The organism is Pantoea sp. B9002 (assembly GCF_013385945.1).
Classification (GTDB): domain Bacteria; phylum Pseudomonadota; class Gammaproteobacteria; order Enterobacterales; family Enterobacteriaceae; genus Pantoea.
In genome coordinates this window covers 1-50,621 of sequence record NZ_JACAPA010000039.1, presented here as the reverse complement: position 1 = coordinate 50,621, position 50,621 = coordinate 1, and the positions used below count along the sequence as shown (strand labels likewise).

At 51.1% G+C, this 50,621-nt stretch carries 22 protein-coding genes and 2 pseudogenes; 10 read left to right on the top strand and 14 right to left on the bottom strand.

Going from position 1 to position 50,621, the window contains the following annotated elements; all coding sequences use genetic code 11:
• Positions 1-348 (bottom strand): annotated as a pseudogene (locus HX773_RS19355) (transketolase); the annotation flags it as partial.
• 273 nt (positions 349-621) lie between these two features.
• Between HX773_RS19355 and HX773_RS19350 the strand changes: the two are divergent.
• Positions 622-1,374 (top strand): M48 family metallopeptidase, encoded by a 753-nt coding sequence (locus HX773_RS19350; RefSeq protein WP_176972884.1) that lies wholly within the window; start codon positions 622-624, stop codon positions 1,372-1,374.
• A 160-nt stretch (positions 1,375-1,534) separates the two neighbouring features.
• Here the strand turns inward: HX773_RS19350 and HX773_RS19345 are convergent, their stop codons facing one another.
• Positions 1,535-1,939 carry a YidB family protein gene (locus HX773_RS19345; RefSeq protein ID WP_008107307.1) on the bottom strand — a complete coding sequence of 135 codons (405 nt, stop codon included), beginning with the start codon at positions 1,937-1,939 and terminating at the stop codon, positions 1,535-1,537.
• 54 nt (positions 1,940-1,993) lie between these two features.
• Positions 1,994-2,914, bottom strand: a complete 921-nt coding sequence (speB, locus tag HX773_RS19340) for an agmatinase (protein WP_007890305.1) — start codon at positions 2,912-2,914, stop codon at positions 1,994-1,996.
• A 664-nt stretch (positions 2,915-3,578) separates the two neighbouring features.
• On the opposite strand from speB, the gene HX773_RS19335 reads away from it, so the two are divergent.
• From HX773_RS19335 to HX773_RS19310, 6 genes are read left to right on the top strand one after another with little or no spacing between them, the layout of a single operon-like run.
• The gene (locus tag HX773_RS19335) at positions 3,579-4,355 is read left to right on the top strand and encodes an ABC transporter permease (protein ID WP_176972883.1); all 777 of its coding nucleotides are present in this window, start codon (positions 3,579-3,581) and stop codon (positions 4,353-4,355) included.
• Positions 4,352-5,017: an ABC transporter ATP-binding protein gene (locus tag HX773_RS19330; protein WP_176972882.1), complete on the top strand. Its 666-nt coding sequence runs from the start codon at positions 4,352-4,354 to the stop codon at positions 5,015-5,017. The genes HX773_RS19335 and HX773_RS19330 overlap by 4 nt, the downstream gene beginning before the upstream one ends.
• A 4-nt stretch (positions 5,018-5,021) precedes the next feature.
• Positions 5,022-6,020 carry a galactosyltransferase-related protein gene (locus tag HX773_RS19325; protein ID WP_176972881.1) on the top strand — a complete coding sequence of 333 codons (999 nt, stop codon included), beginning with the start codon at positions 5,022-5,024 and terminating at the stop codon, positions 6,018-6,020.
• Positions 6,021-6,034: 14 nt separating this feature from the next.
• Entirely contained in the window at positions 6,035-9,772 is a 3,738-nt protein-coding gene (locus HX773_RS19320; RefSeq protein WP_176972880.1) for a CDP-glycerol glycerophosphotransferase family protein, read from the top strand.
• Between the two features lie 47 nt (positions 9,773-9,819).
• Positions 9,820-10,683, top strand: coding sequence for a hypothetical protein (locus tag HX773_RS19315; protein ID WP_176972879.1), 864 nt, complete (start codon positions 9,820-9,822; stop codon positions 10,681-10,683).
• Positions 10,684-10,703: 20 nt separating this feature from the next.
• Positions 10,704-11,486: an acyltransferase gene (locus HX773_RS19310; RefSeq protein WP_176972878.1), complete on the top strand. Its 783-nt coding sequence runs from the start codon at positions 10,704-10,706 to the stop codon at positions 11,484-11,486.
• Positions 11,487-11,562: 76 nt separating this feature from the next.
• On the opposite strand, the gene HX773_RS19305 is transcribed toward HX773_RS19310, so the two are convergent.
• The 5 genes and pseudogenes from HX773_RS19305 to HX773_RS19285 all read right to left on the bottom strand — a co-directional run.
• A complete protein-coding gene (locus HX773_RS19305) occupies positions 11,563-12,759 on the bottom strand; it encodes a capsule biosynthesis protein (RefSeq protein WP_176972877.1) in 1,197 nt (398 codons plus the stop codon).
• Between the two features lie 3 nt (positions 12,760-12,762).
• Entirely contained in the window at positions 12,763-14,790 is a 2,028-nt protein-coding gene (locus HX773_RS19300) for a capsular polysaccharide biosynthesis protein (RefSeq protein WP_176972876.1), read from the bottom strand.
• Between the two features lie 12 nt (positions 14,791-14,802).
• Positions 14,803-16,476: a polysaccharide biosynthesis/export family protein gene (locus HX773_RS19295; RefSeq protein WP_176972875.1), complete on the bottom strand. Its 1,674-nt coding sequence runs from the start codon at positions 16,474-16,476 to the stop codon at positions 14,803-14,805.
• A gap of 23 nt (positions 16,477-16,499) precedes the next feature.
• Positions 16,500-17,642 carry a capsule biosynthesis protein gene (locus HX773_RS19290; RefSeq protein WP_176972874.1) on the bottom strand — a complete coding sequence of 381 codons (1,143 nt, stop codon included), beginning with the start codon at positions 17,640-17,642 and terminating at the stop codon, positions 16,500-16,502.
• 273 nt (positions 17,643-17,915) lie between these two features.
• Positions 17,916-18,245 (bottom strand): annotated as a pseudogene (locus tag HX773_RS19285) (secretion protein HlyD); the annotation flags it as partial.
• A gap of 1,416 nt (positions 18,246-19,661) precedes the next feature.
• Here HX773_RS19285 and HX773_RS19280 point away from each other — a divergent pair.
• Both HX773_RS19280 and HX773_RS19275 read left to right on the top strand, forming a co-directional pair.
• The gene (locus HX773_RS19280; protein WP_176972873.1) at positions 19,662-20,756 is read left to right on the top strand and encodes a class I SAM-dependent methyltransferase; all 1,095 of its coding nucleotides are present in this window, start codon (positions 19,662-19,664) and stop codon (positions 20,754-20,756) included.
• 225 nt (positions 20,757-20,981) lie between these two features.
• On the top strand, positions 20,982-23,702 hold the full coding sequence (locus tag HX773_RS19275) for a glycosyltransferase (RefSeq protein ID WP_176972872.1): 2,721 nt from the start codon (positions 20,982-20,984) through the stop codon (positions 23,700-23,702).
• A 190-nt stretch (positions 23,703-23,892) separates the two neighbouring features.
• Here the strand turns inward: HX773_RS19275 and HX773_RS19270 are convergent, their stop codons facing one another.
• The 6 genes from HX773_RS19270 to speA form a co-directional block, all read right to left on the bottom strand.
• On the bottom strand, positions 23,893-25,119 hold the full coding sequence (locus tag HX773_RS19270; RefSeq protein WP_176972871.1) for an HlyD family type I secretion periplasmic adaptor subunit: 1,227 nt from the start codon (positions 25,117-25,119) through the stop codon (positions 23,893-23,895).
• Positions 25,116-27,287, bottom strand: coding sequence for a type I secretion system permease/ATPase (locus tag HX773_RS19265; RefSeq protein ID WP_176972870.1), 2,172 nt, complete (start codon positions 27,285-27,287; stop codon positions 25,116-25,118). The genes HX773_RS19270 and HX773_RS19265 overlap by 4 nt, the downstream gene beginning before the upstream one ends.
• Positions 27,284-28,735 carry a TolC family outer membrane protein gene (locus HX773_RS19260; protein ID WP_061720228.1) on the bottom strand — a complete coding sequence of 484 codons (1,452 nt, stop codon included), beginning with the start codon at positions 28,733-28,735 and terminating at the stop codon, positions 27,284-27,286. Before HX773_RS19260 ends, HX773_RS19265 begins: the two co-directional genes overlap by 4 nt.
• Positions 28,736-28,809: 74 nt before the next feature.
• A complete protein-coding gene (locus HX773_RS19255; protein WP_176972869.1) occupies positions 28,810-44,922 on the bottom strand; it encodes an Ig-like domain-containing protein in 16,113 nt (5,370 codons plus the stop codon).
• Between the two features lie 307 nt (positions 44,923-45,229).
• Complete coding sequence (locus HX773_RS19250) at positions 45,230-45,919, bottom strand: EAL domain-containing protein (protein ID WP_176972868.1); 690 nt, start codon at positions 45,917-45,919, stop codon at positions 45,230-45,232.
• 713 nt (positions 45,920-46,632) lie between these two features.
• Positions 46,633-48,612: a biosynthetic arginine decarboxylase gene (gene speA, locus HX773_RS19245; RefSeq protein ID WP_101761914.1), complete on the bottom strand. Its 1,980-nt coding sequence runs from the start codon at positions 48,610-48,612 to the stop codon at positions 46,633-46,635.
• Positions 48,613-49,396: 784 nt separating this feature from the next.
• Between speA and metK the strand changes: the two genes are divergently transcribed.
• Positions 49,397-50,551, top strand: coding sequence for a methionine adenosyltransferase (metK, locus tag HX773_RS19240; RefSeq protein WP_061720231.1), 1,155 nt, complete (start codon positions 49,397-49,399; stop codon positions 50,549-50,551).
• The last annotated feature ends 70 nt before the right edge of the window (positions 50,552-50,621 follow it).

Here is a 50,621-nt window from a genome sequence, read left to right as displayed (position 1 = left end):
CAGCGGGCCGGTGGTGGTTTCTACGCCTGCTGTGTAGCCGTATTCCGGGTGGCCTGGAGTTTTAGAGTGCAGCTGACGGAAGTTCTGCAGCTCGCTCATTGGCAGATTGTAGCCAGTGAGGTGCAACAGGCTGTAAATCAGCATTGAGCCGTGACCGTTCGACAGCACAAAGCGGTCGCGATCTGCCCACAGCGGGTTAGTAGGGTTATGGTTCAGGAAGTCACGCCACAGCACTTCGGCGATGTCCGCCATGCCCATTGGGGCACCCGGATGTCCCGAATTGGCTTTCTGTACTGCATCCATACTTAACGCGCGAATGGCGTTGGCAAGCTCTTTACGAGAGGGCATCTTCTACTCCAGGTCGGATTAATGCTCCGCCACGCTTAACTTATTGTAATTAATCAGTTATAAGGCGAAGCGAGAAAAAAGTCGCACATCAATGTACATGAAAATCAGGACAAAAGTACATGCATCTGGGTGCTAAATCACGGGTAACCGTTTGCATTTCCGGCCTTGTCTGCTAGCCATTGCACAACATGCGAGCTATAACCAAAACGTTTAAACACCTGCGACGGTTTCAGGTGTTTGTTTTCTTTACCTTGTTACCCAAAGGATGCAGATATGAAAATGAGAGCCACCATTGTTGCTCTGGGAATGGCTTCGCTGCTGAGCGGCTGCGAAGGGTTCGATAACAACGCGCTGCTGCAATCCGGTGCGCAGGCTTATCAGGCCTATGCGCTGAACGATACGCAGGTGAAAGAGCTGAGCGATCAATCCTGTGCGCAGATGGATAAAGACAATCAGGTTGCGCCAGCCAACAGTGACTATCAGCAGCGCCTGAATAAAATCGCTGCGGCGCTGGGCGATAACATCAACGGCGTGCCCGCCAACTACAAGGTGTATCAGACCAAAGACGTCAACGCCTGGGCGATGGCCAACGGTTGTATCCGCGTCTACAGCGGGTTGATGGATATGATGACCGATAACGAAGTCGAAGGTGTGCTCGGCCATGAAATGGGCCACGTCGCATTAGGGCATACGCGTAAAGCGATGCAGGTGGCGCTGACTACCACCGCAACGCGCATTGCTGCGGCTTCCGTCGGTGGCGTGATTGGCTCGCTGTCACAATCGCAATTGGGTGAAATGGGCGAGAAACTGGTGAATGCACAGTTCTCACAAACCCAGGAATCACAGGCTGATGATTACTCGTTCGACCTACTGAAAAAGCGTGGCATTGATCCGATGGGATTAGCGACCAGCTTTGAGAAACTGGCGAAACTGGAGCAAGGCCGCCAGAGTTCGATGTTTGATTCGCATCCGGATTCGGAAGCGCGCGCCCAGCATATTCGTGAGCGCATTGCGGCTGGGAAGTGAATTGTGCTTGCTGGCCCCCTCCTCGGTCCTCCCCCATGAATGGGGGAGGAAGATGCTGCCACATGTCAGTGAGGAAGCTGCATATAGCAGCGTCTCCTTCCCCCATTCATGGGGGAAGGCCGGGATGGGGGACAGCAAGCAAAGATCAAGCAAACAACAATTAACGCTTAAACAACCCATCCACCATCGCACCCAAATCCTGAGTATTCGACGTATCGATGTGGCCCTGCGGCGACAGCTTATCAATCACCTGCGGCAACAAGGCGGCCAGCGTACCGGACGCACCATTTACATCGGTGCCGAGCTTATCCGCCAGCGACTGCAGCTGATCCTGACCGAGCGCATTTTGAATCTCGCCACCATCAACTGACTGGTTACTGCCGCTGCCAATCCAGCTATTCAGCACCTGCCCGAGTCCGCCCTGCTGAAACTTCTGCAGCAGCACTTCAACGCCGCCCTGCTCCTGCACCCAGTTCCAGATAGCCATCAGCTGCTGCATCTGATTGCCCTGCCCGCTTCCGTTGCTGTTTCCCAGCGATCCAACTAAATCGTCCAGTAAACCCATAGTCGCCTCCGCAGATTAATTAACCGCCAATAAGTGTAGCCGCAGGTGAAAGGATTAACCTTTATTTGCCGCCTGCACGTGCAGCATATCCAGCGCCAGCGTGGCTGCCGCCAGCGAGGTCAGATCGGCGTGATCGTAGCCCGGCGCCACTTCCACCAGATCCATACCGACGATGTTCATGCCCTGCAAACCACGAATCAGCTTAGTGGCTTTATCGCTGCTCAGGCCGCCAATCACTGGCGTGCCGGTGCCCGGTGCGTGGGCGGGATCAAGGCAGTCGATATCAAAGGTCAAATACACCGGCAGATCGCCGACGGTGCGCTTCACTTCCGCCAGAATGTCATCAACGCTGCGATCGTTAACCTGTGCGGCATCCAGCACATTGAAACCGAGACTCTTATCGAACTCGGTACGAATACCGATCTGCACCGAATGCTGCGGATCGATCAAACCCTCTTTCGGCGCGGTGAAGAACATGGTGCCGTGATCGAAGGTTGGACCATTGGAATAGGTATCGGTGTGCGCATCAAAATGCACCAGCGCCATTTTGCCGAAGTGCTTAGCGTGCGCGCGCAACAGCGGCAGCGTGACGTAATGGTCACCACCAAAGGTCAGCATGCGCTTACCATTCGCCAGCAGTTTCTCGGCATGCGCCTGAAGTTTGTCAGAGAGATCCTGTGAATCGCCAAAGGCATAAACCAGATCGCCGCAATCCACCACATTTAAACGCTGACGCAAATCGAAATCCCACGGCCAGCGGCAACCTTCCCATGCGAGGTTGGTGGAAATCTGGCGGATTGCACCCGGACCTAAACGGCTGCCTGGACGACCTGACGTCGCGGCATCGAAAGGAACGCCAGTGATCACCCACTCAGCATCGCTGTCGTAGGGCTGGAAGTTCAACGGGAAGCGCATGAAACCGAAGGCGTTAGAAACCAGTGAATTGTCATACTGATTGCCGAGGGTGTTATACATAAATCGTCCTCTTTATATCCGTGAGTCGGGCGATGCCCGCGAGCCATTAAGGTATAGATGAAAAAAATCCCCTCCGCGTCGTTAACCCGACGAGGAAGGGATTGGTTGGCGCGATTATCGCGGAGATTGCAACTCCCTGCAATCAGCGTTCGTTTTTCAATCAGCAAATCTATACCCGTAAAATAACTTTAATTTCCACCTTAAAGACATCAATAACTTTAATTAATAAAGAAACATGCAACTATAAATAAATTAAGCCATTTCTTAAATAATATAATTTATTAATAAGGTAATTACGGAAAATAATAATAAAACTTAAATCTATCAAGCGAATTAAATTGATAGCCAAAAACACTTAGTATTATTAAACACCATTCTGTAACGTTATTTAAAGAAATCAGGAAAGGATTTTTTAGACGCAAAGGAATGATGTTCACCGCCACACGAAACCATGCTTTAAGAATCATCTGGTTGTGAGTGGTTTTGTGATTTATTTTTCCTCTAACACGTTTACTCCCTTAAAAGTGAGATGAAGACCCTCTTCTCTTACAATCCTCTTAATATCCTTTCCAACATTACTGCAGCATTGTACTCAGCGCATTGGTATCTGTTAAGCCAGGGGCGGTAGCGTGCAAATTATTTTATTTAACCGGTGAGAAAGTCAATGAGCAGAAGCGGATACGATGTGCAGAAGTCTGCCATTAATGCATTGTTTTTTAGGGAAATACGCACGCGATTCGGCAAGTATCGTTTGGGATATCTATGGGCAGTGTTGGAACCTTCGGCACATTTACTTGTGCTATTAATTTTTTTTGGTTTTATCATGCATCGCACCATGCCAGACATTTCATTCCCGCTATTTTTACTAAATGGCATTATCCCCTACTTTATTTTCGCTAACATCACCCAGCGTTCGATAGGCGCCATAGAGGCTAATCAGGGATTATTCAACTATCGTCCGATAAAACCTATCGATACGATTATCGCCAGAGCTAAGTTAGAAGCGGTTATTTACGTCGCTGTTTATATCCTTTTAATGATTGTCGTGGGAATGACAGGAGAAAACATCAGCGTTAATAACGTGCTGCAGTTGGTTTCTGCATGGGGATTGTTAATCCTGTTCTCATGTGGGATTGGGATGATATTCATGGTCACAGGGCATTTTCTCCCAGAAGCACAGAAGCTTTTCCCCATTGTGTTAAAACCACTCTACTTTATTTCCGGCATCATGTTTCCTTTGCATGCTATTCCTAAGGAGTATTGGCCCTACTTGTTGTGGAATCCGATCCTTCACGCGGTTGAACTGAGTCGGGAAGCGGTGGTAGCGGGCTATGTCAGTGAAGGCGTGAGCCTGGAATATCTGGCCATAGTTACCCTGGCAACACTTTTTCTCGGCCTGGCAATATATCGCACCCGTGAAGAGGCAATGATGACATCATGATCAAGATTGAAAACCTCACCAAGTCTTATCGCACGCCAGCTGGCAGACACTATGTGTTTAAAGATCTCAATCTCCAGCTGCCGAGCGGAAAAAGCGTTGCACTCATAGGACGCAACGGCGCCGGAAAATCAACCTTGCTGCGTATGATCGGTGGCATTGATCAACCCGACAGCGGTTTAATTACCACAGATAAAACGATCTCATGGCCAGTAGGATTGTCGGGGGGATTTCAGGGCAGCTTAAGTGGCCGTGAAAATGTGAAGTTTGTCGCCAGGCTTTATGCCAAAAAAGATCAGCTCAAAGAAAAAATTGCCTTTGTTGAGGAGTTTGCCGAGCTCGGCAAGTATTTTGATATGCCGATCAAAAATTACTCCTCTGGCATGAAATCTCGTTTGGGTTTTGGCCTCAGCATGGCTTTCAAATTTGACTATTACCTGGTTGATGAAGTTACTGCGGTAGGTGATGCAAGATTCAGAGCCAAATGCGCGCGTTTATTCAAAACTCGGCATGCCGAATCTAGCTTCCTGATGGTTTCGCATAATCTTAATTCATTAAAAGAATTTTGTGATATGGCTATTTACATTGGCAGGGACAACGAGGTTCTTCTATTCGATGATATTGAAGAAGCCATCACTCAATATAGCCATGAGTGGAAAACATAAATAAATGACAGAACATCTAACATCCCTTATCCCGGTTGACCTGAAAAGACGCGCAAAAGACATTATTAATAAAGCCGCGTTAATCGCCTCTGATGCAGAGAAATCAAATGTAAAAGTCATTTTCGGGCATAATAATAGAAACACCAGGCAAGATAAAGCATTCATAAAAGCAATAAAAAAATACAGCAATGTAACACTATGTCAGGCTAATAATAAATCCGAACTGATCAATGTGTCGCAGTTGAGAAACCTGGCTTTCCAGCAGGTCGATACAGAATTGATTATATTGCTTGATGTCGATATCTTCCCTGATTTTGCTCTGTTTATGCGTTGCGCAAATGAAATACTTTATCAATCAGCACCGTTCCATATTCTTCCTTGTCTCTACTTAACCAAATACGGCACAAACTATCTCCGTAAAAAAACAAGCATTGAAGGCCTTAAAGAAAAATACTTCTCTTTTTCGCGAAAGGAATTTTTGCACCTGGCATGTCCATCATCAATCGTGGTGATGAAATCGAGTGATTACCGGGAGATAAAGGGGTTTAATCCAGCGTTCAATGGCCATGGTTATGAAGATTTTGACTTTCTACTCAGACTGGCTGAACGCTATAACCGCATTAATAAAAGTGCTGATTTTTTGCTAGAGACGTCACATCGCTCCCCACTTTTATCGACAGGCTTTAGAAAAGAGCTGGGTATGCATTGCATCAACGCGCTGATTGAGAAAAAACTGACATTCCACCTCTATCATGCAAGAGATAATGAAGATAACTATTACCAACGTAGAAAAGTAAATTATCAATTATTTTCTAAACTACACCAACATGACGTAAGCGTGGACGAACACTATTCATCGAGTTTGCTGGAAGAATTCATCCGGGTATGTAAGGAAAAAAAAGTAAACTATCGAACATACTCGATCTACTTCGACAATAAACCCGGACACACGGATAGAACTGACACATTGAAACGTCGTGTTAAGTTATTATTTAATTTTTGATATAAGTTAAAATCATGAACATAAAAAAACTGCTCAAGAAGACCATAAACCGCATTAGTACAATAGGATTAACTTCCCGCGAAACAAAAAGCATTCATCACGCTGATAAAATCTCCTTTATTATTGTTGGAGAAGATCAATCGTTGATTGATACAACCATCAACAGTATCAGAAGGTCTGAAATATCAGGCCATTTCTCAGAACATACAATTGCCACCGCCGATCAGGTCGCTCATCCGGTGACTCCGTACGTTAAGGTTATTTCTGCTGGAGATATAGTTGGTGAGCCGTTTTTAACTGAGTTCTACCAAAATGTAAACTTCAGCACTGCAGATGACATCATCCTTCATGCCTATTCGCCAGAAAGCACTGTTTTTCGAATGGATCCCGTTTTAGCGAACATCAAAAGCATCAATAAAAATCAGCACTTAGTCATTAAGGAGTATGCACTTCCTTGTCTTGATAATTGTATTATTAAGTCAGTTTTAATCCCCAGAAACCTTGCTAATCCTGAAAATAAAGGGTGGACTAACAGCATCGTATTCGCCCTGGAAGCTCTAACGCGCAGCACTTCACAACAAGGCTATCAATTTCTAAGCAACGCTTATGTTGGTTCCATAAGCGGCGAGCGATTTGAAACGCATATACAGCAATTAGTCAAATCAGGTTCAACACTCCTGAATTTACTTGATTGCATTGATATTAATATCAAACATATGCAGAAAGATGCATATAAATTAAAGAGTGTATTATTCCTTATTCATCAGATAGTTATTGTGCTATTAAAAAACAAAAAATCAGATGAAATTCTTACTGCAGAAGAAAAAGATATCGCTCAAAAACTATTAATGAACATATCCAGAAATATCGGCCATGACATCATAAAATCATTTTCATCACCTAATTATAACCATATTCATAAGATTGGTTATTCAAAGATAATGGGTTCTCATGTTGAACGTGATATCTGTTATCTTGAAGAGGGAGATAATGAACATACATCACTCAAATTTAAAATAGCTTCTCACTCAAATACCTATCCGCGTTGTTTCATCGATAGCAATGAGGTGATCCCCACCAATGCAAAAATTAAGAAACTTACTTTATTAGGATTGGAATTTAGCTATGAAATATATTTATGGGTTTCCTTTGAAAATCAGGAACAAAAAATATCATTTACCAATACCTATCAGACTGAATTGTTTATAGCAGGGAAACGTCTGAAGTCTGAATGTTATGGAAAATTAGTCACTCTGCTAACAAGCAAAAATGCATTAAAAGAAAAATTACCAGCAAAAGCAAAGATATTACGCTATCTTGCCACATCAATTTTATTTACCAGGAAATTTGAAACGTGCTGGCTTTTTGTGGATAACGATCTCCGTGCTGATGATAATGCAGAGCACTTTTATCGTTATGTTAAACAAAATCAGTCAAGTGTTAACGCGTGGTTTTTACTCAACAAATCGTCTCCAGATTGGGGCCGTCTGAAAAATGAAGGATTCAGGCTAATTGAGTTTGGTAGTCTGCAGCATCGGCTTGCGCTATTGAATGCAAAATTTCTGCTTTCTTCACACGCTAACCCTGCAATCACTAATTATCTGCCACGAAAGCATTACTGCGACATTATGAAGTTTAAATTTGTATTTCTTCAGCATGGCGTTACAAAAGATGACCAGTCAGAGTGGTTAAACAGCCGGAAAATAGATTATCTGGTCACTGCCGGTACACCCGAGTTTAAAGACATTGCCAACGAAGGACGTTATCGCTACACCTCCAAAGAGACCGTACTTACAGGTTTTCCACGTTATGACAATCTGAAAAAAACGGACACTGATAAACAAATTTTAGTCATGCCAACCTGGCGGAAAAGCCTATCAGGAGAACTGATGGCTAAATCCAGTAAGCGCGTTAAAAACCCGAATTTCCTGACATCACTTTTTTGTCAGCAATGGGGCGGTTTTTTGCAGTCAACGCGATTAAAGAAAATGGCTGAAAAAAATGGCTATAAAATACTGTTTCTGGCTCATCCCAACCTCGTGGATTATCTTGAGGAGCTGGCCATCCCGGATTATATTGAAATAGAACGAATGGAAAACTGCAGCATCCAACAGGTTTTTAAACAATCAGATGTACTTATCACTGATTATTCATCAGTGGCTTTCGATGTTGCTTACATGCGTAAACCTATTCTCTATTTTCATTTTGATATTGATACGTTCTTCTCAGAACACTCCTACTCAAAGGGATACTATGATTATAAAAATAATGGCTTCGGTGCGATCGCCAGTAATATTTCAACACTGCAAAGTAACTTAAACGATTTGCTGAAAAAAAACTGTCAGCTTGATGACTTTTACACTCAGCGAATCAATCAGTTCTTCCCTTATGATGATAATAATAACTCAGCGCGTTTATATGAGACTTTAACAACACTGAGAATAGGCTCGAGATCTTTTGATCTTATTCATCATTATCTTAAAATTCAGTTGGCTTCGTTCGATCTTGTCGCAGCGGAAAAAAGCCTTGTTGAGTTAACAAAGTCGGACATTGATCTGTTACCGGTAGAAAGGGTTGAACTTACTCGCGCAGTAAATGAAATGATATTTTGGGCTAAGCTGCAAAATCGTCATGTTTTACTGGCTAAATTGATGGCGCATGCAGAGATGTTTAATCTTCCTATCATTGGCACAGATAATTCAGCTCATGAGAATAACGACATTAATCCACTTTTTCGCATTGTTAATATTGCTGTAGCTTTAACTGAGGGTGTTCTAAGTCACTCATCTGGTTTGGATAGTTTGTCTGAAGCCCTTTCTGATGAGGATTATCTTCTGCCACAGACCAGAACGGCCTGTGAAATTGTCATTCACAGTGGTAAAAATAACGTTTATCTGGCAACAACATTACTTGCCAAAGTAAAAAGTAATGCGCTATTTAAACAAGCTACACTGTTACAAATGTTAGATTCAATCAACCTACTAAAATTAGGCAACTTCTCAGAAGCATTGATACACTTAAAGAAAGCAACGTTAAGTGATACCCAAAAAGACAATCTGTTGAGGCTTATGCTTGAATATCATGCGAATGAGAATATACGCGCCTTTGATTTAAAGTTCTTACATGGAAATCAACTTAGCCCTCGAGCAACAGAGGCCTATTTACTACTAAACAATGAGACAGTGCCATCTCAACTGAGTAAATTTTTTGTCACCGGAAACAAAAATGACACTTTACTCAATGAGCATCTAAGTATGCTATTTGAAGGAAAAAAGTACCCCAGGTTTGTCGAGGCATTTGAGAACTATCCAATCAGTAAGATTCATATTCAGAACGAAAGTAACTTAACTAAGTATTTGGTTGCGATTTTCCTGACACGTGGCATTACTGAGTTGAAAACTAAAATTTCCCGATTGTATCCAAAAGAGAGCTACATCAATGCTTTTGATGCACAGTTTTTAAACCGTAGTGAGGTAAATCTTGATATTTTGTATCAGATGATTGAACAGAGTATCGACAAGCAAGTTTATACTTATACCTGCTCGGAGGTTTACAGGTACTCACTGCACTTCTACAAAAAAAATCGGCCTGGACTTGCCAGAAAAATCGCCACCATTTCGGTAATGAAAAAACACGAAGACTATTATTCTGACAAGAATAATTGGCATCAAGATAGTGACTACAGAACGTTAATTGATGCGGTTAAAGAGTTAAACAACGTCGTACAAGAACTTAATAGAATAGGATCATAAACATTAAACGTGTAACTTCCTTGGCGTCTATCCGCAGAATAATCATCATGGTTATTCTGCTGGTGCTATACTCGCTTTCTTCCAGTGTTTATGCTGCTGGTGCCGCAACGGAAATCAAGAGTCAATTTAATTTGCAGGGAATATTTTACGATAAGGATGAAAACCTTTTTACCCTTGAGCAAGATTATAAAAATAACTTGTCGATGATTTTCTATAATAGCAATGGCTATCGTGAATTACTGCTAAAAGATGCGGATATAGGCCATCAAGGTTTTGGTGTATCAACGCTCAAGGATAACTCTGCACTCTATATTTTGACTGGGATGAAAAAATCCGGCTTACATATATTGTTATATAAGATAAATAACAAAGAGAAAACGATAAAATATAGAATCAAACTTTTTCCCGATAGTTTCACCCCAAGCAGTGAAACCATGCCTGCACTTTCAGGTGATGGCCGTTTTATTTTTGTTCGAGGACGAAGCAAGAACGGTAAGATGTTTATCCGCGTTTTCGATACTGCAAATATATATTCAGCAATGAAGCACTATACCAATATTGATCTCAGTGATAACTATCTTCATCAATGGCCGATTTCATCCCGAATAGCCAGTAATGCTATCGGTTCTTTACAACCCCTTCAGGCAATCGCCTCGAATGGAAATGACGTCGCTTTGATGTTCGGCAATGCGCGACTGACACCTAAAGTGATCTATTTTTACACTGTGAATGGTAAATTAAAGCGTATTGATACTCGCGTAACTTCGGGTATTGAAGATGCAATGGTGTTCTCACAACAAAATTTTTATGAGCCGGAAGGTCTTTCTTATCAGAAGAATAGATTGAAAATATTAATTACGTACGCTAAAGGGATTAATAAGCGAAACGTCATTTATAACTATATTAAATAAACTTAGACTAAGAACTACAAATGAAAATCATCCATTCAGCTTTCATTGAAAAAAACAGAGCAGATATCGACACTTGCATTGCAAACTTCGATATATCTTTAAAAAATTACCAGACCTTTACCCCCATGATGCTAGGCATCAAAGGTGATGATTCAAATAAAATTCATATCAAGGGAGAAACGATTCCTGCTGGAATTGAGTTGATTTTCACTGAAAAGGCTAAAAATTGCAATGTTGTCATCAATGATAATTTTACCGGCCGTGCAAATAAATTTTCGCTTAAAAATGAAAGCAATTTTTTGTATTTGGGTGAAAACCTTAATATCAATAAAGTTTCTGCCGTCGCTTTAGGGCTTGGGGATGCTATTTTAATCGGTGATGGCGTATCTGTTACTGCTGACAACTCATGGAGCACCGGGTTTAACTCAGGAATGAGTGATAATGGATTGATCGTGGGCGATCACTGTTTAATTGCATCTGAAGTAGTAATCAGACCGGCAGACGGTCATATTGTTTTTGATACTAAAACCGGTAAACAGACTAATGTTTCTCACTCACCGATTATAATCGAACCCTATTGCTGGCTGTCACAACGCTGCGCAATTCTTAAAAACGTAAAAATTGGTGCTTGCTCTATTATCTCCTTTGCCGCTGTGGTAACGAAATCCTGCGCTCGCTTTAGTTGTATGGCCGGTATTCCTGGAAAAGCTTTTCCTTTGGATGGAAAAATGTGGCTTAGAGGACGTGGTAAAGAAGCAAAACAGATACAGGAACATTATCTGAAAAAATTTGGCGAACAATAAATAGCGCAACATGTTCTTTGGCACATATTGTAATAGATCAGTATGTGCTAATCCCCGCTGATTTTTACCCTCCTCACTAATCAAGCATTCGATTTTTTCCTCGTGCGTAAAACTCCATGTTTAGCTGCGTGTGTTCTCTAAGATACTTTTCAAATTTACGGATAAGTATCGCATCCGGCTGGAATTCTGCTTGCCAGAAATCATCTAAACAACCTTGATATGTCATACCAATAATGTCGTAAATTGCACTTCCCAACACTTTTAACGGTTTGAATTTAGCTAATGCTCTCATGCCCACAGTGCTGTTAATCGTGACGACAGCTCGGGCATGAGACAAAAGATCATCGAGAGGCAGATCATGAACATAGATCACTCTGGTTGAAATACCGCTCTTCAGAGCGATTGATTTAATCAGCTGCAAATAATTACGGTGACCACGATCCATCGGGTGATGCTTGAAAACTAAGTAGCTGTCTTGAGGTGCAGATTGGTAAAAAGAAAGAATTACACTTTTGATATAATCTTCGATATCCGCATAAGGGCTATGGTGGTGAATTTGACTGTCGTTATATACCTGTAAGATTGCAAGGTAATATTTTCCACTCATCTCTTTTTTAATATTTTTCGAAATACTCTGCTGTTTTAATCTATAGAGAAGCTTTCGCCAGCAGGATCTTATCCAACATTTGGTTTCCGATATAATGGAGATGGATTTATGATGCTGGTAATTTATGAATTCATGTTGGTGATAGCCGTACATCAAGCAATACCAGATTGCATGAGCGATTCTCTTAACTGACGAAGCCGCGATCTTATTAAAACCTAAAAGAGAAGACTCTGGTAATGAATGATAAAACTCCGCATCACGCGGCAACAAAGAGTAGGCGTTTACTCCACCCTCTTCCAGAGTGATAAAGTGTGGCCGAAAATAACCCTCTTCAAAAACCAGAAATCGCACATGTTTATCCTTAGCCCAAAATTTCGCAGCCTGATGTAGTGGCCTGCAATCTCCAAAACATAGAATGCTATCAAATCCTGACTGCTGATGTATTTCTGTTAACCATTCTGGAAATGCATTCAACGGCTGAAGATAGGATAGTGCGTGGCGATTACGACAATAGAATCGGTCACCACCATTAAATATAACATTAATGGCTTCCCGTTCGTGCAATTTTAACCAACTGGCAAGGTCACTGAAAAAGGGCCCCATCGGACCCTGCAATAAAAGATATTTTTTACCGTCCAGTAACTTAGTGAATGCAGTGCCTTTCATTTCTCAAAGCATCGATATTTTAATAACGCGGTAAACTTTTCTGCATGTACGTTTAATTTTATCTAAGCGAGTTTTTTCAATCTCTAACGTAGCTCTTGGTGTGTTAATCAATATATCCGTTGCTTCTTCCGCCGTTATCGCAGTACGTCGCGTCGGATGAATATAAGTCGGATACTCTATGAGCGCCTGATAAATTAAGTCACTAAGCGTGAGCTTTCGTAAGCGGCGTGCACAGTGATATTCATCGTGCGTTAATCCCCATCCAGCATAGAATGGCATTCCATAACAGCAGACTTTTTTGCCATGCAACAAGCCTTCAAACCCCGCAAGCGAAGTCATGGTATGGATTTCATCTACCACCTGAATGCATTGAATCACATCAGCATTAAGCACTTGATAGTCGGCCAGCAACGCGACATCTGATTGCGCCAACTGACCTTGTCGGTTACCAACCAAAACATCGGGATGCGGTTTATAAATGATAAAGGCGTCAGGATTACGTTTGCGCACTGCGTGTAATAATTGGGCATTGGTTCTTACTGAACAGGTTCCGCTTCTAATCGATGCATCATCCTCTACCTGACCCGGCACCAATATTACGCGCTTCCCCAGCGCCGCTGGCGGCAAAACAAAATCAGCGCCCAAATTATATTTGCTGATTTTACTGTCAACCAATCGCTGCTGTAATCGTAGCGCCCGTTGGCGCTGCATTAACGTCAGTTCACTTTCATTAAGCATCACTTCTAAATCGCTGCTGCGTGATGCATCGTAGTAAATCCCGCGTTTATCCAGCACCAGTGATAGCGGAGGCATCAAATTTGAACCTAATCCCGAAGAACGTAAAAAACCGTCTTCCATCCGCCAGATTGGCAAAAGCTGTGATTTAGCCCTCTCCTGCCAGCGCTGTTCACCGTGATTACCCCAAACTACACAGGCCGTCGCGCGATCCTCTCTGAGACTAAAGCTGAGCTTATTGGTTCGCGTTTGTAAAAAGGGTTTCAGGATGGTGTATTTCCACCATGACAAACCCGGCGCCCAAAGATATCCGTTGCGCTGCTGCTGATAGCGACGCTGCATTTGCATCCAGCTCATGACATCAAACAGCGTCGCCGGCTCACCGGTCAGCGGATTGATATAACGGCTATAGCGAAAATAGGCAGCTGCGAACAATTCGTGAAGCGTTGCGCATCCACGACGCTGGCGAAGCTGTTTCGCTTGTGGGTGACGGTCGTCGGTCAATCCCCAGCCTGCATACCAGGGTTGGCCAAAGCAGATAACAGCTTTGCCTGCCATCAGGGCTTCAAAACCGTACTGTGATGTCACCACATAAACCCGTGAGACGTGGCGAAGTAAGGATTGCGGACTGACGTTATCAGCCAGCAGTCGAACACGCGGAGTGGACTTCAATTGATGGTAATAGCCCGTTTTTTTTCCCTGCAACACATCGGGATGGATTTTAACCCAGATAATGGCGTGAGGATTTTCACTTAACGCCGCATTCAACATGGAAGCAAAATCATCAGGGCCGGCATTGCCATAGATCACTGACATATCGCCGTAAGTTTGATCAACCACCAGAACAATATCGTCGGATGGGTGTTTGTCGGTGACGAACGCAGGCGCATGGTTATATTTTGACAGGTCTTCGGTAACGATAGTTTTGATTGCATGTTCTGCATCTGCCGCAAGCGCCTGATTCGTCTCATGATCGCGTATTAATGCCTCAAGCGCGCTGGGATGGCTGGCATCGTAATAGATGCCGACGTCATCCAGCACCATCGATAGCGGCGGCGCACCGTTGACACCTAAATCCAGCGAACGAATAAAACCATCCTCCAGGCGTAAGATGGATTTACCCGCGCCCTGAGCCAGCGCCACTGGCTTATGCACGCTAGGGCGATGCCCCCAAACAGCAATCGAGGCGATGTCATCCGCAATCGGCATAAAGGGGCTGAGCTTCTGGCACGGCTGTGCCAGAAAGTTGCTCAGATAGGGAATTCGCCAGATACCTGAGGAGAAAATACCGATCATCGCGCATTACTCCTACAGCGTCAGAACCACTTTCGCCGCGACAGCCAGCTGATACAGGATGGTGGAGATACCGCGAGTCACTTCGATGTTCTTCGACTCATACTTCGGCAGTACCATCAACTCATCACCGGGATTAAGGTAATCCACATCATCAGCATTTTCTGCTGCACCGTTCTGACGAATCACAATAATGCGGGCGTTACTCGCTTTCTGTGTCAGGCCACCACATCTGGCGATGTAATCTTTCGGGCGCAGGCCTTTTTCCCAGCTGACGGCGTTAGGGAACAACACTTCGCCGTGTACTAATACCAACGAGGTTTTCTGCGGAATGCTGATGACATCGCCATCCTCCAGCAGAATGCCGTCGAGGTTTTTCTCATTGATGATCACTTCACCTTTCGGCACCACGTTGCGTGCTTTCGCTACAAAACGGCTAATCAGCTGCGCTTCCTGGTAACGCAAGCTGGCCTCTTCTTTGGTCGAGGATTGCACCGAAAGGGACGCTTCTTCGAGCTTCTGCAGCGCGAGATTCATCATCTCTTTCTGCCTGGTTGCCACGGAAGGACGATACAGCTGGATGGCACTCATCTGCGACATGCTGTTAGGACGCACTTTTGCCAACACTGCGCGCATGCTGGAGCCGTAAGGCAACACCATGGCATGCTCACCGGAGTGCGCGCCCTCAATGCGAACCTGAATGGTGCTGGCATAACGATCGGTGCTGACAATCAGCGTGTCGCCATCCTGCAGGACGCGGCCCGGCGCAGAACTGATCGGATAATATTCACTGCGTTTAGCCAAACCCTGCTGACGAACAATGGTGATATTGGTGGCACCTGGCCTGGCACGCGCCCAACTGAGAGCTTCGCTGACATCGATGCTGCTCTTCGCAAACTCAAAGTCATAACTGTTGAACACATCACCGCGCACGCTGAAGGTGTGCTGTCGTGGCCCCACCACAATGGTGTCGCCATCGGCAAACTGGCTCAATCCGAGCTTACCTTTAAGCAGGAAGTCATACAGATTTACGCTGGATCGCACGCGGTTGTCGCGCTTAACCACGATATCAACATAGCTACCGCGTTCAGGATCAACACCACCGGCTTTAATCAGATAGTTCAACAGTGAATCCGAAGTCACACCGCCATACAGGCCGGGACTGCGTACAAATCCGGTGACATACACTTTGACCGGCTGCGCCTGCAGCAGTGACGCATACACACTGACGTTCGCCTGATAAACCTGTTTCACTTTGTTGGTGATCAGCGCGTTTAGCTGACTATTGCTGACGCCGGCAACTTTGACCGGCCCCACATTTGGCAGGAAAATATTGCCTTTAGGATCAACCTGCAAGCTGCCGTCAAAGGTAAATGCGCCCCATAAGCGCACCTGAATGCTATCGCCGGGATTGAGGATATAGCCGGGATTGAATCCAACCGTTGCACCACTGTCGGCACTGGTGCCATTAAACAGCTGAGCACCAAAGATACGGCTCACCGGCTCAGTAGCCATGGGAACGGGCGTATTGTCGAAACCGGAATTATCGACGGCGGAGTTCGACTGGCTATTAAGAAACGGTGACGGTGCGGCTCCGGTCAGATTTTGATCGGCATTGATAGCAATACTGGCACTGGTTGATGCGGCATAACCGGCCGCAAGGAGTACAAATAATTTTAATAATTTCATGGCATGCTCTTTATGCGACAGCATTAATCCCGGTGATCTTCAATTACCGCCAGCAGCAGTTTCAGCGTGCCAAACATCAGGCAGCACACCAGAAGCCAACAGGCGATCAAATAAGGCGTATTAGGGAAACTCGTCTCCTGCGGCTGCTGAGGTGAACTGATCACCGACAGCACTTTCAGTTTGCGCGCGGCTTCCACACGTGTTTTTTCAATTGAACTCTGCGCTAAAGTGAACAGTTCGTTATCAAATGCGACCCTGGATTTAATCTCGTCAAAATCCACCGCCATACGGTTCAACTTGTCACCCTGCGGAGCGGTGATTTTGCTTTTTTCGTTATCGATCTGCGCCTGCATAGCAGCAATAGCATTACGCAGGCTCACCACCTGCGCAGCATCATCGCGAAGGTAGGTCAGCAGATTGCGCAACTCCGCTTCCATCTGGATCTTCTGCGCCGTAAGCGTATTCACCAACGCACTGGCCGCTTGTGCCTGCGCTTCAGGATCCAGAATGTTGTGGCTGTTTTGATACGCCAGCAGTTCGGCGGTGCTGGCATCCAGACGCAGGCGATATTTCTCCAGCTCAGCCTCAGCGAAAGCGAGCTGGTCACGTGCGATACGGTGTGACAACTCGTTGATAAAGCGCTCAGACTCTTTCAGTAATGCTGTATTGAAACGCAGGGCAAATTCAGGCGTAAAACCCTGGGTTTTGATATCCAGCAGTCCGGTTTTGTCATCCCAAATCACATTAATGCGATTGCGGTAATACTGCAGAAAGCGCTCCGTCGAGGCCTTTTTTGATAGGTGGTTAAAGAAATCCAGGCCGCTGTGGCTAAAGGCTTCGCGGAAATTGAGCTGTTGGTCGAGTGCAAACAGCATATCTGGCGAGTTGATGTACTCTTTCAAATAGAGCGCATCTTCGACCGAACCTGGGTTCGCCGCGCCCAATAACAAGCCAACATTCAAACTGTTGCGAGTGATGTCATCAGAGCGCTTGATGGCAATTTTGGATTCACTCATGTAACGCGGTTGGCTGAAAATCACCAGATAGATAATCAGCAGCGCCATCGGCAGCAGAATGATAATTTTCGCCAGATGCTGCTGAATGCCCGCCAGTGAAACGGCAGAGAAACAGTGACGCAACCTGGATACAGTGAGATTCGCTTTCATATGCAACTATCATCAAATGTTATTGGGTGTTTGGGCTGGTGTTGCCTGTGAGTTCATCATTCGATACAGAAAATGAAAGTCACTGAACGTCGACGTGATTTCTTTTTAAGAACAAAACAACGGAGGGCAGGATATAAGGAACGTGCGGGGAGCAATTTAAGAAACGACTTGATTTAAATGCGATAACGTCCAGCCTAATGAAGACGATTTAAGCCAGAAAAAAAACCGCTAATTTCCAGTGAAAACAGCGGTTTAGAGTGAGATTGCGTGGCTTCAGCGTTCGCGCATTGCCTCTTGCGCTTTATTAAACGGCTTAATCAGATAATCCATCACCGTCTTCTCACCGGTCTTAATATCCACGGTCGAAACCATGCCGGGACTGATGGAGAAGCGCTTACCGGCTTTATTCTGCACATAGTCGTTATCGGTGCGGATGAACACGCGGTAATAGTAAATTTCCGGTTTCACCTCATCCTGAATGGTATCCGGCGAGATGCTCTCCACCACGCCGTTCAGGCCGCCATAAATCGCGTAGTCATACGCCGAGATCTTCACCACCGCGCGCTGGCCGGGACGGATAAAGGCGATATCGCGCGGTGACAGCGGCTCAATCCGCCAATTACTGACGCACTTTTGCCCAGCACGTGCTGGATTAAAGCAGTCGATATCAAAGATTAGATACACCGGCAGATAGCCAACGATGCGCTTCACTTCGACAAGAATCTCATCACCGCTGCGATCGCTGACCTTCGCAGCAACCAGCGTGTTGAAAAAGTTCATGATGATGACTCTATTAATACCGATCTGCATAATGTGCTGCAGATCGATCCTTCTCCTTTCCAGGCGGTGAAGAACAAAGTGCCGAGATCGAAAGTCGGGCCGTTGGAATCAGCATCGGTTATATATTGAAGCACACCAGGGCTATCTATAGGAGTGTTCAGCGCGCGTACAGTAGCGACAGACAAAAATTCAATTCACGCTTGCCATTCGCCTGTAGTTTGCCAAAAAATCCTGCGAATCACCAAAAAATAAATTAGCTAAATATCCGTGAATCAGTCGATGCCCGGGAGCCATTAAAGGTATAGATGACTACAATCTATCCCCGCTTCGTTAAACTCGACCATGAGGGTAATGATTGGGTGAAATTATGCGGGGATCGTATGCTCCGCGAATCTCTGCATACTTGGAAGGATTGTATTGGTTAGAACAGTAAAATCTGTATGTGCTGCCTGATAGGAGTAAAAGCGTTCACTTTATAGTATTGCGTAATCTTTAAACGGAAATCTTAATGTGATTATTGGTCAAAAGTAATGAAAAAAATACTATAGAAGTATTCAAACAGATAAATAACACTAAGAAACAATAACATGAATTACATTTGTAACTCTTTGATATTATTCATGTCGATTTAATACCCGCTTAGGGGTGTGGCTAAATTTTGAACACAATAACACTACGCATAAAAAAAATTTTGGACCTGAAGCATACAACGTCACAATGTATCTTAAGTAAGTTGACAGATGCATTTGACAACTTTGTCATTATGCTTCTTCAATTTACCAAAATGCTTGCATTTATGGCTACTATTAAGCAAATTAATCACTCTTAACTGCTGATAATATGGCCATTTTTTGAGCATAGCACTATACTTCAAGAAATAGCACTATGTATACAGTTCGAATTACTTCAGTGCACAGGTAGCTGTAAAGCCTGGGGCGGTAGCATTCATCTTTTTTAAAATGAATATTGAATGTATTAATTTCCTAACTATTATTAGTTTAAGCGCTATTGAAATTAACAAACTAAATATAAGACCCGAATAAGAAAATTAAAAAACCTTTTGCAAATGAAATTTACAACTGTAAATTTCGAGCACATAAAAAATCAATAAGTTTAAATGGAACATACCACCATTTTTTCCTCATCACTATTCATAACGTATTTTAACCGTATTGTAATTACAATACGGTTAAAATTAGCAAGCTCACTTAAAAACATATTAAATAACCTGGATAAGACATGGAAAAAAAAATCAACAGTAATCGTTCGGTTCTCACTCAAGAACAACTTTTTGATATGAACTCTTTTGAAGGCGTTAGCAACTTCCTTCTCAAGAAATCGTTATTCTTGAAACCAACTTATATTACTAAATCTGCCTGGCTGGAACATATTCCTTTTGCTTTCTGGCTTGCTGAAACATTGCAGCCTAAAAGATTTGTTGAACTGGGAACTCATTATGGAAGTTCTTACTTTGCATTTTGCCAGGCAATTTCTCAACAGGATTGGGATGCACAATGTTTTGCGGTAGATACATGGCAGGGTGATGAACATGCTGGAATTTATGGAAGAGAAGTACATGCTCAAGTCTATGAACATAATCAAAGAAATTATGCAGATTTTTCAACTCTTATAAAGACTTCCTTCGATGAAGCATTACAACACTTCGCTGACGGGAGTATTGATTTATTGCATATTGATGGTTTGCATACTTTGGACGCGGTTCGACATGACTTCGACTCTTGGTTGCCAAAGCTTTCAATTCAGGGTGTCATTATTATGCATGATACTAACGTCAGAAAAAATCAATTTGGGGTATTTAAATTATTTGAAGAGCTGAAAGAAAAATATCCACATTTCGAGTTCTCGCATGGACATGGTTTAGGTGTAATTGGCGTGGGAGTTAACCAAATCGATGTGATGCAGAAATTCTTTTCACTTTCAACTAACCGCTCTGCTACTCGTTACACACGAGATATATTTTCACATCTGGGACGAGCTTGTGCTGACAACTGGGAAAGTTCTTCCTTTAAAAAAGAAATCTCAACTTTAAAAAGTAGCTTAAATAAAGAATCAAAACTAACATCAGAAGAAAAAAGTCAACTATCACTTTTAAAAGAACAAGTTAGCCATTATGAAAAAGAACTTCAAGAGCGATATGAAGAAATCAGCATAATTACTAAAATAGCTGAACAACATCAATTAGAATTAGATAACATTAGAATTCAATTAAACCATGAGAAAAACATGGTTAATAGCATCCAAAATACCTTGTCATGGAAAATAACAAAACCAATTAGAACTGTACGTCGAATGATCAATAACATAAAGAGTTAATCATATGATGGAAAACACACTCTTTTATTAACAACCTTAATATAAATGGCGACTTAAATTTAAATGTCGACTGATGAATTAAATCCACATAAAACTCCTTTTTTGTACCAATAAAAACCTAAAAAAACATCACTTAAAACTAACATTCAGTCTTAAAACTCACATTGCAAAATTTAAAATACCCAATTAATTAATCACTTTAATTAATATCTGGAGAATTAAGAAATGAGCACTACGCAACGAAACGGTACCAATGTACTTATAAATAATAAAATAATTGATAACGATTGGTATAAAAATCAGTACCCGGATGTTGAGAAATCAGGGTTAAGTCCTGAACTGCATTTTATGAAGTATGGCTTCTTTTTAAAAAGAAAACCAAGTGCCATTTTTGATAATAAACTCTACGATCAATTCAAGTCTCTTGATGATCTTGTAAGCCATTTACTCCTGACAAATATTACGGTTCCTGTATTAGATATATTACCTGAGATAGCTTCAGAAAAAGAATCAAACGAAAACGAAAAAAAACCTGAAAATTATAGTCATGATAAACATCCTAACTTGAAAGGGTACTTTGATGAACTGACTGAAACGGAGTTTAGAGGCTGGGCTATTGACGAAAGTCGAATAAATCACCCTGTTGAATTAGATATATTTGTAGATAATATTTTCCTCACTACAATTGAGACTATTCATGAAAGAAGAGACCTCATTGAAGCAGGCATCGGAGGTGAACAAGCTGGCTTCAAAGTAATTTTCCCCGAAAACATTTTCACCAAAAACTCTATTATTGACATTCGTCATAGAAATACTGATAAATCACTAGGTGATAGTAACAGGGTATATTATACCAATTCGGAATCTATTCAGTTCCAATCAAGATTTATGGATGCACTTAACGGTAGACGCATTAGAAAAGTCACTGTTATTGTTCCCATTTATAATGCATACGAAGCGGTTGTAGACTGTCTTGACTCTCTAACAAAAACAATAAATAAAAACCACGAGGTGTTAATGATCGATGACTGTAGTCCTGATGACAGGATCGCAGATCTTTTAAAATATTATGAAAAAACGCACTCATTCAGACATATAAAAAATAAAGAAAACTTAGGATATACCTGCACTGTTAATAAAGCCATCCAACTTGCTGGCCAAAATGATATAGTACTTCTCAACAGTGATACCGTTACAACTCCACGTTGGTTAGAGAATATGATTTATTCCGCTTATTCACGTGAAACTATTGCCACAGTTACTGCAATATCAGACAACTCCGGTGCTTTTTCAGTACCAGAAATAGGAGCTTTTAATCATCAAACTGTGGGGCTTACGAAGAATGAACATGCCAGACTCATCACTCAAAATACAGATGGAAAATGTTTATCAGTGCCTACAGGCAATGGATTCTGCTTATATATAAGACGTGACTTCATAGATTTGCATGGAGCATTTAATGAAGAAAAATATCCTCGAGGGTATGGCGAGGAAAATGACTTGTGTATGAGAGCTTATCAGAGTGGCTGGCATAACTTGATTTGTGACAAATCTTTTGTCTATCATAAACGCAGTCAAAGCTTTAAGGAAGAAAAAATTAAATTAATGGAGGATGGCGCATCTCAGTTGAGGAAAGATTATCCTGAATATAAAAATGCAATTAATAGATTTATCGATTTGGAATTAAGGCTCTTTCGTTCTAAAATTCGTGGAACTATTGAAAACCATGACCAAAAACCCATATTACCACGAGCACTATTTGTGATTTCTACTACAACGGGAGGCACTCCTCAAACAAACTTAGACTTGATGCAAGCAGTAGATGATAGATATGAATGTATGCTTTTGCGTTGCGATAGTAGGAAAATATACCTCAGCAAGCTCATTGAAAAAAAATTACATCCAGTTTTGGAAATCCCATTATCAATAGCTTTAGAACCCGTCACCCACCTCTCCGATGAATATGACGCCATAGTTTCCGACTTATTGTATAAATACAACATTGAGTTACTACACATTCGCCACATTGCATGGCATAGTTTAAGTCTACCTCGTATTGCGAAAGCAATGCATATTCCAGTAATATATTCAATGCATGATTTTTACTCAATTTGTCCAACGGTAAACTTAAAAAATGAGTCTAATAAATACTGCGCAGGAAAGTGCAATAACAACGCTGGTGACTGTACAATTCCATTATGGAGTCAAGGCTCAATTATAAACTTGAAAAATGAATTCATTTATAATTGGAGGAATAAATTCAGGACATTCACATCTTATTGCGATGCGATAATCTCCACTGATGAATCAGCAAAAGAACAAATCTGCATGATACTTCCAGAAATAGCTGATAAGTTTCACACCATACCGCATGGGCGAGATTTCCCCGTAATGGTTAAAGGAGAGCATGCGACAATACCCCCTCAAAAAATTCGAGTGTTAGTACTTGGTAATATCTCGATAGCTAAGGGTTCACTTCTTCTAAAAGATATGATCATTAACGATACTGAAAAAAAACTTGAATTTCACTTCCTGGGAAATACCAATGGCCTTACTGGATTTGGTATTCATCACGGTACCTATTCCAGAGATGATGTTCTTTCCAAGATAGCCGAAATAAATCCACATATTGGTGTTGTTCTATCACTTTGGCCTGAAACCTTTTGCCATACTTTAACAGAAATGTGGGCTGCAGGCATTCCAGTGATGGCTATAGATTTAGGTGCTGTTGGCAATAGAATTAAATCAACAGGTGCGGGCTGGCTTGTTTCAGAAAATATAGGCCATGTTGAGTGCGTAAATGAATTAATAAATATAGTCAATGATATTCACGACTACAATCTTAAAGTTGACAGGGTAAATGAATGGCAAAGTACTGAGGGAATGAAAAATACATTATCATGGATGGCAGACCGATACTGTAGTATTTATTCATCTTTGCAATGAAAATTTAACCATGTAATGCCGCTCTTTTAAAATTGGATGTTATGATGTGCAAAGTATACCGTATAGCTAATTTTAAATGCTTTAACCTAGTTCTATTATTTACTACCGTAATATGAATTAAAATTATTTTTTGCAATTCCTAAAGGGACGCTAATAGCGCCCCTTTTTTATTGCAGAAACCAGTTAAAAATCACCGTTCCCGCATTGCCTCTTGCGCTTTGTTAAACGGCTTAATCAGATAATCCATCACCGTCTTCTCACCGGTCTTAATATCCACGGTCGAAACCATGCCGGGACTGATGGAGAAGCGCTTACCGGCTTTATTCTGCACATAGTCGTTATCGGTGCGGATAAACACGCGGTAATAGTAAATTTCCGGTTTCACCTCATCCTGAATGGTATCCGGCGAGATGCTCTCCACCACGCCGTTCAGGCCGCCATAAATCGCGTAGTCATAAGCCGAGATCTTCACCACCGCGCGCTGGCCGGGACGGATAAAGGCGATATCGCGCGGTGACAAACGCGCTTCAATCAGCAGACGATCGTTCATCGGCACAATATTCATCAGCTCGCCATTCGGTGGCACCACGCCGCCCACGGTCGAGACTTTGATGTTTTTCACGATGCCGCGCATCGGTGAGCGGATGGTTAATCGCGTTACCGTGTCTTCACGCCCTTTCACCACTTGCGCCATGCTGTCGGCTTCGGCGTTGGCTTTCGCCAGCTCCTCGCGCGCCTGCACGTAATATTGCGAACGCATATCGGTGAGTTTCAGTTCCAGATCTGATTTATCGCGCTGCAAACGCAGCACTTCCACGCTACTGGCGGCACCGGTTTTGGCCAGACGCTGCGTGATGGCCAGCTCGCGGTTAGCCAGCGCCAGCGACTCTTTAAACTGCGCGGTGGCATCGGTGAGCTGCGCGCGACGGGTTTTATACAGCCGCGTTTCTGATGCCATCAGATCGGGAAACTTATTCAGCTCCGCCGGGAAATTCAGCGGCTGATCATTCACTTCCGCATTGAGGCGCGCGGCGGCAGCCAATGCTGCACGATAGCGTGCCGCGCTTTCGCCGACGTTGGATTGCGAGCGCGTGGCATCGAGGCGCGCCACCACTTGCCCGGCCTGTACCTGATCGCCTTCGTGCACATACAGCTCGGTGAGGATGCCGCCTTCCAGCGATTGCAGCACCTGATCGCGCGAGCTGGGAATCACTTTGCCGGTGCCGGTTGAGACTTCATCCAGCACGCCAAACCAGGCCCAAATCACCGTAACGAGGATCAGTGCGGTGCTGATGACGATCAGCCGCACCGCGCCGGTGTAATGGGTTTCGGATCGCAGCTCGCCCAGCAGATCGTCGGAGGAGTCCACTTCTGCCGCCGTCACTAAACGCAGTCTTGCCGGTAATTGTTTGATCATGATTGCGCCTCCGGGAGACTGCCGTTAGCACGCGGTGCCGGCAAGGCGTTCTCTTTCGGGCTGTCCATCACCAGCTGTCCCTCTTTCAGCACCAGCACGCGATCCACCAGCGCGAGAATCGCCGCACGGTGCGTCGCCACGATCAAGGTGCGCCCGTTGAGCCACTGACCGAGCCGTTCGATAAACTCTTTCTCGGTGTGATCGTCGAGCGCCGCCGTCGGCTCATCCAGCAGGATGATGTTAGGATCGCGCAGCAGCATGCGCGCCAGCAGCAGCGACTGACGCTGACCGCCGGAAAGCCCAACGCCGCCTTCCATAATCGGATGGTCGAGGCCGAGCGGCAGACGACGAATGAAATCCGCGCCGCCGCTGACGGTAAGCGCGCCAAAGATCGCATCATCGGTGGCGTGCGCCGCGCCCATGGTGAGATTCTCGCGCAGCGTGCCGTGGAACAGCCGCGCGTTTTGCGTCAGCAGGCCAACGTTACGCCGCACATCGGCCACATCAATATGTGGCAGGCTGAGGTTATCCAGCCGCAGTTCACCGCCGACCAGATCGATGCCACCAATCATCGCCTGCAGCAAGGTCGATTTGCCCGAACCGTTGCGTCCCAGCACTGCAATGCGCTCGCCCGGTTTGATGGTCAGGCTTTTAATGCGCAGCGCGATGTTCATTGAATCGGTGTAGTAACGGAACATCGCGTCGGTGAACTGGTAGTGACCAAACAGCACCGGCGTATGAATACGCGTTTCGTCTTTGCTGTTTTCCACCGGCAAATTCATCAGCGCATCGAGGCTGCCTTTTGCCGCTTTCACCTGCTGCCAGCGCGCCAGCACGCCGCACAGCGTCGCCATCGGCGCAATCATGCGTGAAGAGAGCAGCGACGCCGCCACAATCGCACCGGTGGTGATATCGCCGTTGATCACCATCGGCGCACCGATCACAATCACGCTGGCGTACACCAAGCCCTGCACCGTCACGCCCCAGGTAATCAGCGAGTGCATTACTTTGCGCATCTCAACGCCGGATTGCGCGGTAATGCGAATGTAGCTGTTCCACTGTTGCAGGAAGCGATCTTCCGCCTGCATCAGCTTGATATCTTCCAGCCCTTGCACGCTCTCCACCAGCACCGCATTACGCAGCGTCGACTCTTTCAGGTTCTGCTGCGCCAGCTTCGAAAGCTTCTTCTGGCTCAGCACGCCCGGCAGGATCATCAGCAGCACCGCCACCGGCGCAATCCACGCCAGCTGCGGCGCGATAATCGCCATTACCAGCATGAACAGCAGGAAGAACGGCATATCGACAATCGCCGTTACCGTGGTGGAGGTGACCATTTCGCGGATCGCCTCCAGCTCGCGCAGCTGCGAGATAAAGGTGCCGGTCGAGCGCGGCACCGCGCTGTTACGCAGTCGCAGCGCGTGACCGAACACCCGATCGGAAACGCGCATATCGGCGCGCTTACCCAGCAGATCGGTCACGTGATCGCGTCCGACGCGCAGAATATAAGTGAACACCACCGAGATGATCACCCCGATATACAGCACATACAGCGTTGGATAGGACTGCGCCGGAATCACCCGATCGTACACCTGCATCGAGAAGATAATGCCGACCAGCGCCAGCAGATTGATCAGGAAGGATCCGAGCATCACGTAGCCGTACGGCCGCAGATCGTGCAGCACCAGACGGCGCAGCCAATCCGGTTTTACCGTGGCGAGATAGCGATCGACGCGGCTGTCTTTAGCGGCGGTAACCGGACGCAACGCGGCGGCAAAACGGATTTCCGGCAGCAAAGTCTCCAGCGCAATCGGCGCGGGCTGTTCATCACCGGCGAAATGCACCCGCACTTCATCATCGCCATCAAACTGCGTAATAACACCTACCTGACCGTCGGCCAGCTCGATCGCCAGCGGCAAACGCCAACTGGTGATCTCCCACTGATTCTCTTCATACAGCTGCAGCGATAAGCCGGCCTGGCGCGCCAGATGGCGCAACGCTTTATCGCGCGACTGTTTGCCCTGCCATTCGGCAGCGGCCATGATCATGCCCGGCGAACAGGGCAAGCGATAATGGGTGGCAATCAGGATGATGGCGGTGGCCCATCCGTGTAAGGGCACGTTTCCCCCGGACGCGCTATCGGGCGCGTCGGGAATCTGTAATTGCGTCATGGCTGGATCTCCACGGACTGGATCCGCTGATTATTCAAAGCAAACGCCGACCGCATATGCCCGGTGCTGTAGAGGCAATCGAGCTGCAGTGAGCGTAACTGGCTGATGGTTTGCTGCAGCGTGAAACGGGTCTGGAACACTTCCTGCTCGGCGTTGAGCACGTCCAGCAGCGGACGCGTGCCGAGTTGCAGATACTGATCCTGATAGAGCGACTGGGTTTTCTCGCCCAGCGTCTGTTGCCGTCCCATAATCGCCAGGCTGAGCGACAGGCTTTGCGACTCGTTCTGCGACTCACTCAACTGCTGACGCGCTTTAAGCCGCGCCGAGTTGACGGCCGCATTGGCGGCCTGCAATGCATTGGCGGCTGCGTCCCGGCTGGCGGTGATGCCGCCGCCCTGATAGAGCGGCATTTCCACTTTCACAAACGCCGAATATTGGGTGCGATCCAGCGATTCGCTGCCGGAATAGTGATTGTTGAGATAATGCGTCACCTGCGGTTCCAGCGAGATGGTAGGCATGTTTTGCGCGTTGGCATTATCGAGTTTGGCCTGCGCCTGATTGGCCTGCGCCCAGGCCGCCAGCACCGACGGATTGAGCTTGTCATCGGCTTTCGCCACCTGACAGGATTGGGTGAGTTTGGTGGGGAAGTCGTCGCTGACTTTTTTCACCAGCGGCCAGCCAAGATAGGTTGCCAGCGTGGCGCGCCAGCGATCGAGGTTGGCTTGATACTGCGTTAGGGTGGTACGCGCGCCTTCGATACGCGCATCGGTTTGCGTGGCATCCGAAAGTGACGCCGCACCCTCTTCATTACGTTGCCGGGCAAGGTCGCCAATTTTACTCAGCGCCGTGAGCTGCTCCCGCGCAATTTTGACCAGTTGCTGATAGCCCTGCACTTCCACCAGCGCCGCGGCGGTATCGTGCGCCACGGTATCAATGCTTACCAGCACGTTGGCCTGCTCCTGCGCCACGCCCGCTTCGGCGGAACGTACCGAACTGCTGACCTTGCCAAAGTCATACAGCATCTGCGAAACCGACAGCACAAACGAGGGGCTGAAACCCTTTTCGCTGTAGGCGTTGCTGTAACCGTTGTTCATGCCAGCACTGATTTGTGGATAGTATTTTGCTTTTGCTACATCAACCTGATTGGCTTGCTCCAGCATTTTTCCCACCGCCTGGGCGATATCGGGATGCCACTGAATGGCGCGCTGTACCGCCTGGTTGATAGTGAGAAAGTCGGGGACGTTGGCGAGGGCGGGTTCCGCCACCTCACCGGTTAATGAAGGCAGTTCTTGCTGTTGCGCTAAGCCTGCTGAGGTAATTTGCCCCGCCCGGGTTAACGCGTCACTGGCCGCTAAAAGTTGAGAACTGTAAAGTAAAGCCATGCCCGCACAGAGAACGCTGAGCTTAAACGAACGGCGAAAAGTTGCGCCTGAGTGCATCAGTTCCATCGATAGTCCACCAGTCAATAAAGAGAAAGGGGCACATCCCTGTGCCCTAACTGCATCCCTGCATCACAGAGCGATTACGCCGTGTGGTTTTGGTGCGGTTGTTGCAGCAGCTCCTCCAGAGAAACGTTCACGCCTTCCAGCGTAATCAGTTGAGTCGCGCTGTAACCCGTACCGGTACCATCACGGTCAATGGAGAGCACCGTATTGCCATCTGAAGTATGATCCACTTTCACGAAATCATTAATATTACTTGTGGAATCATTCCAGCCGATAAGCAAGTTACTGACGTCAATTTTGTCGCCTTGCGCAACATTGAAGTCGGTCCAGGTATCGTGACCGTTACCGCCGGTGGCATCAGCACTCGCCAGTAAGTGATACACCAACGTATCTGCGCCGGCACCGCTGGTGATGGTGTCGTCGTAGGCACCGCCAGAAAGCGTGTCAGCCCCCGTGGTTCCTGTGATGGTTGGATGCAGCTCAATGGTGAACGACTGCGTGGTGATGGTGCCATCGCTCGCCGCCAGGGTGTAACTGAACACCTCTTTATGGGTAATGGATTGTCCATCCACGCCCGCATTCAGTGAATAGGTGTAGTTACCGTTGGCGGCAATACTCAGCACACCAAAGTCCCCGGCAACCGATGTGGAACCCACGCTGTGAACCGTGGTGATATCACCGTGTTCATTAGTGATACTCAAGGTTCCGGTGTGCGTGCCCGATGCTGAACCGTAGATGCTGCCGCTGGCGTCGTGGTCATTCGTGGCTTCGGCCACCAGACTGTTGGTCGCCAGCAGCGTGCTGGTAGATGCACCGTTGTGCAGGTTCACCGTCAGGCTGGCCGAGGTCACCGCGCCGCTGGCATCACGCACCGAATAGGTGAAGACGTCGGTGGCTGGCACCAGATCGGCATCCAGTCCCGCCTTCAGCGTATAGGTGTAGTTACCGTGCGAATCGATGGTCAGCGTACCGTAGCTGCTGGTGATCACCGTGTTACCGGTGGCCGCAATCGCATGCCCGGTCACCTGGGTGACCGCTGTACCGTTCGGCACCGTACCGGCGACGGAGCTGGTATCGTTGGTCAACAGGTTGCCGGTGACGGTTGCCGCGACGGTCAACGCCAGCGTCGTCACATCCGACGTGGTGGTGACCGTCGTCGATGGCAACACGCCAACGCCGGTGCTGGTGCCTAACAGCACGGCATAGTTACCTGTACCGAGGTTGCTGTAAGTCACGTTGCCACCGGTTTGCGTACCAATGGTCAGGATGGTGGTGATGTAGTTGGCGTTGCTGGATTTCAGCAACCATGTGCCGTTCGCCTGCTGTTGATACAGGTACAGCGTGTAGTTAGACGTCAGCGCCACCAGGCTGGTGGCCGAGGCGTGCAACGTCACCGTACGCGTATCCCCTGCTCCAACGTTAAACATATAGGCGTTATTGCTGGTCAGGACGCCCACACCCACGGTGCTCAGCAGGTTAACACTCAGCAACGCGACGCTGGTCGCACTGGTATTGGCATTGGTGAGGGTGCCGGTTTGGGTGGTGTAATCCACTTCATTGACATCATTCGCTGCCACGATACGAATCGCACCGGTCAGTGACGAGCTGGTCGATACGTTGCCCGCGCGGTCGGTCTGAATGACCGACAGCGCAGCTCCGGTGGTCTGCGCCGTGCTCAGGCTCACCGTCCATGTTCCGCCCGCGCCGACAGTCGCCGTACCCAGCGCGTTACCGCCCGCATCACGCACCGTTACCGTCGCCCCCACTTCACCGCTACCGGTGACGCTGGTACCCGCATCATTGATCGCCAAGCCACTTACCGCCGCTGGCGGCACCGTATCGACGTTCACCGTCACCGCCGTGTTACCGGTGCTGACGTTACCCGCCGTATCGGTAACCGTTACGCTCAACGGATGGGCACCGTTCGCCAGCGCGCTGGTGGTGTAAGTCCAGGTGCCACCGGCGCCAACCGTTACTGAGCCCAGTGCGGTGATGCCATCGTAGATGGTGACAATCGCACCCACTTCCGCTGTCCCGTTCAGCACCGGCGTGGTGTCACGGGTGTACGCGCCATTAGTCAGCGTCACCGGCGTGCTGCCAGCGTCGTCGGTAATGGTGAGCGTACTGGCCGTTGGCGCCACGGTGTCGATGCGCAGCGTGGTCGAGGCGCTCGGGCTAACGTTGCCCGCCGCATCGGTCGCCGTCACGTTCAGCGTGTGCGTGCCGTTGCTCAGCGTAGTCGAGACGAAGCTCCATGTACCACCGCTGCCCACCGTGGTGGTGCCCAGCAGTGTGGTGCCGTCGTACACGCTGATCCGTGCCCCGACTTCGCCGTTACCGGTCAACAGCGGCGTGCTGTCGTTGGTAATGCCGTTATTCGGGATGGTCACCGCCGTGCTGCCGTTGTTATTGGCGGCAACCAGGTTGGTGACCGCCGGCGGCGGCGTGGTATCGATAGTTACCGACGCCGAGGTGGTGCCGCTGACATTGCCAGCGGTATCCGTTACCGTCACGCTCAGTGGATGCGCGCCCTGCGTCAGCACGGCGGTGGTGAAGGTCCATGCGCCATCACTGCCCGCAATCGCCGTACCCAACAGCGTGCTGCCATCGTAGATGGAGATGCGGCTGCCCGCTTCCGCCACACCGCTCAACGTTGGGGTGGTGTCGTTGGTGGCACCGCCGCTCGGCACCACGGTGCTGGTGACGTCGTTGGTGATCACCAGCGTTGACGCCGTTGGTGCCACGGTATCCACCGTAATGGAAACCGTCGTCGACGCCGCACTGGTGTTACCCGCCGCATCAGTCACCGTCACGCTCAGCGGATGGGTACCATTGCTCAGGGTCGCGGTGGTGAAGCTCCATGCACCCGAACCATTGGCGGTGGTGGAACCAATCGCGGTAGAACCGTCGTAAATAGTGACAATCGCGTTAGCTTCCGCCGTGCCGCTCAGGGTTGGCGTGGCGTCATCGGTAGAGGCACCGTTCGCCAGCGGCCCCTGAATAGTGCCAACGTCATCATTGATCACCAGATTGGTCACCGGATTCGGCGCCACGGTATCAATCGTCAGAGTGGTTGAGGCGTTCGGGCTGACGTTGCCCGCCGCATCGGTGGCCGTGACGTTCAACGTGTGCGCACCGTTGCTCAGCGCCGTCGAGATAAAGCTCCATGTGCCGTTGCTGCCCACCGTGGTGGTGCCCAGCAGCGTGGTGCCATCGTAGACGCTGATCTTCGCGCCAATCTCGCCGGAACCGGTCAACAGCGGCGTATTGTCGTTGGTCACGCCGTTGTTCGGAATGGTCACCGCCGTACTGCCGTTGTTGTTGGCTGCCACCAGATTGCTGACTGCCGCCGGTGGCGTGGTATCGATGGTTACCGAGGCCGAGGTGCTACCGCTGACGTTACCGGCCGTGTCGGTGACCGTTACGCTCAGTGGATGCGTGCCGGTTGAAAGCACGCCGGTGGTAAAGGTCCATGCGCCTGTGCCATTAGCAATCGCCGTCCCCAGCAGCGTAGCGCCATCGTAAATCGACACGCGGCTGCCCGCTTCCGCTACACCGCTCAGCGTTGGGGTGTTGTCGTTGGTGGCACCACCGCTCGGCACCGTGGTGCTGGTGATGTCGTTGGTGATCACCAGCGTTGAGGCCGTTGGTGCCACGGTGTCTACCGTGATGGATACCGGCGTGGTTGCGGCACTGGTGTTACCCGCCGCATCTTTCACCGTCACGCTCAGCGGATGCACACCGTTGCCTAGCGTAGCAGTGGTGAAGTTCCACGCACCGCCCGCTCCAGCCACCACTGAACCCAGCACCGTGGTGCCGTCGTAAATGGTGACAATCGCATTCGCTTCCGCCGTACCGCTCAGGGTTGGCGTGGCATCATCGGTTACCGCACCGTTGGCCAGCGGCCCCTGAACGCCTCCCACATCATCGTTGATCACCAGATTAGTGACTGGCGCAGGTGCCACGGTATCCACCGTCAGGGTAAGGGCCGCATTTGGGCTGACGTTGCCCGCTGCATCGGTCGCCGTGACGTTAAGTGTGTGTGCTCCGTCCGCCAGGGTTGGCGTAGTGAAGCTCCAACTGCCGTTGCTGCCTGCGGTGACCGAACCGATAATCGCCGTACCATCACGAATGATCACCAGACTGCCCGCTTCTGCCGTACCGCTCAGCGCTGGCGTGTTGTCATTGGTGCTGCCGTTATTGGCAATCGCCACCGGCGTGCTGCCGTTGTTGTTGGCAGCGGCCAGGCCGGTTACCGCCCCCGGCGCAACGGTATCAATAATCACCGTGGCCGAGGTGCTGCCGCTGACGTTACCTGCCGCATCGGTGACCGTGACGCTCAGTGGATGAGAGCCTTGCGTCAGGACATCAGTGGTGAAGGTCCATGCGCCGTTGCTGCCTGCCACCGCCGTACCGAGCAGCGTGCTGCCATCGTAGATCGATACGCGGCTGCCCGCTTCTGCCGTACCGCTCAGCGTTGGCGTGCTGTCGTTGGTTGAACCGCCATTCGGCACCGTGGTGCTGGTGACGTCGTTGGTGATCAACAAGCTTGAGTTAGCGGGCGCCACCGTATCGACATTGACCGTGAAGTTGGTCGCCGCGCTGGTGTTGCCCGCCGCATCGCGCACCGTCACGCTCAACGGATGCGATCCGTCGCTCAGTGCCGCAGTGGTAAAGGTCCACGCACCATTGCTGCCCGCGACCACAGAACCCAGCACCGTTGTGCCTTCCGAGATAAACACGATATTGCCGGCGGTGGCATTACCGCTCAGCGTTGGCGTGTTGTCATCGGTCGCCGCACCGCTGGTGAGCGGTCCTTGTGTCGCGCCCACGTTGTCAGAAACCACCAGATCGGTGACTGGCGTTGGTGCTGCTGTAGTTACAGTGAAGCTGATCGCCGCATTCTGACTGACGTTACCGGCGAGATCGGTCGCCGTCACGTTCAGGGTATGCAGACCATCAGCCAGCGTTGGCGAGGTGAAGCTCCACGCGCCGTTGCTGCCTGCGGTGACAGAACCAATGATGTTGTCACCATCACGGATCACCACCACGCTGCCCGCATCTGCCGTACCGCTCAGTGCTGGCGTGTTGTCGTTGGTGTTACCACCCGCAGCAATGGTCACCGGCGAACTGCCGTTGTTGTTGGCGGCAGTCAAACCGCTCACCGCCGTTGGTGCCACGGTATCCACGATAACCGTTGCCGTGCTGGATGCCACGCTGGTGTTACCGGCGGCATCTGTCACACGAACGGTCAGCGCATGGCTGCCTTCGCCCAGTGCGGTGACAACCGGGAAGCTCCATGTGCCGTTGGCTCCCGCCGTCACCGAGCCCAATACGGTGTTGCCATCGTAAACGGTGACAATCGCGTTCCCTTCCGCCGTACCGCTCAGCACTGGCGTGCTGTCGTTGGTGTAGCCGCCGTTCGGCACCACGCTATTGGCTGCATCGTTAGTGACGATCAGCGTCGAGGCGTTTGGTGCCACGGTATCAACAGTAAGGTTCACCGCATCCGAGCGTGGCCCAACGTTACCCGCCGCATCGGTGACGGTGACGCTCAGCGCATGCCCGCCCTGGCTGAGGGTTGGCGCGGTGAAGGTCCACTCACCGCTAGCGTTGGCGACCGTAGAGCCAATCACCGTGTTGCCATCATAAACCGTGACAATACCGTTGGCTTCGGCCAGTCCTGCCAGCCGTGGCGTGCTGTCGTTGGTGGTGCCATTGTTAGCAATGGGCACCGTTACGCCGTCATTGTTATTGGCGGCGGACAGATTGGTGGCGGCAAGCGGTACTCCGGTATCGATAGTGAAGTTCACCGGCGGTGAAGATTCTCCCGGATTACCGCCTGAATCGACCGTCGTGACATAGATGCTGTGAGTTCCGTCTAGCAGCGTAGGCGTAAAGCTCCACTGCCCAGTGTTGCCAACGGTGACACTGCCCAGCACGGTAGCGCCATCATGAATGGTGATCACATCCCCTTCATTCGCGGCCCCGGTTAACACCGGCGTGCTGTCATTACTGTTGGCACCGTTGCTTAGCTCGACCGGAAGGGTGCCGTTGTCATCAGTAATTACCAGCGTACTGGTGGCAGGCGGCAGATCGGCAGCAATGGTCAGCGTAAAGGCAGGACTGCTGACTGCACTGACGTTACCCGCCGCATCGGTTACCGTGAAGGTGAAGCTATGCTCACCGTTGGAAAGACCGGTACCCGGCGTATAGCTCCAGTTACCGCCAGTTGCCGTTACGGTACCGAGCAGCGTGGTGCCATCGTAAATCGAGATGGTGCTGCCTGCCTCTGCCGCACCGCCAAAGGTTGGGGTGTTGTCATCAGTGATGGCTCCGTTGGTCAATGGACCGGTGCTACCGCCTACGTTGTCGTTCACCGTCAAATCGGCAACCGTGACCGGATCCGGCACCCCCGTATCGATATAGACAGTAATCGGCGTCGCTTCAGGGCCGGTCGTACCCGCCGCATTGGTGACCGACACGGTGAAGCTATGCGGGCCATCCGACAAGGTAGTGGATTGGAAACTCCATGCCCCGTTATCACCCACTGTTGTGGTACCGAGGAGAGTCGCTCCCTCGTAAACATTGATGATGGTGCCCGCCACACCGGTACCGCTAATCACTGGCGTGTTGTCGTTGGTATCGCCTTCATTTACCACCTGCACCGGCGTGGTATTAGCATCGTTGTAGACACCAAAGGTCAGCACCGCTGCGGGTGTTGAGGTATCCACCGTCAGCGACACCGAAGCAGTAGAGCTGACGTTGCCCGCCGCATCGGTCACGGTGACATTCAGCGTATGAGTCGCATCCGTCAGCGTGCTGGTGGTGATACTCCATGCGCCGTTACTGCCTGCCACAGCTGAACCCACCAGCGTAGTGCCGTCATAGACGCGAACGATAGCGTTGGCTTCCGCCGTACCGCTGATGGCTGGCGTGCTGTCATTGGTGATGCCGCCATCGGCAATGGTCACCGGTGAGCCGCCATTATTGTTTTGCAGCAGCAGATCGTCAGCCGGCTGCGGTGCGGTGGCATCCACCACCACGGTAAAGCTCGAGGATGGCGAACTGACGTTGCCGACCTCGTCGGTTACGGTGGCGGTCAGCGTATGCGAACCATCGGTTAAGGTCGGTGAGCTGAAGCTCCAGGTTCCGCCCGCCGTTGCCGTGGTCGAGCCGATAACGGTGGTGCCATCATAAATAGTGACCAGGCTGCCCGCTTCCGCTGTACCACTCAACAGCGGCGTGTTGTCGCTGGTGGTGGCGCCGTTCGGCACCAGCACGGGCGATCCACCGTTGTCATTGTTCACCACCAGCGTGGCTGGCGCTGGTGCCACGCTATCGACGGTGAAACCAATCGCCGGTGACGCCGTACTCACGTTGCCCGCCGCATCCACCACGGTGGTGCTCAGGCTGTGCGCGCCTTCGCCCAGCGTGGGTGAGGTGAAGCTCCACTGGCCGTTGCTGCCCACCGAAGCGCTACCGATGATGTTCGTGCCATCACGGATAATCACCGTGCTGCCCGCTTCGGCTGTGCCGGTGAGGAATGGCGTGTTGTCGTTGGTGAAGCCGCCGTTGGTGATAGCCACCGGCGACGTGCCTTCATCATTGCTGGCCACCACGTTCAGCGCCGCCGCTGGCGGTGTGGCATCAATCACTACGCCAATGGTGCTCGGCGCACTGACGTTTCCTGCCGCATCGCTGGCCGTGACGCTAAAGGTGTGCGTTCCATCCGCCAGCGCACTCGCCGGCGTGAAGGTCCAGGTTCCGCCCGCTCCAACGGTGGTTGAACCCAACACGCCGTTCTGATCGGATACGGTGATGATGCTGCCCGCTTGTCCAGAACCGCTCAGCACCGGTGTGCTGTCGTTGGTGAGCCCGCCATTAGGGATGTTAACTGGCGTACCAATATCGTTGGTCAGCGTCAGTCCGGTCGCCGCTGGCGGTGCCACGGTATCCACGGTCACGGTGATGGTGCTGCTTGCCGGTCCGGTATTACCTGCGGCGTCACGCACCGTCACGCTCAGGTTGTGCGTGCCATCGGTCAGACTGGGTGAGAAGCTCCAGGCACCCTGCGCATTAGCGACGGCGCTGCCCAGCACGGTGGTGCCGTCAGACACAATCACGATGCTGTTGGCTTCTGCCGTACCGCTCAACACTGGCGTGTTGTCGTTGGTGGTGCCGTTATTGGCAATCGGCACCGGCGAACCGCCGTTGTCGTTGTTCAGCGCCAGTCCGGTTGCCGCAACAGGCGCAACGGTATCGACGTTAAAGGCAATGGCTGGAGATGCAGGACCGACGTTACCCGCAGGATCGGTGACGGTCGCCGTCAGGCTGTGCGCACCTTCACCCAGCGTTGGCGTGGTAAAGCTCCACTGCCCGTTACTTCCGACAATCGAGGTGCCCAGCACGGTAGCGCCATCCAGCACGGTAACGGTGCTGCCAGCTGCAGCGGTACCGCTGATCGCCGGTGTGGCATCGTTGGTGGTGCTGCCCGCGGCAATCGTAATTGGTGAACTGCCGTTGTTGTTGTTCAGCGCGATCGCGCCCGGCGCCACCGGCGGGGTGGTATCAATGCTGAAGTTCAGGGCCGCGGACGGCGAACTGACGTTACCTGCGGCATCGGTCACCGTGGTGGTCAGGCTGTGCGGACCCTCGCCCAGCACCGGTGAAGTAAAGCTCCAGGTGCCGCCGCTGCCGACCACCAATGAACCCAGCACGTTGCTGCCATCAGAGACAATCACGATGCTGCCCACTTCGGCGCTGCCGCTCAACACCGGCGTGGTGTCGCTGGTCGCGCCGCCTGCAGCAATCGGCACCGGCGTTTGGCCGGAATCATTGCTCAGTTGCAGACCTGTCGCCGCATTCGGTGCCTGCGTATCAACGGTAAAGGCGATGGCCGTAGACGGTGCGCTGCTGTTGCCTGCGGCGTCAGTAACGGTTGCCGTCAGGCTGTGCGCGCCTTGGCTCAGCGCTGGTGAGGTGAAGCTCCAGGTTCCATCTGTGCCAACAATCGTCGAGCCCAGCACGGTGGTGCCGTCACGCACGATGATGATGTTGTCCGCTGCGGCGGTACCGCTCAGCACCGGCGTAGTGTCGTTAGTGGCTCCGCCCGAGGCGATTGGCGTTGGCGTGCTGCCCTGATCGTTACTGAGTGCCACCGTAATCACAGCTGGTGGCGCGGTGGTATCGATAGTGACCGCGTACGGCGTCGATGCCGGGCCGACGTTACCGGCCGGATCGGTGACGGTGGTGGTCAGGCTGTGCGCGCCCTCGTCCAGCGGATTGGCCGGAGTGAAGCTCCATTTACCATCGGTGCCAACGGTGGTGCTGCCCAGCACCTCGGTGCCATCACGTACGGTGACGACGCTGCCCGCTTCGGCGCTGCCGCTCAACACTGGCGTGGTGTCGTTGGTGCGACCGCCGGTATCAACAGGAATCGCCGTGCCGCTGTTGTTATTGCTGAGCTGCAGATCGGTGGCGGCAGCGGGCGGTGTGGTATCCACGGTAAAGGTAACCGGCGTGGATGCGCCGCTGCTGTTGCCCGCCGGATCGGTGACGGTGGTGGTCAGGCTGTGTGCGCCCTCGCCCAGCGTGGTCGCTGGCGTGAAGCTCCAGTTGCCGTCGGTGTCCGCCGTGGCGGTTCCCAGCACGGTGGTGCCATCACGTACCGTAACGGTGCTGCCCGCTTCGGCGCTGCCGCGCAACACCGGGGTGCTGTCGTTGGTGATGCCGCCAGCGGCAATCGCCGTGCCGCCATCGTTACTCAGTTGCAGGCCGGTTGAGGTTGCCGGTGGCTGCGTATCCACGGTGAAGTTAATCGGCGCAGACGGATCGCTGACGTTACCCGATGCGCTGGTGACGGTGGTGGTCAGGCTGTGCGCGCCTTCGCTCAACGCCGGTGTGCTGAAACTCCAGTTGCCGCCGCTACCGACCACAACGGTGCCGAGCACGGTGGTGCCATCCAGCACGGTGACGGTGCTGCCCGCCGCTGCGGTACCGCTGAGCACCGGCGTGGTGTCATTGGTCGCGCCGCCGGACGCAATCGGCACCGGCGTGCCGCCGTTGTCATTGTTTAGCTCAAGGTCATCTGCCACTGGCGGCTGGGTAGTGTCGATGTTGACGATGATTGGCGTCGACGTTGGGCCAACGTTACCGGCCGGATCGGTGACGGTGGTAGTAAGCGTGTGCTCACCTGCTGTCAACGGTGCGGTTGGGGTAACGCTCCAGGTTCCATCGCCGCCAACGGTCGCGCTGCCGATCACGGTAGTGCCATCACGTACCGTAACGATGCTGCCCGCTTCTGCGGAGCCGCTCAGCGCGGGTGTGGTGTCGTTAGTGGTGCCGCCTGCGGCAATCGGTACCGGCGTTGCGCCTTCGTTGTTGCTCAGTTGCAGACCGGTTGCCGCCGCAGGTGGCGTGATATCCACGGTGACCACAATTGGCGTAGAGGGCGCACCGGTGTTGCCCGCCGGGCTGGTGACGGTGGCGGTCAGGCTGTGATTGCCCTCGTTCAGCGCTGGCGTGGTGAAGCTCCATGTTCCGCCGCTGCCAACGGTGACGGTGCCGAGCACGGTGCCGCCATCAGAAACGGTAATGGTGCTGCCCGCCGCTGCAGTGCCGCTCAATACTGGCGTTGCATCGTTGGTTGCCGCGCCAGAGGTAATAGGAACAGACGTGCCGCTGCTGTCGTTACTCAGCTGCACACCGCCCGGTGCTGGCGGGGCCGTGGTGTCGATGGTGAAGGTCAATGGCGTGCTTGCCGCGCCAGTATTGCCCGCTGCATCGGTCACGGTGGTGGTCAGGCTATGTGGACCATCGCCGAGCGCCGGAGAGGTAAAGCTCCAGTTGCCATCGTTGCCGACGGTCACCGAACCCAACGCCGTGCTGCCATCGGAAACCGTCACGATGCTGCCCGGCTCCGCACGGCCACTCAACACTGGCGTAACATCGTTGGTGGTGCCGCCATCCGCGACCGGCACCAGCGTGCCGCTGCCATCATTGCTCAACTGCAGATCGGTGGCCGCTGCCGGTGGCGTGGTATCCACAATCACAATCACCACCGACGACGCAGGGCCGACGTTACCGGCGGTATCGGTGACGGTGGTGGTGAGATTGTGCTGCCCTTCAGTCAGTGGCGTAGCTGGCGTGAAGCTCCAGTTACCATCAGTGCCGGTGGTGGCGGTGCCGAGCACCGTAGTGCCATCGCTCACCGTCACGGTGCTGCCCGGTTCGGCGGTACCGTTCAGGGTTGGCGTGGTATCGCCGGTAGTGCTACCTGAAGCCAGTGGCGTGCCGTCGTCGTTGGTGAACTGCACATTGCCTGCCGCCGCTGGCGGTTGGGTATCAACGGTCACGGTAACCGGCGTAGAAGCCGGGCCGGTATTGCCCGCTGGATCGGTAACGGTTGAGGTCAGGCTATGGCCGCCATCGCTCAGCGGTGGCGTGGTGTAACTCCAGCTGCCATCGTTGCCCACCGTGGTGGTGCCGAGCACGGTAGTGCCATCCGAGATGGTAACTGTGCTGCCTGCTTCACCGCTGCCGGTCAGCGTTGGCGTGTTGGTATTGGTGCTGCTGCCTTCTGGGATCGGTACACCTGCACCATCTTCCAGAGTCACGCCGGTTGGCGCGGTTGGCACCACGGTATCAATGGTGATGTTGATGGTTGGCGAATCGGTCTCCACGCCGGTGGTGGCGTTGGTGGCGACCGCGTGGAAAGCGTAAGTGGCATCGGCCAGCGCCGCAGGCGTGAAGTTCCACTGCCCATCGCTACCCGCGACCGTGCTGCCAATAATGGTGGTGCCGTTATACAGCGTGATGAGATCGCCCGCGCCCGCCTGGCCGCTGAGAATCGGCGTGGTGTCGTTAGTGCTGGCGTTGTTTGGCAATTCAACCAGCGTGCTGCCGCTGTCGTCGGTCACCACCAGCAAGCTGCTGGTCGCCGGAACGCCAGCATCGACATTGAGGGTAAATACCGGCGACGACGGGCTGACGTTGCCTGCCGCATCGGTGACGGTGGTGGTCAGGCTGTGTTGGCCGTTAGTTAGCGCGGCATCTGGTGTGAAGCTCCAGCTGCCGTCGCTGCCCGCTGTCGCTGAGCCCAGCAATGTTGTGCCGTCATAGACGCGTACCACCGAGCCCGCTTCGGCGCTGCCGGTCAGGGTTGGCGTGCTGTCGTCGGTGATGGCGCCCGAAGTCAACGGACCGGTGCTGCCGCCGACGTTATCGTTCACCACCAAACCGCTCACCGGTGCTGGCGCGGTGGTATCTACGCTGAAGGCGATCGGTGTGGTCGCCGGGCTGACGTTGCCCGCCGCATCGGTCACGGTGGTGTTCAGGCTGTGATTGCCTTCCGCCAGCGTCGGTGTGGTAAAGCTCCAGTTACCATCGCTGCCGACCGTCACGGTACCCAACACGGTGGTACCATCAAGGATAGTAACGGTGCTGCCCGCTTCCGCGCTGCCGCTTAAGACTGGCGTCGCGTCATTGCTGGCACCGCCGGCGGTAACCGGCTGCGTAATGCTGCCCGCATCGTTGGTGAGTTCCACGCCGGTTGCGGCATCTGGCGCGATGGTATCCACGATGATGTTGATGGTGGCGGTATCAGTGACGTTGCCGTTGGCATCGGTAATGGTGCCGTGCAATGCATGCGGACCATCGCTCAAACCGGTGACATAGAAGATCCACTGACCGTTACTGCCCGCCGTGGTGCTGCCCAGCACGGTGGTGCCGTCATACAGGGTAATGATATTGCCGGGACCCGCCAGGCCGGTTAATACCGGACTGTCATTGTTGGTGCTGGCACCGTCAGTCAGCTGACCCACGGTGTTGCCGTTTTCATCCGTCACTTCCAGCGACGATGTGGCTGGCGGAATATCCGCATCAACGTTGATCACAATCGGCGGGCTGGCTGGGCCGACGTTACCGGCGGTATCCGTGGCGGTGACGGTGAAGGTATGGCTGCCATTGCTCAGCGCTGGCGTGGTGAAACTCCAGGTGCCGTCGGTGCCCACGGTGGTGTTACCCAGCAGCGTGGTGCCATCGTAAATGCTGATGGTGGCATTCGGCTCGCCGGTGCCGCTCAGGGTTGGTGCACGGTCATCGGTGGTATCGCCGGAAGTTAACGGCCCTTGGACCGCGCCGACGCTATCTTCGATCACCAGATCGCCAATAACGGCTGGCGGTGTGGTATCCACCGTCAAAGTAACCGCTGGCGACGCCGGACCGGTGTTGCCGGCCGGGTCGGTGACGGTGGTGGTCAGGCTGTGTGCGCCGTCACTCAGGGTTGGCGAGGTGAAGCTCCAGTTGCCGTCGCTGCCCACCGTTGCGGTGCCGAGCACGTTGCTGCCATCCAGCACGGTAACAGTGCTGCCCGGTTCTGCGGTGCCGCTTAAGGTTGGCGTGTTGTCATTGCTGATGCCGCCAGAAGCAATCGGTACCACGGTGCTGCCGCTGTTGTCGCTCAGTTGCAGATCGGCCGCCGCCGCTGGCGCGGTGTGATCAATGGTGATGTTGAGGGTACCGGAATCGGTCACATTGCCATTGGTATCGGTGGCCGTGGCGTGGAAGGCATAAGTACCGTCGGCCAGCGCGGTGGCTGGCGTAAAGCTCCATTGCCCATCGGCACCCGCGACGGTGCTGCCGATCAACGTGGTGCCGTTATACAACTCGATGAGCGCGCCCGCCGAAGCCAGACCGCTCAGCGTTGGCGTGGTGTCCTGCGTGCTGGAACCTTCTGGCAACACGCGGAGTGTGCTGCCGCTGTCATCGGTGATTTCCAGCGTGCTGGTGGTTGGCGGTACGCCAGCATTGACGGTGAAGCCAACACCGGTTGTCGCCGGGCTGACGTTACCTGCCGCATCGGTCACCGTTACGCTGAGCGAATGGCTACCGTTGCTCAATGTTGGCGTGGTAAAGCTCCAGGTGCCGTCATTGCCAACGGTGACGCTGCCGAGCAGCGTACTGCCGTCATAAATTTTGACGATGGCGTTGGCTTCGCCGTTACCGGTCAAAGTTGGCGTGCTGTCGTCGGTGGTGCCGCCCGCGGTGATTGGGCCGGTTGCAGCACCAACGTTATCGCTGATCACCACATTGCTGGCACCCGCAGGTGCCTGAGTATCCACGGTGAAGGCGATCGGCGTCGAAGTTGGACCAACGTTACCGGCCGCATCGGTGACTGTGGCGGTCAGGCTGTGGCCGCCTTCGGTCAACGTTGGCGACGTGAAGCTCCATGACCCATTGCTGCCCACGGTTGCCGTGCCGAGCACGGTATCGCCATCACGCACGGTGACGGTGCTGCCCGGTTCCGCGGTGCCGCTCAGCACCGGCGTGGTGTTATTGGTCGCGCCACCGGCGGCAATCGGTTGCAGCGTGCTGCCATCGTTATCGCTCAGCGTTACGCCACCGGCCGCAGCTGGCGCGACGGTATCCACCGTGATGGTGATGGTTGGCGTTTGCGTCACGCTGCCCGCGTTGTTATCGACGGTGGCGTGCAGCGCGTAGGAACCGTCAGCCAACGCCGTTGGGGTAAAGGTCCACTGACCATCGCTGCCCGCGACCACGCTCCCCAGCACCGTGGTGCCGTTATACAGCGTGATCAGCGCACCCGCCGTCGCCAGGCCGCTCAGCGTTGGCGTGTTGTCGTGGGTGCTGGCACCGTTGCTGAGCTGCACCAGCGTGTTGCCAGAATCATCGGTGATTTCCAGCGACGTTGTGGCCGGCGGAATAGCCGCCTGCACGGTGATCTCATAAGGAACAGATGGCGCGCTGACGTTGCCAGCCGCATCGGTCAAGGTCACGGTCAGGCTGTGGCTGCCGTTGCTCAAGGCGCTGGTGGTGTAACTCCAGGTTCCATCGGAACCCACCACCGCCGTACCCAGCAGCGTTTGCCCATCGTAGACGCTGACAATCGTGCCCACTTCACCGCTGCCGGTGAGCGTTGGTGTGTTGTCATCAGTTGATCCGCCATTGATCACCGTACCTGAGGTGCCGCCAGAGTTGTCATTCACCGATAGGCCGATAGCGGCGGCAGGTGCTTGCGTATCCACGGTGAAGGTGATGGTGGCTGGCGTGCTAGCGTTGCCCGCTGCATCGGTGGCGGTGATGCTCAGCGTATGGCTGCCCTCGCCCAGCGTTGGGCTGGTAAAGCTCCATGTGCCGTTGCTGCCAACGGTGACACTGCCGAGCACCGTATCGCCATCGCGGATAGTGATAATCGAGCCCGCTTCAGCGGTTCCGCTCAGCACTGGCGTGGTGTCTTTGGTCGCGCCGCCGTTGGTGATGGGCTGCGCAGTCGAACCGCTGTTGTTAATAACGCTCAGGCCACCAACGGTCGCTGGCGCCACGGTATCCACTGTGAAATCCACCGGATTGGTCGCTGGACTGGTGTTACCCGCCGCGTCGGTGACGGTAGCGGTCAGGCTATGCTGACCCTCCGCCAGCGCTGGCGTGGTAAAGCTCCAGCGGCCATCCGCGCCAACGGTCACGGTGCCGAGCAGCGTGGTGCCATCGTAAATGCTGACAATCGCGCCCGCTTCAGCGGTGCCGCTCAGCGTTGGCGTGTTGTCATCGGTAATGGCACCCGCGCCAATCGCGCCCTGATACGGGCCTACGGCGTCGTTGATCACCAGATCCGTGATGGCGGTTGGCGGCGTAGTGTCGTTTTCACCGGGATCGGTAGGATTGGTTGGGTTGGTTGGGTTGGTAGGATTGGTCGGGTTGGTGGGATTGCCGCCGTTGTTACCGTCGTCGGGATTGGTCGGCGAGGCATTACCGCCGCCACCGCCCGAACCGGCAAAAAGCGCACCTAAGCCCGCCAGCGCCGCACCACCGATACCAAAGGCGGCGATGGTGCCGTTATTGGTGGTGTTTTCGGCTAACAGCCCTTCGGTGCTGTCGATTGAGACGTACTGGAAACCTTCTGTACCGGGATCTTCAACCCACCACATGGCGCCGCGATCGTCCTGCAGAACCAGGTCGCTGTCGCCATTTGGGCTATAAAAATTATGAATAACAACCACTTCACCAGATTTTGTGGTGACGACTAAATCATTACCATTGCGTGTGAAAGACTTAATATCAGACTGATTAAGATGCAGCTTCACCAAACTCGGAGCGGTCAAATTAACTTGATTTCCACTCAGCTCAGAAGCAACGGTCCCACCTTTTGGGGTTACTGAGATATTATTCATGTTATCGAGATCCCGCAGTTTCCATAATCACCCCGGCATCAGCAGACACCGGCTTTTACAGCGAATAATCACGACGATTATTCACTTCTTCTCTTGATCGATTTCATACAGGCTAAGAATGAAATCGTGTTGAGTTTTGTTTAGCCGCCATCCTGATAACTGATTGGTTTTATTTCTTAAAATCACCACGGGAAAAATATATTTATTCTCAAGCGGCCGGGCACAAATGACGTGAAACGCATGGAGCCCAGGCTTTGACATTTTTTCACTTCCCCGAGGGATGAAACCAACCCAGTAAACTTCAGGATTATGCTAATAAATCATCGAGATAGACGCTCTGCCACAAATAGCCCTGCATGCCATAAATTGCTTTATGCGACAGCAGGTCGACCTGTTGTTGATTTTCAACACCCTCAACGATGACGCCGTTGCATAATTCGTTGAGATGGTCGAGCAGAATGTCAAAGGTGCGACCGTCGCCAAATTGCCAAAAAAATTCTTTGTCAATCTTGACGATTTCAAATATTCCGCTATCAAACATGGAAAGGTTGGAATAACCCGGACCAAAGTCATCGAGCCATAAAGGGGCCGGCGTCACTTTCGCGACACCTTTTAAAATCAACAGATCGGCGCTATTAAATCGCGCGGTGAAAAATGCTGATATTTCCAGACGCAATAGCGTCAGCTGAGCCAGTTTTTCTTGTATTTCAGCATCTTTAAAAATGCTGGCTACGATATCTCTATCAACATTGACACTGACAATCTGGTCGAACCCTTTCTGGTATAGCTGAATAAGTTTTTCGATCTGGTGGAGGAATAACTGCCATTTAACGTCAGCAGAAAGCTGACTGAAGAACCCAACATCCCTTTCAGGGTTACGCTTATTATTGATATCTGCGTCATCTGCGAGACGCGTTAACAATTCCCTGGCAATCACCTGGCCGGATAAATCATAAACCGGCTCCAACAAGAACACTGTCTTAGGTTGATTGCTCATTTCATGTCCTTACTGCAACTGCCTGATAGCGTTAAACTGTCAGGATTTCTCATGTGAGAAGTAAGGTAAACATTGATAAAACTTAATGTCTTAACTGAAGGTTAACGTACAACTTACACTTTGAGAAATAGATTTCAGTAAACACCACTGGCAACTTCAATCGTTTAAATCAATCAATAACGTAAGTAAATTTCTCTAAAATTCATAAAAAGCTCGGAAAATTCTTAGGAAAATTTAACTTAGTGTTAACCTTGACAGATCGACAAACATTGAACGGCATGAAAATTAACGATAAAAACCAAAAAGGCATCGTTTGGTTTTTATCCTTATCTCAAATTGCAAAATGTTTCATCTGGAATCCATGATTCCAAAAAGCGCCAATAAACAATGTTTTCAACAGTGACTATTCAAACCTTAATGTTTAAATTTATATTATACATTGCAAGGAATACATAACAGAATGACTGCTTAATCCATGATGAATCAGTACGTAATGTAAGGATATTAAGAAAATAAACAGCGTTGCCGACTCGCTTTATTAGAAAAAAGAAAGAGATAGCATTGGGGGGTTAAATGCGGTTTTTTCGCGACAGGTTACAAATAAGCCAAAGGTGATCGTCTTCACAAATAGAATTAAATTATTGTTGGAGGGCGCAGATATAGCAGGAAAAGAGAAAACCGAGCCCTTGCGGGCTCGGTTTGAGAGCAGTTAATTACTCATCTTCTAAATAGGTATAACCGTACAATCCACTCTCGAATTCAGACAAGAACTGCGCGCGCAGCTCTTCATCGATATCCGTTTGTTGCGTCACCTGATCGCGGAACAGCGTCATCAGATCGTTAGGATTCAGCTGCACATACTCAAGCATATCCGCCACGGTATCGCCCTCATCCGACAGCTGAACTTCCACGCTGCCATCCGGGAACGCAAACACATCAACCGCTTCGGTGTCACCGAACAGGTTATGCATGTTGCCGAGAATTTCCTGATACGCGCCCACCATAAAGAAGCCGAGCATCGGCGGATTGTCGATGTCGTACTCCGGCATCGGCATGGTGGTGGCAATGCCATCGCCATCGACGTAGTGATCGATGGTGCCATCGGAGTCACAGGTGATGTCGAGCAACACCGCGCGACGCTTCGGCATTTTGTTCAGCCCTTCCAGCGGCAGCACCGGGAACAGCTGATCGATGCCCCACGCATCCGGCATTGACTGGAACAGCGAGAAGTTGACGTAAATCTTATCTGCCATGCGCTCCTGCAGCTCATCAATGATCGGGCGATGCGCGCGGTTGCTGGGATCGAGATGCTGCTGAATATAGTGGCAGATGCTCAGATAAAGCTGCTCTGCCCAGGCGCGCTGGCCAAGATCGTAGGTGCCTGACGAATAACCGGTATGGATGTCGAACAGATCCATTTGGCTATCGTGCAGCCATTCGCGCAGCGAACGACGCACGTCAGGTTCGTGCATCTCTTGCCACGTATCCCACAGGCTCTGAATCGGACGCGGTGAATCGGCATCCGGTGCCACCGGCGTGCTGAATTCGTTACGCTCAACACCAATGATGTTGGACACCAGCACGGTGTGGTGCGCAGTCACAGCACGACCTGATTCGGTGATCACGGTTGGATGTTCCAGGCCGTTCTCTTCACAGGCATCGCCGATCGCCCAAATCACGTTGTTGGCGTATTCGTTCAGACCGTAGTTGACCGAGCAATCTGACTGCGAGCGGGTTCCTTCATAATCCACGCCCAAACCGCCGCCCACATCGAAGCATTTGATGTTAACGCCCAGCTTCGCCAGCTCAACGTAGAAACGCGCCGACTCACGCACGCCGGTTGCGATGTCGCGGATGTTGGACATCTGCGAACCGAGATGGAAGTGCAGCAGTTGCAGGCTATCGAGACGGCCCGCTTTGCGCATGATATCGACCAGTTGCAACACCTGCGATGCCGCCAGACCAAACTTCGACTTCTCACCGCCGCTCGACTGCCACTTGCCTGAGCCCTGCGACGCCAGACGCGCGCGGATGCCGAGACGCGGAATCACGTTCAGACGTTCGGCCTCTTCCAGCACCAGACGCACCTCGGTCATCTTCTCGATCACCAAATAAACTTTGTGGCCGAGCTTTTCACCGATCAGCGCCAGACGAATGTATTCGCGGTCTTTATAGCCGTTACAGACAATCACCGAACGGGTTTTACCGGCGTGGGCCAGCACGGCCATCAGCTCGGCTTTCGAACCGGCTTCCAAGCCCAGCGGTTCGCCAGAGTTGACCAGCGACTCAATCACGCGCTTATGCTGGTTCACCTTAATCGGGTAAACCAGGAAGTAGTCACCTTTATAGCCGTAAGATTCACGCGCGCGTTTGAAGGCGGCGTTAATCGAACGCAGACGATGCTGGAGAATCTGCGGGAAGCAGAACAGCGCCGGCAGACGTTGACCGTCGGCTTCGCGCTCTTTCACCAACTTCGCTAAGTCAACGCGCACTTCCGGCTGATCCGGATCGGGACACACGCTGATGTGCCCCAGCTCGTTGACGTCGTAATAGTTATTTCCCCACCAGGCAATATTGTAGGTACGCAGCATTCTGCTCGCTTCCTGATCGTTCATTGCCACCTCCTGCATGGAGCGGAGTACACCTTGTTCGCCAGCTGACGAACCCTTGATATTCTTCATGTCGTCAGACATCGCGAACCTCAATTTTCCGTTGAAATATGAATTTGTTACCGAGTTTTGTCATGGTGGCGCCAGGTAAAAATTGCCTCATCCTGCTTGCTGCCTCTGTAAGGTTGCAATGTGCAATGCTGACTCTAAGTGTAAAACACCGCGCCGAAGTCGGGGCAAATAGCCTGAGACTTCCACGGTCTGTAGACAGCGAAATGCAGTAATAGATGCAGAGAAATGTTAACCGGCGCTCGTGTCGGGAGAATGAACACAACGTCGATAAAAGAAAAGAACGGGTTTGGAGTGTGAAAGGAGTGCCAGCGCGCCGGAACAGCGCAGTGAACCAAAGCGAGAGAAAGAGTGGTTCATTACTTTAATCACCTCCATCGCCTGCTTAACGCATGCGAGAAACGGCTTGGGTGAAGGTCAGATTAAATGGCATCTGACGGCGCGACGCACGGCGGCGTCATCATTTGCGGCTGTGGTCGACAGCAGCGGCGTTTTATACAGCCACACGGGGTAAATTGCAAAATCTTTGTCAGGTAACTGCGCGCGGTGTCAGGAAATTATTCCACTTGGGATGTTGCGGAAAATGCGGGATCGGAAAAAGCACTGGAAAAGTGCTCACTGAGTAACCTAGAATAGCCGTCCAGATGGTTTTCCATCTAAACTGATTAACATCCAGGCGGTGTGAGTTAATGCTCTCGCTGCCTACTGCTTGCGGCTTTGCCTGAAGGGGCGTCGAGTCGGTCTGATCCCGCTTACGCTATGCAGTCGTATTCAAACCATTTTTAAGGTAAAGAACAGAATGGCTAAACACCTTTTTACATCTGAGTCCGTATCAGAAGGACATCCTGATAAAATCGCTGACCAAATTTCCGATGCCGTGCTGGATGCGATCCTCGAGCAGGATCCTAAAGCGCGCGTGGCCTGCGAAACTTACGTGAAGACCGGTATGGTGCTGGTTGGCGGTGAAATCACCACCAGCGCATGGGTGGATATCGAAGAGATCACCCGTAATACCGTACGTGAAATCGGCTATGTCCATTCCGATATGGGCTTTGATGCTAACTCTTGCGCGGTGCTGAGCGCGATTGGTAAGCAATCTCCAGACATCAATCAGGGCGTTGACCGTACCGATCCGCTGGAGCAAGGCGCGGGCGATCAGGGCCTGATGTTTGGCTACGCCAGCAACGAAACCGATGTGCTGATGCCAGCGCCGGTCACCTATGCGCACCGTCTGGTGCAGCGTCAGGCTGAAGTGCGTAAAAGTGGTTCACTGCCTTGGCTGCGTCCGGATGCAAAAAGCCAGATCACTTTCCAGTACGATGACGGCAAAATTGTCGGTATCGATGCCGTTGTGCTGTCGACTCAGCATGCTGAAGATGTGACCACCGCCGATCTGCGTGAAGCGGTGATGGAAGAGATCATCAAGCCGGTTCTGCCGACGGAGTGGATCACCGCCAGCACCAAATATCACATCAACCCAACTGGCCGTTTCGTTATCGGTGGCCCAATGGGCGACTGCGGTCTGACCGGTCGTAAAATCATCGTTGATACCTACGGCGGCATGGCGCGTCACGGTGGCGGCGCGTTCTCAGGTAAGGATCCGTCAAAAGTTGACCGTTCTGCCGCTTACGCTGCACGTTATGTGGCGAAGAACATCGTCGCGGCTGGCCTGGCTGACCGTTGTGAAATCCAGGTTTCTTACGCGATTGGCGTGGCTGAACCAACCTCTATCATGGTTGAAACTTTCGGTACTGAGAAAGTCTCCACCGAGCAGCTGACGCTGCTGGTACGCGAGTTCTTCGACCTGCGTCCATACGGCCTTATTCAGATGATGGATCTGCTGAAGCCGATCTACAAAGAGACCGCAGCATACGGTCACTTTGGTCGTGAGCACTTCCCGTGGGAGCAGACTGACAAAGCTGCGCAGCTGCGCGAAGCGGCGGGTTTGAAATAAGCCCCGAAGCGACATCGTTATTGAGCCCGCCGCTGGCGGGCTTTTTTGTGCCCGTAGGGCTGATGAATCC

Excerpts from the sequence above, each read along its gene's own strand:
- HX773_RS19280 (WP_176972873.1), top strand. The coding sequence starts at position 19,662 with ATGGAAAAAAAAATCAACAGTAATCGTTCGGTTCTCACTCAAGAACAA.
- HX773_RS19250 (WP_176972868.1), bottom strand. The coding sequence starts at position 45,919 with ATGAGCAATCAACCTAAGACAGTGTTCTTGTTGGAGCCGGTTTATGAT.
- HX773_RS19315 (WP_176972879.1), top strand. The coding sequence starts at position 9,820 with ATGGTTATTCTGCTGGTGCTATACTCGCTTTCTTCCAGTGTTTATGCT.
- HX773_RS19305 (WP_176972877.1), bottom strand. The coding sequence starts at position 12,759 with ATGAAAGGCACTGCATTCACTAAGTTACTGGACGGTAAAAAATATCTT.
- HX773_RS19350 (WP_176972884.1), top strand. The coding sequence starts at position 622 with ATGAAAATGAGAGCCACCATTGTTGCTCTGGGAATGGCTTCGCTGCTG.
- HX773_RS19270 (WP_176972871.1), bottom strand. The coding sequence starts at position 25,119 with ATGATCAAACAATTACCGGCAAGACTGCGTTTAGTGACGGCGGCAGAA.
- HX773_RS19320 (WP_176972880.1), top strand. The coding sequence starts at position 6,035 with ATGAACATAAAAAAACTGCTCAAGAAGACCATAAACCGCATTAGTACA.
- HX773_RS19330 (WP_176972882.1), top strand. The coding sequence starts at position 4,352 with ATGATCAAGATTGAAAACCTCACCAAGTCTTATCGCACGCCAGCTGGC.
- HX773_RS19295 (WP_176972875.1), bottom strand. The coding sequence starts at position 16,476 with ATGAAATTATTAAAATTATTTGTACTCCTTGCGGCCGGTTATGCCGCA.
- metK (WP_061720231.1), top strand. The coding sequence starts at position 49,397 with ATGGCTAAACACCTTTTTACATCTGAGTCCGTATCAGAAGGACATCCT.
- HX773_RS19325 (WP_176972881.1), top strand. The coding sequence starts at position 5,022 with ATGACAGAACATCTAACATCCCTTATCCCGGTTGACCTGAAAAGACGC.
- HX773_RS19290 (WP_176972874.1), bottom strand. The coding sequence starts at position 17,642 with ATGAAAGCGAATCTCACTGTATCCAGGTTGCGTCACTGTTTCTCTGCC.
- HX773_RS19275 (WP_176972872.1), top strand. The coding sequence starts at position 20,982 with ATGAGCACTACGCAACGAAACGGTACCAATGTACTTATAAATAATAAA.
- HX773_RS19345 (WP_008107307.1), bottom strand. The coding sequence starts at position 1,939 with ATGGGTTTACTGGACGATTTAGTTGGATCGCTGGGAAACAGCAACGGA.
- HX773_RS19255 (WP_176972869.1), bottom strand. The coding sequence starts at position 44,922 with ATGAATAATATCTCAGTAACCCCAAAAGGTGGGACCGTTGCTTCTGAG.
- HX773_RS19300 (WP_176972876.1), bottom strand. The coding sequence starts at position 14,790 with ATGATCGGTATTTTCTCCTCAGGTATCTGGCGAATTCCCTATCTGAGC.
- speA (WP_101761914.1), bottom strand. The coding sequence starts at position 48,612 with ATGTCTGACGACATGAAGAATATCAAGGGTTCGTCAGCTGGCGAACAA.
- HX773_RS19310 (WP_176972878.1), top strand. The coding sequence starts at position 10,704 with ATGAAAATCATCCATTCAGCTTTCATTGAAAAAAACAGAGCAGATATC.
- speB (WP_007890305.1), bottom strand. The coding sequence starts at position 2,914 with ATGTATAACACCCTCGGCAATCAGTATGACAATTCACTGGTTTCTAAC.
- HX773_RS19265 (WP_176972870.1), bottom strand. The coding sequence starts at position 27,287 with ATGACGCAATTACAGATTCCCGACGCGCCCGATAGCGCGTCCGGGGGA.
- HX773_RS19260 (WP_061720228.1), bottom strand. The coding sequence starts at position 28,735 with ATGGAACTGATGCACTCAGGCGCAACTTTTCGCCGTTCGTTTAAGCTC.
- HX773_RS19335 (WP_176972883.1), top strand. The coding sequence starts at position 3,579 with ATGAGCAGAAGCGGATACGATGTGCAGAAGTCTGCCATTAATGCATTG.